The organism is Stenotrophomonas sp. 1337, from assembly GCF_031455455.1.
Taxonomy (GTDB): domain Bacteria; phylum Pseudomonadota; class Gammaproteobacteria; order Xanthomonadales; family Xanthomonadaceae; genus Stenotrophomonas; species Stenotrophomonas indicatrix.
This window is the reverse complement of the sequence record NZ_JAVDSR010000003.1, coordinates 55,126-112,796: the sequence shown is the minus strand read 5'-3', so window position 1 is coordinate 112,796 and position 57,671 is coordinate 55,126. Positions and strand designations below refer to the sequence as shown.

Annotated in this window: 52 protein-coding genes and 2 tRNA genes (2 of these 54 only partly in view); 26 read left to right on the top strand and 28 right to left on the bottom strand. The window is 66.7% G+C overall.

Features of this window, described 5'->3' with window-relative positions:
• From J2X70_RS06525 to J2X70_RS06480, 10 genes are all read left to right on the top strand, one after another.
• On the top strand, positions 1-881 hold the 3' portion of the coding sequence (locus J2X70_RS06525) for an N-acetylornithine carbamoyltransferase (RefSeq protein WP_025876421.1). The gene continues 130 nt to the left of window position 1, outside the view; only the last 881 of its 1,011 coding nucleotides appear in the window; its start codon lies beyond the left edge, outside the window; the stop codon is at positions 879-881.
• Between the two features lie 71 nt (positions 882-952).
• Positions 953-2,146: an argininosuccinate synthase gene (locus J2X70_RS06520; protein WP_025876423.1), complete on the top strand. Its 1,194-nt coding sequence runs from the start codon at positions 953-955 to the stop codon at positions 2,144-2,146.
• A 145-nt stretch (positions 2,147-2,291) separates the two neighbouring features.
• Positions 2,292-3,380, top strand: coding sequence for an acetylornithine deacetylase (locus J2X70_RS06515; RefSeq protein WP_025876425.1), 1,089 nt, complete (start codon positions 2,292-2,294; stop codon positions 3,378-3,380).
• Between the two features lie 74 nt (positions 3,381-3,454).
• The gene (locus J2X70_RS06510) at positions 3,455-4,783 is read left to right on the top strand and encodes an acetylglutamate kinase (protein WP_025876427.1); all 1,329 of its coding nucleotides are present in this window, start codon (positions 3,455-3,457) and stop codon (positions 4,781-4,783) included.
• Positions 4,784-4,788: 5 nt separating this feature from the next.
• Complete coding sequence (locus J2X70_RS06505) at positions 4,789-5,388, top strand: GNAT family protein (RefSeq protein ID WP_263929110.1); 600 nt, start codon at positions 4,789-4,791, stop codon at positions 5,386-5,388.
• 10 nt (positions 5,389-5,398) lie between these two features.
• The gene (gene argC, locus J2X70_RS06500; protein WP_032978728.1) at positions 5,399-6,355 is read left to right on the top strand and encodes an N-acetyl-gamma-glutamyl-phosphate reductase; all 957 of its coding nucleotides are present in this window, start codon (positions 5,399-5,401) and stop codon (positions 6,353-6,355) included.
• A gap of 19 nt (positions 6,356-6,374) precedes the next feature.
• Positions 6,375-7,670, top strand: a complete 1,296-nt coding sequence (gene argH, locus J2X70_RS06495) for an argininosuccinate lyase (RefSeq protein ID WP_223482854.1) — start codon at positions 6,375-6,377, stop codon at positions 7,668-7,670.
• Positions 7,670-7,933, top strand: coding sequence for a YciI family protein (locus J2X70_RS06490; RefSeq protein ID WP_025876435.1), 264 nt, complete (start codon positions 7,670-7,672; stop codon positions 7,931-7,933). The genes argH and J2X70_RS06490 overlap by 1 nt, the downstream gene beginning before the upstream one ends.
• 10 nt (positions 7,934-7,943) lie before the next feature.
• Positions 7,944-9,101 (top strand): glutamate 5-kinase, encoded by a 1,158-nt coding sequence (gene proB, locus J2X70_RS06485; protein WP_025876437.1) that lies wholly within the window; start codon positions 7,944-7,946, stop codon positions 9,099-9,101.
• The gene (locus J2X70_RS06480; protein ID WP_099843088.1) at positions 9,098-10,369 is read left to right on the top strand and encodes a glutamate-5-semialdehyde dehydrogenase; all 1,272 of its coding nucleotides are present in this window, start codon (positions 9,098-9,100) and stop codon (positions 10,367-10,369) included. Before proB ends, J2X70_RS06480 begins: the two co-directional genes overlap by 4 nt.
• A gap of 584 nt (positions 10,370-10,953) precedes the next feature.
• Here J2X70_RS06480 and pgaD read toward each other — a convergent pair.
• From pgaD to J2X70_RS06430, 10 genes are all read right to left on the bottom strand, one after another.
• On the bottom strand, positions 10,954-11,445 hold the full coding sequence (pgaD, locus tag J2X70_RS06475) for a poly-beta-1,6-N-acetyl-D-glucosamine biosynthesis protein PgaD (RefSeq protein WP_025876441.1): 492 nt from the start codon (positions 11,443-11,445) through the stop codon (positions 10,954-10,956).
• Entirely contained in the window at positions 11,442-12,695 is a 1,254-nt protein-coding gene (pgaC, locus tag J2X70_RS06470; RefSeq protein WP_025876444.1) for a poly-beta-1,6-N-acetyl-D-glucosamine synthase, read from the bottom strand. Before pgaC ends, pgaD begins: the two co-directional genes overlap by 4 nt.
• A gap of 1 nt (position 12,696) precedes the next feature.
• Positions 12,697-14,604 (bottom strand): poly-beta-1,6-N-acetyl-D-glucosamine N-deacetylase PgaB, encoded by a 1,908-nt coding sequence (gene pgaB / locus J2X70_RS06465; protein WP_025876446.1) that lies wholly within the window; start codon positions 14,602-14,604, stop codon positions 12,697-12,699.
• A gap of 1 nt (position 14,605) precedes the next feature.
• Positions 14,606-16,645, bottom strand: a complete 2,040-nt coding sequence (gene pgaA, locus J2X70_RS06460) for a poly-beta-1,6 N-acetyl-D-glucosamine export porin PgaA (RefSeq protein ID WP_025876448.1) — start codon at positions 16,643-16,645, stop codon at positions 14,606-14,608.
• Positions 16,646-17,020: 375 nt separating this feature from the next.
• Positions 17,021-18,226, bottom strand: coding sequence for an MFS transporter (locus J2X70_RS06455; protein WP_088101727.1), 1,206 nt, complete (start codon positions 18,224-18,226; stop codon positions 17,021-17,023).
• 227 nt (positions 18,227-18,453) lie between these two features.
• A tRNA-Pro gene (locus tag J2X70_RS06450) sits at positions 18,454-18,530 on the bottom strand.
• Positions 18,531-18,668: 138 nt separating this feature from the next.
• Positions 18,669-18,745 (bottom strand) — tRNA-Pro (locus J2X70_RS06445).
• A gap of 56 nt (positions 18,746-18,801) precedes the next feature.
• Positions 18,802-18,915: a cytochrome bd-I oxidase subunit CydX gene (gene cydX / locus J2X70_RS06440; RefSeq protein WP_025876452.1), complete on the bottom strand. Its 114-nt coding sequence runs from the start codon at positions 18,913-18,915 to the stop codon at positions 18,802-18,804.
• Between the two features lie 54 nt (positions 18,916-18,969).
• Positions 18,970-20,124 (bottom strand): cytochrome d ubiquinol oxidase subunit II, encoded by a 1,155-nt coding sequence (gene cydB, locus J2X70_RS06435; RefSeq protein WP_025876453.1) that lies wholly within the window; start codon positions 20,122-20,124, stop codon positions 18,970-18,972.
• Positions 20,125-20,139: 15 nt separating this feature from the next.
• Entirely contained in the window at positions 20,140-21,723 is a 1,584-nt protein-coding gene (locus tag J2X70_RS06430; protein ID WP_032978752.1) for a cytochrome ubiquinol oxidase subunit I, read from the bottom strand.
• A gap of 228 nt (positions 21,724-21,951) precedes the next feature.
• On the opposite strand from J2X70_RS06430, the gene cydD reads away from it, so the two are divergent.
• Entirely contained in the window at positions 21,952-23,697 is a 1,746-nt protein-coding gene (gene cydD, locus J2X70_RS06425) for a thiol reductant ABC exporter subunit CydD (protein WP_025876457.1), read from the top strand.
• Entirely contained in the window at positions 23,694-25,373 is a 1,680-nt protein-coding gene (cydC, locus tag J2X70_RS06420; protein ID WP_309909508.1) for a thiol reductant ABC exporter subunit CydC, read from the top strand. The genes cydD and cydC overlap by 4 nt, the downstream gene beginning before the upstream one ends.
• A gap of 50 nt (positions 25,374-25,423) precedes the next feature.
• Here the strand turns inward: cydC and J2X70_RS06415 are convergent, their stop codons facing one another.
• The 11 genes from J2X70_RS06415 to ccmA form a co-directional block, all read right to left on the bottom strand.
• The gene (locus tag J2X70_RS06415) at positions 25,424-25,768 is read right to left on the bottom strand and encodes a DUF1294 domain-containing protein (RefSeq protein ID WP_025876461.1); all 345 of its coding nucleotides are present in this window, start codon (positions 25,766-25,768) and stop codon (positions 25,424-25,426) included.
• A complete protein-coding gene (locus J2X70_RS06410; RefSeq protein ID WP_099784813.1) occupies positions 25,768-26,880 on the bottom strand; it encodes a homoserine O-acetyltransferase in 1,113 nt (370 codons plus the stop codon). The genes J2X70_RS06415 and J2X70_RS06410 overlap by 1 nt, the downstream gene beginning before the upstream one ends.
• A gap of 153 nt (positions 26,881-27,033) precedes the next feature.
• Positions 27,034-28,023, bottom strand: a complete 990-nt coding sequence (locus J2X70_RS06405; protein ID WP_099843075.1) for a tetratricopeptide repeat protein — start codon at positions 28,021-28,023, stop codon at positions 27,034-27,036.
• Positions 28,017-28,445 carry a cytochrome c-type biogenesis protein gene (locus J2X70_RS06400; RefSeq protein ID WP_223482949.1) on the bottom strand — a complete coding sequence of 143 codons (429 nt, stop codon included), beginning with the start codon at positions 28,443-28,445 and terminating at the stop codon, positions 28,017-28,019. Before J2X70_RS06400 ends, J2X70_RS06405 begins: the two co-directional genes overlap by 7 nt.
• A 34-nt stretch (positions 28,446-28,479) precedes the next feature.
• Complete coding sequence (locus J2X70_RS06395) at positions 28,480-29,097, bottom strand: DsbE family thiol:disulfide interchange protein (protein ID WP_025876469.1); 618 nt, start codon at positions 29,095-29,097, stop codon at positions 28,480-28,482.
• Between the two features lie 9 nt (positions 29,098-29,106).
• Entirely contained in the window at positions 29,107-31,026 is a 1,920-nt protein-coding gene (locus J2X70_RS06390) for a heme lyase CcmF/NrfE family subunit (RefSeq protein WP_025876472.1), read from the bottom strand.
• Positions 31,027-31,488, bottom strand: a complete 462-nt coding sequence (gene ccmE / locus J2X70_RS06385; RefSeq protein WP_025876474.1) for a cytochrome c maturation protein CcmE — start codon at positions 31,486-31,488, stop codon at positions 31,027-31,029.
• Positions 31,485-31,670, bottom strand: coding sequence for a heme exporter protein CcmD (gene ccmD / locus J2X70_RS06380; RefSeq protein ID WP_025876476.1), 186 nt, complete (start codon positions 31,668-31,670; stop codon positions 31,485-31,487). The genes ccmE and ccmD overlap by 4 nt, the downstream gene beginning before the upstream one ends.
• A complete protein-coding gene (gene ccmC, locus J2X70_RS06375; RefSeq protein WP_025876477.1) occupies positions 31,667-32,431 on the bottom strand; it encodes a heme ABC transporter permease CcmC in 765 nt (254 codons plus the stop codon). Before ccmC ends, ccmD begins: the two co-directional genes overlap by 4 nt.
• Before the next feature lie 43 nt (positions 32,432-32,474).
• Positions 32,475-33,170, bottom strand: a complete 696-nt coding sequence (gene ccmB, locus J2X70_RS06370; protein WP_025876478.1) for a heme exporter protein CcmB — start codon at positions 33,168-33,170, stop codon at positions 32,475-32,477.
• Positions 33,167-33,868: a heme ABC exporter ATP-binding protein CcmA gene (gene ccmA, locus J2X70_RS06365; RefSeq protein ID WP_088101762.1), complete on the bottom strand. Its 702-nt coding sequence runs from the start codon at positions 33,866-33,868 to the stop codon at positions 33,167-33,169. Before ccmA ends, ccmB begins: the two co-directional genes overlap by 4 nt.
• Positions 33,869-34,011: 143 nt before the next feature.
• Between ccmA and J2X70_RS06360 the strand changes: the two genes are divergently transcribed.
• The 3 genes from J2X70_RS06360 (at position 34,012) to J2X70_RS06350 (ending at position 36,524) form a co-directional block, all read left to right on the top strand.
• On the top strand, positions 34,012-35,160 hold the full coding sequence (locus J2X70_RS06360) for a pyridoxal phosphate-dependent aminotransferase (protein ID WP_025876480.1): 1,149 nt from the start codon (positions 34,012-34,014) through the stop codon (positions 35,158-35,160).
• A gap of 14 nt (positions 35,161-35,174) precedes the next feature.
• Positions 35,175-35,981 carry an amidohydrolase gene (locus J2X70_RS06355; RefSeq protein ID WP_025876482.1) on the top strand — a complete coding sequence of 269 codons (807 nt, stop codon included), beginning with the start codon at positions 35,175-35,177 and terminating at the stop codon, positions 35,979-35,981.
• 105 nt (positions 35,982-36,086) lie between these two features.
• A complete protein-coding gene (locus J2X70_RS06350; protein WP_080148412.1) occupies positions 36,087-36,524 on the top strand; it encodes a hypothetical protein in 438 nt (145 codons plus the stop codon).
• On the opposite strand, the gene J2X70_RS06345 is transcribed toward J2X70_RS06350, so the two are convergent.
• Both J2X70_RS06345 and J2X70_RS06340 read right to left on the bottom strand, forming a co-directional pair.
• Positions 36,511-36,804 carry a hypothetical protein gene (locus J2X70_RS06345; RefSeq protein ID WP_059064786.1) on the bottom strand — a complete coding sequence of 98 codons (294 nt, stop codon included), beginning with the start codon at positions 36,802-36,804 and terminating at the stop codon, positions 36,511-36,513. The two genes, J2X70_RS06350 and J2X70_RS06345, sit on opposite strands and share 14 nt — an antisense overlap.
• A 95-nt stretch (positions 36,805-36,899) precedes the next feature.
• Positions 36,900-38,027, bottom strand: coding sequence for an MFS transporter (locus J2X70_RS06340; protein WP_025876488.1), 1,128 nt, complete (start codon positions 38,025-38,027; stop codon positions 36,900-36,902).
• 90 nt (positions 38,028-38,117) lie between these two features.
• Between J2X70_RS06340 and J2X70_RS06335 the strand changes: the two genes are divergently transcribed.
• Positions 38,118-38,906, top strand: coding sequence for a helix-turn-helix transcriptional regulator (locus J2X70_RS06335; protein ID WP_025876489.1), 789 nt, complete (start codon positions 38,118-38,120; stop codon positions 38,904-38,906).
• Positions 38,907-38,969: 63 nt separating this feature from the next.
• On the opposite strand, the gene J2X70_RS06330 is transcribed toward J2X70_RS06335, so the two are convergent.
• From J2X70_RS06330 to J2X70_RS06315, 4 genes are read right to left on the bottom strand one after another with little or no spacing between them, the layout of a single operon-like run.
• Entirely contained in the window at positions 38,970-39,695 is a 726-nt protein-coding gene (locus J2X70_RS06330; protein ID WP_133119351.1) for a hypothetical protein, read from the bottom strand.
• A 27-nt stretch (positions 39,696-39,722) separates the two neighbouring features.
• Positions 39,723-41,453: a pseudouridine synthase gene (locus J2X70_RS06325; RefSeq protein ID WP_309909501.1), complete on the bottom strand. Its 1,731-nt coding sequence runs from the start codon at positions 41,451-41,453 to the stop codon at positions 39,723-39,725.
• Positions 41,446-42,318, bottom strand: coding sequence for an SMC-Scp complex subunit ScpB (scpB, locus tag J2X70_RS06320; RefSeq protein WP_309909499.1), 873 nt, complete (start codon positions 42,316-42,318; stop codon positions 41,446-41,448). Before scpB ends, J2X70_RS06325 begins: the two co-directional genes overlap by 8 nt.
• Positions 42,319-42,331: 13 nt before the next feature.
• A complete protein-coding gene (locus J2X70_RS06315) occupies positions 42,332-43,237 on the bottom strand; it encodes a ScpA family protein (protein ID WP_025876498.1) in 906 nt (301 codons plus the stop codon).
• Between the two features lie 374 nt (positions 43,238-43,611).
• Between J2X70_RS06315 and J2X70_RS06310 the strand changes: the two genes are divergently transcribed.
• From J2X70_RS06310 to J2X70_RS06265, 10 genes are all read left to right on the top strand, one after another.
• Positions 43,612-43,911 (top strand): YciI family protein, encoded by a 300-nt coding sequence (locus tag J2X70_RS06310; RefSeq protein WP_309909497.1) that lies wholly within the window; start codon positions 43,612-43,614, stop codon positions 43,909-43,911.
• Positions 43,908-44,183 carry a BolA family protein gene (locus tag J2X70_RS06305; protein ID WP_032978785.1) on the top strand — a complete coding sequence of 92 codons (276 nt, stop codon included), beginning with the start codon at positions 43,908-43,910 and terminating at the stop codon, positions 44,181-44,183. Before J2X70_RS06310 ends, J2X70_RS06305 begins: the two co-directional genes overlap by 4 nt.
• A gap of 164 nt (positions 44,184-44,347) precedes the next feature.
• Positions 44,348-45,370 carry a LacI family DNA-binding transcriptional regulator gene (locus tag J2X70_RS06300; protein ID WP_025876505.1) on the top strand — a complete coding sequence of 341 codons (1,023 nt, stop codon included), beginning with the start codon at positions 44,348-44,350 and terminating at the stop codon, positions 45,368-45,370.
• Between the two features lie 76 nt (positions 45,371-45,446).
• A complete protein-coding gene (locus J2X70_RS06295) occupies positions 45,447-48,503 on the top strand; it encodes a TonB-dependent receptor (RefSeq protein WP_059064656.1) in 3,057 nt (1,018 codons plus the stop codon).
• Between the two features lie 244 nt (positions 48,504-48,747).
• Positions 48,748-50,352 (top strand): glucoamylase family protein, encoded by a 1,605-nt coding sequence (locus tag J2X70_RS06290; RefSeq protein WP_025876509.1) that lies wholly within the window; start codon positions 48,748-48,750, stop codon positions 50,350-50,352.
• A 4-nt stretch (positions 50,353-50,356) separates the two neighbouring features.
• The gene (locus J2X70_RS06285) at positions 50,357-51,697 is read left to right on the top strand and encodes a sugar ABC transporter substrate-binding protein (RefSeq protein WP_309909670.1); all 1,341 of its coding nucleotides are present in this window, start codon (positions 50,357-50,359) and stop codon (positions 51,695-51,697) included.
• Positions 51,694-52,575, top strand: coding sequence for a sugar ABC transporter permease (locus tag J2X70_RS06280; RefSeq protein ID WP_025876513.1), 882 nt, complete (start codon positions 51,694-51,696; stop codon positions 52,573-52,575). Before J2X70_RS06285 ends, J2X70_RS06280 begins: the two co-directional genes overlap by 4 nt.
• Positions 52,572-53,408, top strand: a complete 837-nt coding sequence (locus J2X70_RS06275; RefSeq protein ID WP_105164373.1) for a carbohydrate ABC transporter permease — start codon at positions 52,572-52,574, stop codon at positions 53,406-53,408. The genes J2X70_RS06280 and J2X70_RS06275 overlap by 4 nt, the downstream gene beginning before the upstream one ends.
• Positions 53,405-56,572, top strand: a complete 3,168-nt coding sequence (locus J2X70_RS06270) for a discoidin domain-containing protein (RefSeq protein WP_309909492.1) — start codon at positions 53,405-53,407, stop codon at positions 56,570-56,572. Before J2X70_RS06275 ends, J2X70_RS06270 begins: the two co-directional genes overlap by 4 nt.
• A 2-nt stretch (positions 56,573-56,574) precedes the next feature.
• Positions 56,575-57,459 carry an endonuclease/exonuclease/phosphatase family protein gene (locus J2X70_RS06265; RefSeq protein ID WP_309909490.1) on the top strand — a complete coding sequence of 295 codons (885 nt, stop codon included), beginning with the start codon at positions 56,575-56,577 and terminating at the stop codon, positions 57,457-57,459.
• 115 nt (positions 57,460-57,574) lie between these two features.
• Here J2X70_RS06265 and J2X70_RS06260 read toward each other — a convergent pair whose 3' ends face one another.
• Positions 57,575-57,671, bottom strand: the end of a protein-coding gene (locus tag J2X70_RS06260) for an Rne/Rng family ribonuclease (RefSeq protein ID WP_309909488.1). Its footprint extends 3,134 nt past the window's final position; the window shows 97 of its 3,231 coding nt (coding positions 3,135-3,231); its start codon lies off the right edge, out of view; it ends in the stop codon at positions 57,575-57,577.

The following is a 57,671-nucleotide window of genomic DNA, read 5'->3' as shown; positions in this document are numbered from 1 at the left end:
TGTTCTTCAATCCGTCCATGCGCACCCGCACCAGTTTCGAGCTGGGCGCGTTCCAGCTCGGTGCCCACGCAGTGGTGCTGCAGCCGGGCAAGGATGCATGGCCGATCGAGTTCAACCTCGGCACGGTGATGGACGGCGATACCGAAGAGCACATCGCTGAAGTAGCCAAGGTGCTCGGCCGCTACTGCGACATCATTGCCGTGCGCGCGTTCCCGAAGTTCGTCGACTGGGCCTACGACCGCCAGGACGTCGTGCTCGAGAGTTTCGCCAGATACTCGCCGGTGCCGGTGATCAACATGGAGACCATCACCCATCCGTGCCAGGAACTGGCGCACGTGATGGCCCTGCAGGAGCATTTCGGTACCCAGGACCTGCGCGGCAAGAAGTACGTGCTGACCTGGACCTACCACCCCAAGCCGCTGAACACCGCAGTGGCCAACTCGGCGCTGACCATCGCCACCCGCATGGGCATGGACGTGACGCTGCTGTGCCCGACCGCCGACTACATCCTCGACGAGCGCTACATGGGCTGGGCCGAGCAGAACGTGGCCGAGAGCGGTGGTTCGCTGAAGATCAGCCATGACATCGACAGTGCCTATGCCGGTGCCGACGTGGTCTACGCCAAGAGCTGGGGCGCGCTGCCGTTCTTCGGCAACTGGGAGCCGGAGAAGCCGATCCGCGACCAGTTCAAGCACTTCATCGTCGACGAGCGGAAGATGGCCCTGACCAACAACGGCGTGTTCAGCCACTGCCTGCCGCTGCGTCGCAACGTCAAGGCGACCGATGGCGTGATGGATTCGCCGCAGTGCATCGCCATCAACGAAGCCGAGAATCGCCTGCATGTGCAGAAGGCGATCATGGCTGCTGTTGCCGGCCGCTGATTTTCGTACGTCGTTCACGCATTCCAGACAATCCGCCGGGCATGGCCCGGCGCTACCAGGACATACCCCCCATGAGCAACAAAGACGTCGTTCTCGCCTTCTCCGGCGGCCTTGATACCAGCTTCTGCGTGCCGTACCTGCAGGAGCGCGGCTACAACGTGCATACCGTGTTCGCCGATACCGGCGGCGTGGATGACGAAGAGCGCGATTTCATCGAGAAGCGTGCCGCCGAGCTGGGTGTCACCAGCCACCAGACCGTCGATGGCGGTCCGGCCATCTGGTCCGGCTTCGTCAAGCCGTTCGTGTGGGCCGGCGAGGGCTACCAGGGCCAGTACCCGCTGCTGGTGTCGGACCGTTACCTGATCGTCGATGCCGCGCTCAAGCGCGCTGCCGAACTGGGCACCAACATCATCGCCCACGGCTGCACCGGCATGGGCAACGACCAGGTGCGCTTCGACCTGGCAGTGAAGGCCCTGGGCGACTACCAGATCATCGCGCCGATCCGCGAGATCCAGAAGGAACACACCCAGACCCGCGCCTACGAGCAGAAGTACCTGGAAGAGCGTGGCTTCGGCGTGCGCGCCAAGCAGCAGGCCTACACCATCAACGAGAACCTGCTGGGCCTGACCATGTCCGGCGGCGAGATCGATCGTTGGGAAGCACCGGGCGAGGGCGCCCGTGGCTGGTGCGCGCCGCGCGCCGAGTGGCCGGAACAGGCGCTGACCGTCACCCTGAAGTTCGTCGAAGGCGAAGCCGTCGAGCTCGACGGCAAGGCACTGCCGGGCGAGCAGATCCTGGCCCAGCTCAACAAGCTGTTCGCCCCCTACGGCGTCGGCCGTGGCGTGTACACCGGCGACACCGTGATCGGCCTGAAGGGCCGCATCGTGTTCGAGGCACCGGGCCTGGTCTCGCTGCTGGCCGCGCACCGCGCGCTGGAAGACGCGGTGCTGACCAAGCAGCAGAACCGCTTCAAGCCGGACGTGGCGCGCAAGTGGGTGGAACTGGTGTACGAAGGCTTCTACCACGACCCGCTGAAGACCGACATCGAAGCCTTCCTGAAGTCTTCGCAGGCCAAGGTCAACGGCGAAGTGGTGCTGGAAACCCGTGGCGGCCGCGTCGACGCCGTTGCGGTGAAGTCGCCGCACCTGCTCAACACCAAGGGCGCCACCTATGCGCAGTCGGCCGACTGGGGCGTGGAAGAAGCCGAGGGCTTCATCAAGCTGTTCGGCATGAGCTCCACCCTCTACGCGCAGGTCAACCGCTGAGCGGTTGACCACGCATTCCACCTCAACCCCGCGCCGTTGGCGCGGCGCACGCATTCCGGTAGCGCCGGGCCATGCCGGCGGATGCTGGCAGCACGATATCCATGCCGGGCCATGCCCGGCGGAATTCCACAGGAACTGTTGATTCATGCTTGAACAGACGCTCGATCACCTGCAGGCACTGGTGTCCTTCGACACCCGCAACCCGCCGCGTGCGATCACCACCGGTGGCATCTTCGATTACCTGCGCGACAACCTGCCCGGGTTCAATGTGGAGGTGATCGACCATGGCGCAGGCGCGGTCAGCCTGTATGCCGTGCGCGGCACGCCGAAGTACCTGTTCAACGTGCATCTGGACACCGTGCCGGACTCGCCGCACTGGAGTGCCGACCCGCACGTGATGCGCCGCCTGGACGACCGCGTGGTCGGCCTTGGCGTGTGTGACATCAAGGGCGCGGCTGCGGCGCTGGTGGCGGCTGCCAATGCCAGTGATGGCGACGCGGCCTTCCTGTTCTCCAGCGATGAAGAAGCCAACGATCCGCGCTGCATCGCGGCGTTCCTGGCCCGGGGCATTGCGTACGAAGCGGTGCTGGTGGCCGAACCGACCATGAGCGAGGCGGTGCTCGCCCATCGTGGCATCAGCTCGGTACTGATGCAGTTCGCCGGCCGTGCCGGCCATGCGTCGGGCAAGCAGGATGCAGCCGCCAGTGCGCTGCACCAGGCGATGCGCTGGGGCAACCGCGCGCTGGACCATGTCCAATCGCTGGCCTCGGCACGCTTCGGTGGATTGACCGGCCTGCGCTTCAACATCGGGCGCGTGGAAGGTGGCATCAAGGCCAACATGATCGCACCGGCGGCGGAAGTGCGTTTTGGTTTCCGGCCGCTGCCGTCGATGGATATCGATGCGCTGCTGGCGACCTTCGCCGGCTTCGCCGAACCGGAAGCGGCGCTGTTCACCGAAACCTTCCGTGGCCCCAGCCTGCCGGCAGGGGATATCGCCGAAGCCGAGCACCGCCGCCTGCTGGCGCGCGACGTGGCCGACGCGCTGGACCTGCCGATCGGCAACGCGGTGGACTTCTGGACCGAGGCGTCGCTGTTCTCGGCCGGTGGCTACACCACGATGGTGTTCGGTCCGGGCGACATCGCCCAGGCCCACACCGCCGATGAGTTCGTGACGCTGGAGCAGCTGCAGCGCTACACCGACGCCGTACACCGGATCATCGCCGCCGGCGCCTGATCGACCCACAACGCCGCTGCGCTTCTGCGCGGCGGAACTGCAACGCGGCGACCGCCGCCTGTGACGAAACCGAAATGTCTCCTGCCCTCCAGCCCCACCGCCAGACCCGCCAGACCATCGTGCGCCTGCTCTCGAGCATGGCCAGCGCGAAGGAGATCAGCCAGTACCTCAAGCGCTTTTCGCAGCTGGACGCCAAGCGCTTCGCCGTGGTCAAGGTCGGCGGCGCGGTGCTGCGCGACGATCTCGACGCGCTGACCTCCTCGCTGTCGTTCCTGCAGGAAGTCGGCCTGACCCCGATCGTGCTGCACGGCGCCGGCCCGCAGCTGGATGCGGAACTGTCGGCCGCCGGCATTGAAAAGCAGACGGTCAACGGCCTGCGGGTGACCTCGCCGGAAGCGCTGGCGATCGTGCGCCGGGTGTTCCAGCAATCCAACCTGCGCCTGGTCGAAGCGCTGCAGCAGAATGGCGCGCGCGCCACCTCCATCACCGGCGGCGTGTTCGAGGCGGAGTACCTGGGCCTGGACACCTACGGCCTGGTCGGCGAGGTGAAGAAGGTCAACCTGGCGCCGATCGAGGCCAGCCTGCGTGCCGGCTCGATCCCGGTCATCACCAGCCTGGGCGAGACCGCCGGTGGGCAGATCCTCAACGTCAATGCCGACTTCGCCGCCAACGAACTGGTGCAGGAGCTGCAGCCGTACAAGATCATCTTCCTGACCGGTACCGGCGGCCTGCTGGACGAGCAGGGCAGCGTGATTGATTCGATCAACCTGTCCACCGAGTACGACCACCTGATCGCACAACCGTGGATCCACGGTGGCATGAAGGTGAAAATCGAACAGATCAAGTCCCTGCTGGACCGGTTGCCGCTGGAATCGTCGGTGTCGATCACCCGGCCGGCCGACCTGGCCAAGGAACTGTTCACCCACAAGGGCTCGGGAACGCTGGTGCGCAAGGGCGAGAAGGTGCTGCGTGCAACCGCCTGGAGCGAGCTGGACCTGCCGCGCCTGAAGGGCCTGATCGAATCCAGTTTCGGCCGCACCCTGGTGCCGGACTATTTCGAGAGGACCACGCTGCTGCGCGCGTACGTCAGCGAGAACTACCGCACGGCGGTGATCCTCACCGATGAGGCCGAGGGCGTGTACCTGGACAAGTTCGCCGTGCTCGATGATGCGCAGGGCGAAGGGCTTGGCCGCGCGGTCTGGAACGTGATGCGCGAGGAAACCCCGCAGCTGTTCTGGCGCTCGCGCAACGGCAACCCGATCAACCACTTCTACTACGCCGAGTCCGATGGCTGCTACAAGCAGGGTCATTGGAAGGTGTTCTGGTACGGTGCCGATGGCATCGACCGGATCAGGACCTATGTCGACCACTGCGCGGTGCGTGCGCCGAGCCTGGAGGGCTGAGCGCGATGAACCACGCAGACTGGACCCGGGTACCCACGTTGACCGGCACGCATGCGCGGCTGGAACCGCTGCAGATGAGCCACATCGACGGCCTGCGCGGCGCGTTGGGCGAAGGCGCGCTGTCCAGGCTCTGGTACACCCAGGTGCCCGATGCGAAGGCCATGACCGGCTATGTGCAGGCCGCGCTGCAGGCACAGGCCGAAGGCAAGGTGCTGCCGTTCGTGGTGTTCGATGCCAACGACCAGATCGTCGGCACCACCCGTTACTACGATATGCAACCGGACGTACCGCGGCTGAGCATCGGCTACACCTGGTATGGCGAATCGGTGCAGCGCACCGGGGTCAACTCCGAAACCAAGCTGATGCTGCTCAGCCATGCCTTCGAGCGGCTGGAATGCCTGAGCGTGGTGTTTGAAACCAGCTGGTTCAACTTCACCTCGCGCACCGCGATCGCACGCCTGGGCGCCAAGCAGGATGGCGTGCTGCGCAATCACCGCCGGCATCCCGACGGCACGCCGCGCGACACCGTCATCTTCTCCATCATCGATGCGGAATGGCAGGGCGTGAAACGCCACCTGCAGCACCGCCTCGATTCGCACGCATGAGCACGCACGCATGAGCACTTCCTCCTCGTTCACCGTCGGCATCGTCGGCGCCCGCGGCCATACCGGCGCCGAGCTGATCCGCCTGGTCGCAGCGCATCCGAACCTGCAGCTGGGTTTCGTGTCCTCGCGCGAACTGGCCGGGCAGCGCGTGTCCGACCACTACCCGCAATGGCAGGGCGAACTGCAGTTCGAGAATCTCGACGCCGACGCCGTTGCCGCCAAGGGCGTGGACGCGGTGGTCCTGGCCCTGCCCAACGGCCTGGCCGCGCCGTTCGTGGCGGCGCTGGAGACGGCGAAGCCGGACACGGTGATCGTCGACCTGTCGGCCGACTACCGTTTCGACAACACCTGGTACTACGGCCTGCCCGAGCTTACCCGCAGCCGTTACCGCGGACAGAAGCACATCAGCAACCCCGGCTGCTATGCCACCGCGATGCAGCTGGCGATCCATCCGTTGCTGGATCTGCTGGCTGGCCCGCCGCAGTGCTTCGGTGTGTCCGGCTACTCGGGTGCGGGCACCTCGCCGTCGGACAAGAACAACGTTGAACTGCTGGCCGACAACCTGATGCCGTACGCGCTGACCAACCACGTGCATGAGCGCGAGGTTTCCGTGCAGCTGGGCGTGGCGGTCGAATTCATGCCGCACGTCGCGCCGCATTTCCGTGGCATCACCCTCACCGCCAACCTGTGGTTGAACCGCGTGCAGACCCGCGAGCAGATCGTCGAGCGCTTCCAGCAGGCCTACGCCGGTGAAGCACTCATCGAGGTCGTGGACGAGGCGCCGTGGGTGAGCCGCATCGCTGGCCGCCACGGTGCCCAGGTCGGCGGCTTCACGCTCGCCCCGGGCGGCAAGCGGGTGGTGGTGGTGGCGACCCTGGACAACCTGCTCAAGGGCGCGGCCACCCAGGCCATGCAGAACCTCAATCTTGCGCTGGGCATCGACGAACTGACGTCGATCCCGCACTGAAACCGTACAGGAGCTCCCCATGGCAGACCTTCTTTGGCAGAAGCCAGGCGTCGCTGTCGATGCCCAGATCCAGACCTTCCTCGCCGGCGACGACGTGATCCTCGATCGCGAGTTCTTCCTGCATGACATTGCTGCCAGCGCCGCGCATGCGCAGGGCCTGCAGCACATCGGCATCCTCAGCGCCGACGAACTGGCCGGGTTGCTGCGTGAACTTGAGGTGCTGGCACAGGACTTCCGCGAAGGCCGCTTCGTACTGGATACGCAGTATGAGGATGGCCATTCGGCGATCGAGGCACGGTTGACCGAACGCCTGGGTGATGCCGGCCGCAAGATCCACACCGGCCGCAGCCGCAACGACCAGATCCTGGTCGCCACCCGGTTGTGGTTGAAGGAAAAGCTGCAGCGCGTGGCGCAGGTCAGCGCCGAAGTGGCAAAGGTGGCACTTGACCGTGCGCAGGCCGAGCAGCATCTGCCGATTCCCGGTTACACGCACATCCAGCGTGCCGTGGTGTCCTCGGCCGGCATGTGGTGGGCCGGTTGGGCCGAAGCCTTCATCGACAACGCCGTGCGTGCCCGCGATACCCATGCACTGGTCGATGCCAATCCGCTTGGCACCGCCGCCGGTTACGGCGTGAACCTGCCGCTGGATCGCGAGCACACCACCGCCGCGCTCGGCTTTTCGCGCATGCAGATTTCGCCGATCTACGCGCAGCTGTCGCGTGGCAAGTTCGAACTGGCTGCGCTGGAAGCGCTGGGCGGCGCGACCCTGGACCTGCGCCGCATTGCCTGGGACCTGTCGCTGTTCACCAGCGCCGAATTCGGTTTCGTCGCGTTGCCGGCGCAGTACACCACCGGCAGTTCGATCATGCCCAACAAGCGCAATCCGGACGTGATCGAGCTGATGCGGGCGACCCATGCCAGCGTCGCCGCTGCACGCACCGAAATCGAGCAGCTGCTGTCGCTGCCGTCGGGCTACCACCGCGACCTGCAGTCGTCCAAGGGCGCCATCTTCCACGGCTTCGGGCGCGGCCTGGCCGCGCTTGAACTGCTGCCGGCGCTGCTGGCCAACCTGGAATGGCGCGATGACAAGCTGCGTGCAGCGATCGATTCGGGGATGTATGCCACCGATGTCGCGGTGGAAGCTGCGGTAGCGGGCGTACCGTTCCGCGAGGCCTACAAGGCTGCTGCTGCCGGTGCCGACAGTGCCGGGCAGGGGCGCACGCCGGAAGGCAGCCTGGCGGCGCGCGTATCGCCGGGTTCGGCGTCGGACCTGCGCCTGGATGAACTGCGCGCGCGCTGGCAGGCGCTGTCCTGATGGCCGGCACCGTCTACCTGGTGCTGGCGATGCGCCTGCCGGGCTTCACCGACGCCGTGGTGCAGCCGCACCGCGACTTCCTCGATGCGTTGCAGGCCGAGGGCCGGCTGCAGCTGACCGGCGGCTTTGCCGACGGCAGCGGTGGCGCCTATGTGCTGTGCAACCTCGACAGCCTCGCGCAGGCGCAGGCCATCGTCGCCACCGATCCGCTGGTGACGATGCAGGCATCGGCGCTGAGCGTCCATGAATGGAATACCCGCTGAGGCGCCCCTGATGACTGTCCACGCCGCCCACGTTGCATCGCCGTTCCCCGAACAAGCGCTGCCGTCGTGGCGGCGCGCCGTGCTCAAGGTTGGCAGCAGCCTGCTGGCCGCCGACGGTGGTGGCCTGTCGCCGCGCCACGCGCTGGGCCTGGCCCAGTTCGTTTCGGCCAACGTGCTGGCCGGGCGCGAGGTCGTCATCGTTTCCTCCGGCGCGGTCGCTGCCGGCCGCGCGATCCTGCCCCGGGCCGATGAACCCGGTGCTGCGATGGCGGCGCGGCAGGCGTTGGCGGCCCTGGGCCAGGCGCAGCTGATCGGTCTGTGGCAGCGCTTCTTCGAGCGCCCGGTGGCGCAGGTGCTGCTGACCCATGACGATCTGCGCAACCGCCGCCGCTATCTCAATGCGCGGGCAACCCTCAACGAGCTGCTGCGGCTGGGCGCGCTGCCGGTGGTCAACGAGAACGACACCGTTTCGGTGGATGAGCTCAAGCTCGGTGATAACGACAACCTGGCCGCGACGGTGGCAGCGCTGGTCGATGCCGATGCGCTGTTCATCGCCACCGACATCGACGGTCTCTACAGTGCCGATCCGCGCACGCATGCCGATGCCCGGCCACTGCATGAAGTGGCCGAGTTGAACGATGCCGTGCTGGCGATGGCTGGCGGCGCCGGTTCGGTCGCCGGTACCGGCGGCATGCGCACCAAGCTGGAGGCCGCAGCCAAGGCCGGCCGTGTTGGCATCGAAACCTACCTGTTCAACGGCCGCAGTGGCGAGGTGGTGCGCGCGCTGGCGCAGGATCGCCTGTTCGGCACCCGTATCCATGCAGCACGCAGCCGTGAGGCGGCCCGCAAGCACTGGCTGCGCCACGCTCCGCTCGCCGAAGGCGCGATCCTGATCGATGCCGGCGCCGCCCAGGCGATGCGCGAGAAGGGGGCATCGCTGTTGCCCGGTGGCATCACCGGTGCCGACGGCGCGTTCCGGCGCGGTGACATGGTGCAGGTATGCTGGAACACCGACGCCGGCCGGGTGTGCGTGGCCCGTGGTGTGAGCCAGTACGCCGCAGATGACGTGCGCCGCATTGCCGGCCGCCACACCCGCGACATCCAGACCGTGCTCGGCTACAACTACGGCGGTACCGTCGTCCATCGCGACGATCTGGTGCTGCCATGAACCCACTGCAGGATATGCCGATGAGTGAAATCGAATCGCAGGCCCGTGCCTGCCGCGACGCGGCCCAGGTGGTTGCCGGCCTGGACAGCGATGCGCGCAGGGCACTGCTGCAGGCGATGGCGCAGGCGCTGGAGGTCAATGCCGGACAGATTCTTGCAGGCAATGCACGCGACCTGGCCGCCGCCCGCGACAAAGGTGTGGGCAGCGCGATGCTCGACCGCCTGGCACTGGATCCGGCGCGCCTGCTGGCGATGGCCGACGCCGTGCGCGAGGTGGCCGGCCTGCCGGACCCGGTCGGGCAGGTGACCCGCGATGACGTGCGCCCGAACGGCATCCGCGTCCAGAAAGTGCGCGTGCCGCTGGGAGTGATCGCGATGATCTACGAAGCACGCCCGAACGTGACCGCCGAAGCCGCCGCGCTGTGCCTGAAGGCGGGCAACGGCGTGATCCTGCGTGGCGGCTCGGAGGCGATCCATTCCAATACCGCCATCGCCCAGGCGTTGGCGGGGGCATTGAAGGCCAACGGCGTGCCCCCTGCCGCTGTGACGGTGCTGACCGACCTGCGTCGCGAAGCAATGCTGGAACTGCTGCAGCTGCACGAACTGATCGACCTGGCCATCCCGCGCGGTGGCGAAGGCCTGATCCGCTTCGTCGCCGAGCACGCACGGGTCCCGGTGATCAAGCACTACAAGGGCGTTTGCCACCTGTTCGTCGATGCCAGTGCCGATCTCGACAAGTCAGTCGATCTGCTGGTGGACGGCAAGTGCAGTCGCCCGTCCGCGTGCAATTCACTGGAAACCCTGCTGGTGCACCGGGACATTGCCGCAGCGTTCCTGCCGCGTGCTGCACAGGCGCTGGCCGAACGTGGCGTGCAGCTGCGCGCAGACGAGCGCGCGCAGCCATTGCTGCCGGGAAGCACCGCGGCCAGCGAAGACGACTATGCCGCCGAATTCCTTGATCTGGTACTGGCGGTCCGCGTGGTCGACGATCTTGATGCAGCGATCGCGCACATCCGTACCTATACCTCCGACCACACCGAAGTGATCGCCACTGAAGACGTAGCCAGTGCCGAGCGTTTCGTCAGCGCATTGCGCTCGGCGGTGGTGATGGTCAACGCGTCTTCGCGTTTTTCCGATGGTGGCCAGCTTGGCCTCGGCAGCGAGATCGGCATCTCCACCACGCGCCTGCACGCCTATGGCCCGATGGGGCTGGAAGCGCTGACAGTCGAACGGTTCGTGGTGCGCGGCGAAGGCCAGGTCCGAAGGTAGGGTCACAGCCGGGCTGCGCCCGGCACCCGCAGAGGCCACGGCAACAGCCGAAGCAACAGCAACGGCAACAGCCGAAGCAACAGCAACGGCAACAGCCGAAGCAACAGCGGGGTTCCTGCGGGATGGCGGGGTGGGTCCGGTTGCGGGGGACGCCGTGAACCCGTCCATGGGGGCTTGGCCGCGCCATCCATGGCGCTCACACCCCCGCAACCGGACCCACCCCGCCTTCGACAGATCTCCGCAATCTGTCGGGATGGCATGACTTGCTCTTGGTGGGTGTCGACCCTGGTCGACACGTAGATCCACGCCATGCGTGGATGCTCTTTGATGAATTGTCGACTATTCGATTTCGATGGAGATTCATCCACGCATGGCGTGGATCTACCAGATTGCGGAAATCTGTCAGAGGTGGGGCGGTGTGGGTAGGCAGGACCGTTGGCGCCATGGATGGCGCCATCGAGCCCCCATGGATGGGTTTACGGCGTGTCCTGCCTGCCCATACCGCCCCGCCATCCCACTGACTGCCAGCTGTTGCTGTTGCTTCGGCCTCTGCGGGTGCCGGGCGCCGCCCGGCCGAACCCCCGTTACCTCAACAGCTGCGCGGTCATGCCCAGCGGCCGTGCATGCTCATCCATGTGCAGGGTGATGGCCTTGGCACCGAACATCTGTTCGGCAAGCTGATCGCTGGCACCCAGCGAATGGGCGATCTCCGCACGACTTGCGTCCTCGTGCGGGCCGCGCCGTTCCTTGCCGGAGAAGCGGTAGCGGTTGTACTCGGCCCAGGCGATCAGCAGCAGCGCACAGCACGCCAGGATCACCGGCAGGGCGATGATCACGAACGGGTCCAGGTGCTGCTTGCGCTCGTACAGCTGCAGCCACGCCAGCTGCCCACCGAGCAACCAGGACACCAGCGTGACCAGCGGTGCCCACAGGTAGAAGTAGAACCCCCAGAATGCCAGGGTCACAAAGCCCCAGGCAGTGCGCTGCAGGCGGGGCTGCTTGCGCGGTTTCTGGATCAGGCGCGAGTCGAAGCGGTTGGACGGCGTCCTGGCAGTCGTCTGGCGATGTGCGTTCATCGGATACCTCTGTCTGGGCTGACCCAGGTGGCTCGCTTGCCACGCCGCCGGAGAAGGGTCTTCGGCAGCGCCACCAGCGTGGTGAACAGGCTGATCAACCAGTACGCCATCGGGTACCAGATGACCCAGAAATAGTTGCGGCCGATATGCGTTTCGTAACGCCTGTCGATGATCAGGCTGCTGGCGAACTGCAGCAGGCAGACCAGGGCCAGGATCACGCCATGCCATTGCGGCAGCAACGTGTCGATGTACAGCGACGGCGGCATCGGGATGAACTTGCCCACTGCCCACAGCAGGATGATCACCAGCATGGTGTAGGCCCACAGCACGCTGAGGATGTATTCCAGCAGCACGCCCCACATCCGCCGCTTGCGCCAGCTGAACAACGAGGAGCCGTGGCGCAGCAGGACTTCCACGCCGCCCTGTGCCCAGCGCAGTCGCTGCCGCCACAGGCCCTTCAGCGTTTCCGGCATCAGGATGAAGCACAGCGCATTGGGCTCGTAACGGATGTCCCAATGATCCAGCTGCAGCCGCCAGCTGATGTCGATGTCCTCGGTGACCATGTCATCGGCCCAGTAGCCGATGCGATGCAGGGCGGTGCGACGGAACGCGGCAATGACGCCGGACACGGTGAAGATGCGGCCGTACACGCGTTGGGCGCGCTTGATCATGCCGATGATCGAGGAGAACTCCGCCACCTGCAGGCGGCCGAGCAGGGTGGAGCGGTTGCGGATGCGCGGGTTGCCGGTCACCGCACCCACGCGTGGGCCGCTGGTCAGGTGCCAGACCATCCAGTGCATGGCGAACTCTTCCAGCATGGCATCACCATCGATGCACACCAGGTACTCCGATCTCGCGGCCAGCGCGCCCATGCGCAACGCGTTGGCCTTGCCCAGGTTGCGGTCCAGGTGGACCACGCGCAGGCGCGGATGAAGCGCTGCAAGCGCGTCCAGGCGGGTGCCGGTGTCGTCGGTGCTGCCATCGTTGATGGCGATCACCTCAAAGTCCGGATAGCGCTGGGCCAATGCCGCGCCGAGGGTGTCGTCCAGGTTCGCCGATTCGTTGTGGCACGGGATCAGCAGGCTGGCGAACGGATACTCCGCCATCGGTGGTGGGTCGTTGCGCGGCCGCGACTTCCGCTCACGGCGGAAGAAGTAGTACAGGCCCCCGGACATCCAGAAGAACGCCATCACCATGGGGTAGAAGAAGGCGAACTGGAACATGGCGTTGAGCCACGGATTCATGTCCACGTCACTTCTCCGGGTACGGGAAGTTGCGCGCGGACATCGCCGCGCGTGCATCCTGGGTCGACGGCTTGTCGGCGATGAAATCGTCCGGGTACCACGCGAAATGGCGCACGCCCTGTGCCTGCAGGCGGCGGATCTGCGCGCGCAGCTGTTCGCCGCTGATCGGCCGCTGCGTGCGCCAGTCCACGGTCTGCAGCTCGAACATCGTGTGCTTCAGCTCGGGGTCGTGCGCACGCACGGCCACCACCAGCTTGTCCAGCCAACGCTGCGGGCGGCGGCTGCCTTCCATCCATGGCATCGCCATCAGCGCGGTGCGGTCGTAGGCCTTGTTGAACAGGTCCAGGCGCTGGGCGAACCACGCCGCGCTCTGCGGCTCCAGCACCGGCTGCGCGTACAGGTTGCGCACGGTGCCCAGCTTGGGGCGCCAGCGTTGTGCGCTGTCACGCAGTTCCAGGGTGAAATCAATCAGCGCCTGGGTGCGGCCGCCGTCGCTGCCTTCCTGCGGCAGCTGGGCCAGTTCGGTATCGCGCACGTAGCCGTCATCGTGGAACAGCAGGCCTTCGAAATACGAATTGATCGCCAGGTCTTCGTAGATGTCCTTGATGATCTGCCGTGCCTGCGGCTTGGTGAAATCCAGGCGGTACATGCCATCGCGTTCCGGGCTCTGGATGCCCAGCGCCGCACGCTGCGCGGCGTCGGGCAGTTCATAGCCCAGCACCGGCAACCACGCATACACCTTCACCCCGGCACGGGTTTTCAGCTGCCAGGCGACGCGGTTGAACAGGTCCGCGCGCATCGGCAGGTGGCGGTTCGGGAAGTACAGGGCATCGGCGGTGTTGTTGCCGTCCGGATCGGCGAAGGCCTGCAGGTAGACATGGGTCGGGCCGATCCGCTTCACCCGCTCGATCAGCGCATCCAGGTTGCGCGCCTGCTGTGCAGGGTCACTGTCGTAGACCGAGTCCATATCGATCTGCAGTGCACGGGTGCCGTCCAGATTGACGTTGCGGCGCAGCTCGAAGGCCAGCGAGGTGATGTTCGGATTGCTGGTCACCAGCAGGCGTGCCAGGCCATGCAGGTCGGCCGTCACCGGCGTGCTGCGACCTTCCAGGTCGAAGGACACCGGCATGCCCAGCTGCTCGGCGATGTCGTTGCTCAACTGGTTGTAGGCGGCATACGGCCAGACGATCGCTTTCGGGCGTACACCCAGTTCCTTCTCGATGCGCTGCACGCTGCGGCCGAGATCGTCGCGCAGGCGCTTCTCGTACTCCTGCGCGCTTTCATAGCGCTGCGCCTTGGGGTCGTAGATGCGGGTGATCACCGCCGGGGTCTGGTTGCCCTGCGGGTTGGACTGCACGCCGTGGTGCAGGTTGTCGGTATGGCTGGCCAGTTCGATCAGGCCGCTGGCCTGCATCTCGCGCAGCTGGTCCCAGGTCAGGAAGTCGTCATGGCCGAAGGGACGGTAGCCGTAGTCGATGGTGCGGCCCGGTGCCATGTCCACGTAGTCGGTGATCACCGCCACCAGCGCCGGATAGTTGTACGCGCGCAGCAGCGGATAGACGCGGCTGTACACGCTGCGCAGGCCGTCGTCGAAGGTCAGCAGCACCGGCCGCGGCGGCAGCGTTGCTTCACCGCGCGAGGCCTTGATCAGCTGTGACAGCGACACCGGGTGATAGCCATGGGCGGACAGCCAGTCCAGGTGCGCGGCGAAGTTCTGCGTGCTGACCGCGTAGGCATCGCCGTCGGATTTTTCCAGCACATCATCGCGCACGTCGTGGTAGCTGAGGACCAGCAGGCCGTTGTCGGCCGCGTCCAGTTCCGCGGCCGAGCTGGCGCGCTGGGCTGCGGCAGGCAGGGCGAGGGCCAGCAGCGCCAGCAGCAGTACGGTCGTCAGGTTGCGAAGCATCCGTTCCATCTCATTCTCCCCAGCGCAGCGCGGCATCGAAGCCGATATGTCGTTCACGTTGGCCGTCGTAGACCGGCCGCGACCAACTCACGCCGTACTCGAGGATCCGCCCTTGATCGAACTGCCATTCGTGGCGATAGGCCACGGTTGGAATGATTGAACTGCCAAAACCTTCCTGCCAGTAGTTGCCCACCGACACTGTCAGGCGATGGCGGAAGTGGCGCTCGTAATGGCGCCACAGCTGTTGGTCGATGCGCAGGCCCACTTCCACCGAGCGATCCCGCGAGGGGTTGAAGTAGGGCGCATCGTCGCGGCTGCCACGGCTGGTGTAGACGCTGCCCAGGCCATCGATCAACAGGCGCGGGCGGGTCAACAGCCGTTGTTCGATCGCACTGTTCAGCGTATCGCGGCGGTTGCCATCGTCGTAACGGAACTGGCTGCCACCGAAGCTCCAGTGGGTGCGCTCGTTGCGCGTGTAGTCCACTGCAACCGCAACGCTGTCGGCGGTGATGCCGGCCACGCGTGCCTGCATCGAGGCTTCCGGATCATTGCGGGCAGCGGTCACGCCGGCATGCCAGCGATCATTGAACTGCCAGCCGAAGCCGCCGCGCAGGCCGGTGTCGCCGATGCTGTCGTTGGGGCGCATCACCGCCGCCTCGGCATCGAAGCGGTCGAAGCGGTAGCGCACGCCGGCACCGATCCACAGCGGGTCGATGTCCTGGTCCTGGAAGCTGACCGAACGGCGGTCGGCGAAGGCAAACAGGCGCCAGCGGTCGTTGAGAACCGGCGAGGCCACTTCCACGCCGTAGTGCAGGTCGTCGTTGCCCAGCGGAGAGGTGCCGCCACCGCCGGAACTGCGGCCACCCTCGACCTTGGCCAGCAGCTGCCAGCCGCGATGGGCGCGCCAGTCACGGTCCATGCGTTGCACCGCCGGCTGGCTTGGATAGCGTGCCAGCAGGTCGTCATGCAGCGGCCGCGCCAGGTCGTCGCGTTGCAGCTGCACGTAGGATTCGTACATGCCCAGGCGCGGCGCGATGTCACGCGGGTCCAGGGTATAGGCCATCTGGTGGCGCTCAAGCGCCCGCCGTGGCCAGCCGCGCATCTGGTAGACGCTGCCCAGTGAAGTCTGCAGGCTGCCATTGCCCGGGCCGACCTCGACCAGGGCTTCCAGTTCGCGCTGGGCCGTGGGCAGGTCGCCGCTGTAGGCCCGCACCATCCCCAGGTTCAGGTCGGCCTCGTAACGCGCCCAGTTCTGGAAGGGGGTCTTGCCGCCGCCCCAGCGCCAGGCCGGTTCGTCCTTCTGCCAGGCCTGCAGGTAGCCCACCGCCTTCTCCGCCTGCTCGGTTTCCAGATAGGCATAGGCCAGCTCCGAGCGTGTCTCGAAGCGTGAGGGATCGTTCTTTGCGGCGGCCTCCAGCAAGGGAATGGCCTCCTCCGGGTTCTGGGTGGCCATCAGCGAGTCGCCTACGGCTGGCAGCACGTAATCGGGCAGGGCATGGCCTTCGCGCTGCAGCGCCCGCGCCTCGTCGCGCACCTGCGCGTGGCGGGCCAGGCGGTTGAGCAGGATCAGCCGGTCCATGCGGATACGCAGCGGCGCCTGCGCCTGCGCGGTGCCATCGCGCTCGACGTACTGCTCCATTTCCGCCAGCGAAGCCTCGGCCTCGACAAGCCGGGTGTCTTCGCTTTCCCCGTAGGCCAGGCTCCAGTTGACCAGCTTGGCCACGTAGTTGGCCTCCAGCCGCGCTTTCTGGTCCTGGTCGAACAGGTTGGGCCGGGCCTGGTAAAGCCGCCAGGCGCGATGGGCGTTGCCGATGTCGCCCAGGGTCAGGACCTGCAGCTTGTACAGCAGGTCGTCGTTGGGCTCGCGCAGCTGCGCCCGCTCGATCGCTGCCAGTGCATCGACCCAGCGTGCCTGGTCACGGTAGTGCCCGATCTCGGCGAGCCGGTCGGCGCGCGTGATGACGGTGGGCGGCGAGGCCGCGTGGGCCCAGCACGCCAGAGTGGCGCAGGCCAGGCCGACGCACAGCGCCAGCGGACGATGAACAACCATGAGACCCCCTAAGCATCCATTGCTGAACGATGTGCTCAAAAGTGTGACGCACATCACATGCCAACTATAGCTGACGCTCTGCCAAAGCGCCTACTTCCTATCCGTACCTTGTTGACGGAGAGTCCTTGGATGACCGGCCAGCCCTGTCGCAACGCGTTGTCGCGCATACACTTTTCTGCTGTCCACTGTGGAACGGCGCGGGGCAGCCCGGGGCCGCCCTGTGGGGGCGTACCACGCTGGCAGGGCCGGTTCTGGACACGAAACGGGTCAGCTTTGGACACGCTACGTCACCCGCCGCGGTGGCGGTGTGTAGATCGCGGTAGTGGGGTGTGTGGGTCCGGCTTCACGGCGGCGGGCGTCAGCCTGCCGGTCCGGTCACCACAGGTCTTCCAGCTTGCGCGGCTTGCAGGCCACCCACGAGGCGCACAGCATCAGCAGCGCGCAGCCGAACAGGAAGGCGAAGGGCAGGGTCCAGCCCTCGCTGACGGTATGCAGCCAGCCGACCAGGAACGGGCCCAGGCAGCTGAAGCTGTAGCCCACGCCCTGCATGAAGCCGGACAGGGCCGCCGAACCGGTGGGGGTGCGCGTGCGCAGATTGATCAGGGTCAGCGCCAGCGGGAACGTGGACGGCCCGACGCCCAGCAGGCAGGCCCACAGCAACGGCGCCTTCATCGGGGCGAACAGCAGGCCGGCGAAGGCGATGACGAAGGCGGAGAAGCCGATCAGCACCAGCGGGAAGGGATTCTGCAGGCGCACCGCCAGCGATGGGATCACCAGCGATGGCAGCAGGCCCAGTGCCGAAAACACCGCGACCATCACCCCGCCGAAAGCGGGCGTGGCGCCGGCTTCGACCACGATGCGCGGCAGCCAGGTGAACATCGAATAGGTCATCAGCGAGGTCATGCCGAACATCAGCGTCATGCTCCAGCCCAACGACGTACGCCAGACCTTGCCGTGCGGCTGCGCGGTGGGGTCGTTGCTGTCCAGTACCGGCCTGGGCGCACTGCGTGCCAGCAGCATCCATGGCAGGGTCGCAGCCAACGCCAGCAGCGCCCACATGCCCAGCGACACCCGCCAGCCTGCGGCGTTGGCCACCGGCACCGCCAACAGCGCCGGCATCATCGTGCCCAGCTGCAGCACGCTGATGTACAGCGTGCTCATGGTGCCGACCTTGTTGGCGAAGTAGCGCTTCACCAACGGCGGCACCACCACGTTGCCGATGCCCATGCCCGCCAGTGCGATCACCGAGCCCAGCAGCAGGGTGCCGACATTGCCGGCGCTGGAGCGCAGCAGCAGGCCGGCGGCAGCCATCAGCATCGCCAGCAGGGTGGTGCGCTCAAGGCCCAGGCGTCGTGCCAGCGCCGGGGTGGCGACGCCGAACAGAGCGAACGACGCGGTCGGCAGCATGCCCAGTACGCCGGTCATGGTGGTGCCGAAGCCGAACTGCTGGCCCAGCACGTCCAGCAACGGGGTGATGGAGGTGACGGCGGTACGCAGGTTGACCGCCGCCAGCAGGATCGCGGCGAACGCCAGCACGCGCCCGTGCAGCAGTGATGGCGAAGGGGAGGTGGGCGAGGTCATGCGGTGTTCCTTGCAGGTGGCGCACGCCATGCAGAATGACGTGCAGCGCCCGCACCGGGCGCGGCCGGTGTGGCAGGTGGGGGAGTGGCGGCCATTGTACGTGGCCGGGCCGGGTCAGGTCCCCGGCGGCATCTGCTGATGGCGGCGTAGCCGGGTGTCCCGGATTCCAGGTACAAAAAAACCCGGAGGACACTGATGTCTTCCAGGCTTCTTGGTGACCACCGGAGTGGTCGGGGAGACAGGATTCGAACCTGCGACCTCTACGTCCCGAACGTAGCGCTCTACCAGACTGAGCTACACCCCGAAGGGAGCCGCCTATTCTAGCCATTTCCCCCGGTGGCGGCAAGGGGGAAGACCGTTCTGCTTCGCTGCCGTGGCAGCGACTCCTGCGGGAACAAAAAAGCCTGGAAGACTTCACCAGGCTTCAATGCGACCACCGAAGTGGTCGGGGAGACAGGATTCGAACCTGCGACCTCTACGTCCCGAACGTAGCGCTCTACCAGACTGAGCTACACCCCGAAGGAGCCGCCAAGAATACGGTGTGAAGGCCGTATCGGCAACCCTTTTTTACAGTTTCAACGCACTTCCTTGTCGGCGCGGGCGCTTTCGCGCGCTTCGAACCACATCCCGTTGAGGATGGCCACGACCGAAGCCAGGCCGGCGCCGAGAATCCAAGCGAAATACCACATGGTCAATCTCCTGTGTGCGAGGGGTGTGCCGACCCTGGGCCGGCACACGGGCAATCAGTACGCGTTGGGGTTGTCGTCCATGTCCTCGACCGTCGTCTTGCCCTTCAGCACGCGGTACACCCAGGTGGTGTAGGCGAGGATGATCGGCAGGAAGATGGCCGTGGCCAGCAGCATGACCCACAGCGTGAGGTGGCTGGACGAACTGTCCCAGACGGTCAGGCTGGAGGTGGGCTGGCTGGAGGACGGCAGCAGGAACGGGAAGATCGCAAAGCCGACGGTGAGGATGATGCCGGCAATGGACGCGCCCGAGGCGATGAAGGCCAGGCCGCCACGACGCGCGCGAAGCAGCACCGCGCTGGCAAGCGCACCCAGCAGGCCCAGCACCGGGAACACCAGCGTTGCCGGCATGCTGCTGTAGTTGCGCAGCCAGCCACCTGCGGCGGACCCCAGTTCGGCGGTCTTCAGCAGCGGATTGGTCGGCCCGTCGGTCACCACCTGCGAAGTGATCTGGTAGCCCGGCAGGCCGAAGGCCACCCAGGCGCCGGCAGCGGCGAACAGCACGAAGCTGATGATGGCGGCGATGCTGCCATAGCGCGCCGCACGTTCGGCCACCGGGCCGTCGGTCTTCAGCACCAGCATGGCCGCACCGTGCGACACCAGCATGGCCACGCTGATCAGGCCGGCGATGAGCGCGAACGGTGTCAGCAGGCCGAAGAACGAACCGGTGTAGGTCACGCGCAGGGTGTCATCGAAGTGGAACGGCACACCCAGCAGTACGTTGCCCACGGCGACGCCGGCAATCAGGCCCGGCAGCAGGCCACCGACGAACAGCACGCGGTCCCAGTTGTCGCGCCAGCGCTTGGACGGCAACTTGCTGCGGTACTTGAAGCCGACCGGGCGCAGGATCAGCCCGAACAGCATCGCAAACACCGCCAGGTAGAAGCCGGAGAAGCTGACCGCATACAGCGGCGGCCATGCGGCGAAGATCGCGCCGCCACCCAGCACCAACCAGACCTGGTTGCCTTCCCAGACCGGGCCGACGGTGTTGATCACCAGCCGGCGTTCTTCATCGGTCTTTGCCACGAACGGCAGCAGCGTGCCGACGCCAAGGTCGAAACCATCCATGACGGCCCAGCCGACCAGCAGGATGCCGAGCAGCAGCCACCAGATCACGCGGAGCGTGGTGTAATCAAGTGCAATGAATTCCATCTGGATTCTCCTGCCTCAGGCCTGGCCGGGGGCAACGGCATTGGGGGAAACAGGGCGGATGTCGGCCTGCAGCGTCGGCAGGATGTCGTCCGGGCCCTTGCGGACCGCCTTCAGCATCAGCTTGATTTCGATGATCAGCAGCACCGTGTACAGGCTGGTGAACACCGCCAGCGTGGTCAGGATTTCATGCAGTGCCAGGCCCGATGCCGCGTAGAAAGTGGGCAGCACGCCATCCACCGCCCACGGCTGGCGGCCGTACTCGGCCACGAACCAACCGCATTCGATCGCGATCCACGGCGCCGGCAGGCTCCACACGGCCAGCTTCAGGAACCAGCGCTTGTCCTGGAAGTTGTTGCGGCACGAGAAGTAGAAGGCCAGCGCGAAGAAGGCGATCAGGTAGAAGCCCAGCCCGGCCATGATGCGGAAGGTCCAGAACAGCGGCGCCACGCGCGGTACGGTATCCATCGCGGCCTTGGAGATTTCCTCTGGCGTCGCGTTGAGGATGTCCTCGCGGTAACGCTTCAGCAGCAGGCCATGGCCGAGGTCCTGCCAATGGCGATCGAACATTTCACGCGCTGCAAGATCGGTCTTGTCCTTCTTCACCCGTTCCAGTGCGCCATAGGCGATCTGGCCACCGCGGATGCGGTGCTCGGCACGCTCCACCAGCTCCAGGATGCCCGGAATCGGCTGGTCCAGCGAACGGGTGGCGATCAGGCCCATCAGGTATGGGATCTTGATCGCGTAGTCGTTGGTGTGGGTGTCCTGGTTGGGAATGCCGAAGGCGGTGAAGTCGGCCGGCGCGCGCTCGGTCTCCCACATCGCTTCGATCGCCGCCAGCTTCATCTTCTGGTGCTCGCTGGCGGCATAGCCGCTCTCGTCACCCAGCACCACCACCGACAGCGAGGACAGCAGGCCGAAGGCTGCGGCGACCGCGAACGAACGGCGGGCCATGTCCCTGTGCTTGTTGCGCAGCAGGTACAGGGCGCTGATGGACATCACGAAGATCGCACCGGTCACGTAACCGGCACTGACGGTGTGCACGAACTTGGCCTGCGCCACCGGGTTCAGCAGCACCGCGGCGAAGTCGACCACTTCCATGCGCATGGTTTCCGGGTTGAACACCGCACCGGTCGGGTTCTGCATCCAGCCGTTGGCGATCAGGATCCACACCGCCGACAGGTTGGTGCCCAGCGCCATCAGCCAGGTCACGGTGAGGTGCTTGACCGGGCTCAGGCGCTTCCAGCCGAAGAAGAAAAGGCCGATGAAGGTCGCTTCCAGGAAGAACGCCATCAGGCCTTCGATGGCCAGCGGCGCACCGAAGATGTCACCCACGTAGTGGCTGTAGTACGACCAGTTCATGCCGAACTGGAACTCCATCACCAGGCCGGTGGCCACGCCGATGGCGAAGTTGATGCCGAACAGGGTGCCCCAGAACAGGGTCATCTGCCGCCAGACCTGCTTGCGGGTCATGACGTACACGCTTTCCATGATGGCCACCATGAAGGACAGGCCAAGCGTGAGCGGTACGAATAGGAAGTGGTACATCGCGGTCAGAGCGAATTGCAGCCGCGACAGTTCTACGACTGTCTGATCAATCATGGCCTGGCTACCTCGTTGGATAGTGCCGTTGCAGGTGGCGGGAAGGGTGGTCTACGGGGTGAATAATGTGACCGACTACTTCAAACAGCCTTGATCCAGATCAATGTATGAACAGGTATTCAGGAGGATCGTATGCCAACCCGATGAAGACTGCGACCGCCGGCCGCAGGGGAAGGCTGTTGCCTGCGCCTACAATGCCGTCCATCCCCCTGCTGCCTGTGAAGAGCCTTGAGCGCTGCCGAACCGACCGCTGACGCCCCTGATCGGGATGAAGAATCGACCCGCCTGCGGCGTGTACGTACCGCCTGGCTGGCCGATCTGGCCCGTGCCGCGAAGGGGCGGCAGCGGCTGGCGTCGCTGTGCATCAGCGTGTCCGGTGCGCTGTTGATCGCTCAAGCTGCCGCCATCGCCTGGCTGGTGCAGCAGGTGCTGGTCGAGCGCGTGCCGCTGGCCCAGGGCCTGCCGGTGCTGGCCGCGTTGGCGGTGATCCTTGTCGTGCGCACCCTGCTGGGCAGTGCCACCCAGGCCGCGGCCGGTGACGTTGCCGATGCCGCACGCCTGTCCCTGCGCGAGCGTGTCTTCGCGCGTCTGCTCGGGCACGGCCCATTGTGGCTGCGGCAGCGCCGTACCGGTGAACTGGGCGAGTTGATGCTGCATCACGGCGATGCGATCGAGAACTACTACAGTGGTTTCCTGCCGGTGCGCACCGAAGTGGTGGTGGTGCCGCTGTTGATCCTGGCAGCTGTGGCCTGGGTCGATTGGGTGGTTGCACTGATCCTGCTGTTCACTGCACCGCTGGTGCCGTTTTTCATGATGCTGGTGGGCTGGGGCGCCGAAGCCGCCGGGCGCGCGCAGCTGGGCGAGCTGGCGCGGATGAGCGGGCACTTCGCCGATCGCATCAAGGGCCTGGGCCTGCTGCGCCTGTATGGCCGTGGGGAAGCCGAACTGGCCGGCATCGAGGCCGCGGCAGAAGGTGTGCGCGTGCGCACGATGAAGGTGCTGCGCATCGCCTTCCTGTCGTCCACCGTGCTGGAATTCTTTGCCTCGGTCAGCGTGGCGATGGTCGCCTTGTATCTGGGCCTGAGCTATCTGGGCCTGATGTCGCTGCATGCGACCGTGCCGACGCTGGGGGCGGGCCTGTTCTGCCTGCTGCTGGCACCGGAGTTCTACGCACCGTTGCGGCGCCTGGCCGCGCACTATCACGACCGCGCCAATGCACTGGCCGCCGCCGCCGAGGTGGAGCGCCTGCTGCAGGCGCTGCCGGAAGAGGAGGCCAGCACAATCGACGGCACTGTGCCGCTGACGCCGGAGCCTGCCGAGGCCGCGTTGCCGCCACTGCAGGCGCACGGTCTGGTATTGCGTCCGTTGGGCGCTGCGCACGATGTGCTGCAGAACCTGGACCTGCAGCTGGAACCGGGCCAGCGTCTGGCCCTGGTCGGCCCCAGTGGCAGCGGCAAGAGCACGTTGCTGGAAGCGCTGGCCGGTTGGCTGCCGCCGCGTGCGGGCCGGGTGCAGCTGCGGCCGGGGCTGCAGGTGGCCTATGCCAGCCAGCGTCCCTATCTGTTCCACGGCACCATCGCCGAGAACCTGCGCCTGGCCGATCCCGGTGCCAGCGACGCGCGCCTGCGCGCCGTTGCCGAAGCCGCCCAGGTGCTGCAGTTCGCACAGCGCCTGCCGCAGGGGCTGGATACGCTGATCGGCGAGCGCGGCTTTGGCCTGTCCGGTGGCGAGGCACGTCGCATCGGCCTGGCGCGCCTGCTGCTGCGCGATCCGCAGGTGCTGCTGCTGGACGAGCCGACCGCGTTTCTCGATGCCGAAACCGAAGCAGCGCTGCTGCGCAGCCTGGCCGCCTATGCGCGCGGACGCAGCGTGGTGGTGGCCACCCACAGCCCGGCGGTGATCGCCTGGGCCGACCGCTGCCTGCTGTTGCCCGAAGGGCGCCTGGTTGAGCCGGCGCAGGCGGTACGCGCATGAGCCGCTCTGCCGATTCGCTGCGCACGGTATTCCTGCGTCATCGCCCGCGCCTGCTGCTGGCAGTGCTGCTGCTGTGGACCACGATGCTGGCCGGCACCGCCCTGCTGGGCCTGTCTGGTGGCTTCCTCACTGCTGCAGCGCTGGCCGGTGCAGCGGGCCTTGGCCAGGGCTTCAATTTCTTCACTCCGTCGGCCGGCATCCGCGGCCTGACCATGGCGCGCATCGCATCGCGCTACTTCGAAAAGCTGGTGGGGCATGACGCCACCCTGCGCATCGCCCGCGACCTGCGCGTATGGTTCTTCCGCCGCGCGCTGCCACTGGCCCCGGCACGGCTGGGTGCAACCCGCACCGGCGATCTGCTGGCGCGGCTGCTGGGTGACATCGGCGAAATCGATGGCCTGCTGGTGCGTGCCATCGGCCCGTTGCTGGCGCTGGGCGCGTTGACGTTGGTGGGCGTGGGCTCGGCAGCGTTGATCCTGCCATCGGCAGCGGTGCTGCTGGCGGTACTGGCGTTGCTGATCGGCATTGGCGTGCCGTGGCTGGGCGTGAGGGGCCATGACAGCGAAGAGGCCGACCGCGCCGCACATCGCGCAGCGTTGCGCACGGCGGCATTCGAGGGGCTGGAAGGGGCGGCTGATCTGGCCGCGCTCAACGCTGGCAATGCCTGGCAGTTGAAGGTGCGGGTGGCGGCCAAGCAGGTGGCCTCGCGCGATCGTCGTCGACGCATGCGGCTGATCGCTGCATCAACGCTGCATGGTGTGCTGGCCGGGCTCGGCCTGGTGGCGATGCTGGCACTGGCGCTGCATGCGGCCGAACAACAGCGCATCGCGCCGGAAATGGCCGCCGGGCTGGTGTTCCTGACCGTTGCGATGATCGAACTGTGGGCGGGCATGGGCCTGGCCTGGCAGTCGCTGCAATCGGGCCGCATTGCGGCCGCGCGCCTGCAGGGCATCGTCGAGCAGGCACCTTCGGTGCAGGAGCCGGTGTCGCCGCAGCCGCTGGCGCCGGCGGCGACCGTGCATTGGGACGATGTGCACTTCCAGTGGCCGGGCGCCGCACGGCCGGTGCTGCGTGGCCTGCAGCTGACGCTGGCACCGGGCGAGCGCATCGCCATCCGTGGCGACAGCGGCAGCGGCAAGACCACCTTGTCGAGCCTGCTGCTGCGCCTGTGGGATCCGCAGCAGGGGCGGCTGACCTACGGTGGCCAGGACCTGCGCGATGTCGCCCAGGCCGACTGGCACCGGCACCTTGCGTGGCTGCCGCAGAACGCGCCGGTGTTTGCCGGCAGCGTGGCCGCGAACCTGCGGCTGGGCGATCCCGAGGCCAGCGACGAAGCGTTGTGGGCGGTGCTGCAACGGGTACGGCTGGGTGAATGGGCCGAGCGCAACGGCGGCCTGCAGGCGTGGGTGGGCGAGAACGGCGCAACGATGTCGGCCGGCCAGGCGCGTCGCCTGGCGCTGGCCCGCGCGCTGCTGCGCAATGCGCCGATCCTGCTGGTGGATGAGCCCACCGAAGGCCTGGACGTGGATACCGCGCGCGCGCTGCTGCAGGACCTGCCAGCACTGCTGGAAGGGCGCAGCCTGCTGATGATCACCCACGATGACCTGCCCGCGGGTGTGGTGGATGTGCAGTACCGGTTGGTGGACGGGGTGCTGGTCCGCGAACCGCTTCGGTAGATGCCGACCTTGGTCGGCATCTCCACGCGTGGCGTGGATCTACAGGGCAGCTACCGCGAAAACGCGCGCAGCATCACCGCGATCGAGGCCACGTTGGCCAGCACGCACAACCAGAACACCCACTGGAACGGCGCCTTGCGATGTTTATGGCGGAACAGCGCCTGGCCGAGCAGCGCGCCGGGCCAGCCGCCGGCAAAGGCCAGCAGCTGCAGCGTGCGTTCGGGCGTCCTCTGCTGTTTTCGCTGCGCGGCGCGCTTGTCGTGCCCATACAGGCCGAACGACACCGCACTGGCCAGCACGCACCATGCGCCCAGCCAGAGCGGAAACACGCCGGTTGCGGTCAAGCCGATCAACGCACCGAACGCGGCCAGTGCGAGATTGCGCCGCCACGCCACTACAGTTCGTCGAGGAAGCCGCGCACGGCCGGGCCGAAACGTTCGAAGTCGACCAGGAACGCGTCATGACCCTGGGGCGATTCCAGGCCGATGAAACGCGCGTCCGCGCCACCAGCGCGCAGGCCATCGGCGACCTGTTGCTGCTGCTGTACAGGGAACAGGATGTCGGTGTTGGCGCCGATCGCCAGTGCCTTGCCGACGCGGATGCTGGCCAGTCCGGCCAGCACATCGCCATCGCCATACTCGGCCAGATCGAACCAGTCCATCGAGCGGCTCAGGTACAGATAGCAGTTGGGGTCGAAGAAGCGCACGAACCGGCGTGCATGGCCTTCCAGATAGCTCTCGACCTGGAATTCCAGGCCGAATGGATCATCGTCGGTCTGGTCTGAATCCAGCCGCACGCGACCGAAGCGGCCATCCCATTCCAGCGCCGAGCGGTAGGTGATCACGCCCAGCTTGCGTGCCATGCGCATGCCCGATTCCGGGTATGCCTCATTGTCGTAGTGGCCACCGTTCCAGCGCGGGTCCAGGCGGATCGCTTCGCGCTGCAGCGAACGGATGGCGATCGAGAACGGCAGGGCCTGCGCGCTGCCGGAAATGTTGATATGGCTGCGGGCGATGCCCGGGTGCAGCAGCAACACCGCCAGCGCCGTCATCCCGCCCATCGAATTGCCGATCACGCAGGCGAGTTGTCCGATGCCCAGTGCGCGCACCACGTCGATCGCCGCGCGTGCGCCGTCTTCGATGGACAGTTCCGGGAAATCCAGGCGATACAGCTCGCCGTTGGCCGGATTGATCGAGGCCGGGCCGGTGGAACCCTTGCAGCTGCCCAGCGAGTTCACGCAGACCACGAACCAGCGGTCGGTATCGATCGGTTTGCCGGGGCCGAGCATGGCCTCCCACCAGCCTGGCGCAGGGTTGGCTTCGTTGGCCGCGGCATGCGCATCCGGCGACAGGCCGGTGACGATCAGGATCGCGTTGCTGGCCTCTTCGTCCAGCGCGCCCCAGGTCTCGTAGGCCACGTGCGCGCCGTGCAGGACACCGCCGCGTTTGCACGGAAAGGGCGAGGGCAGGGCATGGAAGCGGGTGCCAGGCGGAATGAATTCGGTCATGCGGCCATTCTAGCGGGGCGGCGTGTACAGCTGGCGACACGCTGGTTTCCGTCAACGGGCTGAGCGTGAATCCGCCGGGCATGGCCCGGCGCTACCGGTGGTGCGCGAGGGTAGCGCCGGTCCATGCCCGGCGAGCGCAGCGGCGCGTGTACGTTACGGGAACTGCAGCTCAACCACACCGTCATGCGGCAGGCTGACCTTGACCGGGGCGGTCTGCAGGTCGTCTTCGCTGCGGTTGGCGCTGCCGCTGCGCGAAATGCGCGCCAGTACTTCCACTTCGCGATGTGCCGACAACGGTGCGGTAGGCATCGGGCTGTCGCCGTCGCCGAGGCCGACCGTTGCAGGGAAGCCGGCCAGGGGCAGCTTGCGTGCAGCCACCGGCATCGGCGGGCCGCCCACAGCGCGTGCCAGCACGAAGACCTGGGTGCTGGCCGGCCAGTCACCCGCCTTCAACGATGCGGGCAGCTGCACCCGTACCTGCAGCAGCGCGGGGGCGGCGGCCGGTGCGTGCGACGGCTGGCCGGCCGCCTCGCGGGCGATGGCGATCTGCGCCTGCAGCGCCTGCGCGGCACCCGGCTCCAGGCGTGGCAGCAGCGTGCTCCAGAGTTCGGCGGCCTCGGCATTGCGACCCCGCTGGCGCAGGGCGATGCCAAGCAGCCAGCTTGCGCGTTCGGCGTCGGGCGACAAGGTACGTGCGCGCTGCAGCCATGCCAGCGCGGTGTCATCGAACTGCTTGCCAGGATCGGCCTGGGCGCGTGCCTGCGCGGCCTCGACCAGCACGCCCGGTTCGTCCGGTGCCAGTGCTGCGGCGCGGTTGAAGGCGTCGGCCGCGGCGGCGGCATTACCAAGCTCGGCCTGCGAACGACCCAGCAGCGCCCAGCCATCGGCGCGTTGCGGGTCACGCTGCAGCGCCTGCTGCAGCGCCTCTACACCGTCACGCAACGTGGCGACCGAAGGCGCAGGCTGCACCTGTGCGGCGCGGGGATTGCCGACCAGCAGATACAGGCAGGCACCGGCCACGCCCAGTGCCACCACCCCCAGCACGAAGCTGCGACGGCCATGCTGGCGCAGCGGCCACAGCACCACGGCCGCCAACAGCGCAGCGGCCACTGCGGCGACCATCGGCAACCAGTGCGTCACCAGTCCTCTCCCTCGGTTGGGTCCGCTGCAGCGGATGCATCCATCTGCCGACTACGGCGACGGACGATGCCCATCACCACCAGCGCGCCGCCACCCAGTACCAGCAGCGGGCCGCCCCACAGCAGCCAGGTGCCCGGTTGCAGTGGCGGTTGATAGAGCACGAACTCGCCATAGCGGGCGACCAGGAACTGCTTGATGGCCGCATCGTCGAGGCCCTGCTGCATCAACTGCAGCACTTCGCGCCGCAGGTCCTGCGCGATCTGCGCGTTGGAATCGGCCAGTGACTGGTTCTGGCACTGCACGCAGCGCAACTGCGCAGCCAGGTCGTGGAAGCGCGTCTCCTCGGCTGCATCGCGGAACATCAGCGGCCGCGCATCATGCACCGGTTGTTGGGCGAGGCCGGACTTTGGCAGCGCCAGGGTCATCGCCAGCAGCAGCGGCAGCAGCCAGCGCATGCGCTTACGGCGAGGCGTGCAGGGTGTTGCCAGCATCGCCCTGGGCCTTTTCAAGCTTTTCCAGCGCCGGAATCAACTTCTCATCGACCACCTGCTGGGTCATCGCGCCGCTGTACTTCCAGCGCACGATGCCACTGCCATCGACCAGGAAGGTCTCCGGTGCTGCCGTCACACCCCAGTCGATGGCGGTGCGGCCTTCGATGTCGCTCAACACGACCATGAACGGGTTGCCCAGCTGTTCCAGCCAGTGCAGCGCGTCGGTCGGTTCATCCTTCCAGTTGTAGCCGATCACGCGTACGCGCTTGCTCTCGGCGAAGCGGGTCAGCACCGGATGTTCTTCACGGCAGGCCGCGCACCAGCTGCCCCAGACGTTGAGCAGGTACGGCGCGCCACGCAGCTCCTCGCTGCGCACGATCATCTGCGGGTCATGCAGCACCGGCAGCGCGAACGCCGGCGCCGGCTTGTCGATCAATGCCGAGGGCAGCACGTCGCGCTGCGGATCGCCCGATTTCATCACCCCGTAGATCATCAGGCCAAGCAGGCCGAAGAAGAACAGGACGCCGATCACGATGGCTACCGGCGGCAGCGGGCGGGAAGGGCGTGGGGCGGGTGACTCGGACATGGGGAACTCCTACGGACGACGAAAGCGGCGATCGGCAGCGGTGATGAATCCGCCCAGGGCCATCAACAGCGCGCCCAGCCAGATCCAGCGCACGAAGGGCTTGATGTGCACCCGTACCGCCCATGCATTGTTGCCCAGCGGCTCGCCCAATGCCACGTAGACATCACCGCTGAGTCGTGCATCGATGCCCGCTTCGGTCATCACCTGGCCGCCGCTGGCGTACTGGCGCTTCTCTGGATGCAGCAGGGCCAGCTCGCGACCATCGCGCAGCACCCGCAGATGGCCGCGATCAGCGATGAAATTGGGGCCTTCGCGGTGGTCCACGCCCTCGAAGCGCACTTCGTGCCCGGCGACCACCACCTGCTGGCCCGGCGACAGCGCCACTTCGCGCTGCACGTTCAACGCTTCCACCAGCAGCGCGCCGGCCAGGAACACCGCGACACCGGCATGGGCGACGATCATGCCAAGCATTTCGGCAGTGAAGCGGCCATTGCCACGCAGGCGCTGCCAGACGAACCGGGCGGTGCCCAGCCCAACCCAGGCCGCAGCCGCAACGCCGATGCCGGCCTTCCAGCCATTCTGCGGCGCCTGCCACCAGGCCCAGGCGCCAAGCAGCACAGCCAGCCCCGCCCATGGCAACAGCAATGCCAGTGCGCGCGAGGGTTGGTCGCGCTGCCACTTCACCAGCGGACCGAACGGCAGCAGCATCACCATCGGTGCCATCAGCAGCAGGAACAGGCTGCCGAAGTACGGTGGGCCCACCGAGATCTTGCCCAGCGACAGCGCATCGGCCAGCAGTGGGTAGAGGGTGCCGAGCAGGACCATCGCGCAGGCGCTGGCTAGCAGCAGGTTGTTGGCCAGCAGCAGGGTTTCCCGCGAGGTGGCGGTGAAGCCACGGCGCGGATCACCGGCATCCACGGCCAGCCGCGGCGCACGCAGCGCATACAGCAGCAGGCTGCCCCCCACCAGCACCGACAGGAAGATCAGGATGAACAGCCCACGCGAGGGATCGGCCGCGAACGAATGCACGCTGGTCAGCACGCCGGAGCGGACCAGGAAGGTGCCCAGCAGCGACAGCGCGAACGCCGCGATGGCCAGCAGCAGCGTCCAGCTGCCGAAGGTGCCGCGCTTTTCGGTCACCGCCTGCGAATGGATCAGCGCCGCGCCGACCAGCCACGGCATGAAGCTGGCGTTCTCGACCGGGTCCCAGAACCACCAGCCGCCCCAGCCCAGCTCGTAGTACGCCCACCAGCTGCCCAGTGCGATGCCCAGCGTGAGGAAGCCCCAAGCGACATTGGTCCAGGGCCGCGTCCAGCGTTGCCAGCGTGCATCGACACGGCCTTCCAGCAGTGCCGCCACGGCGAAGGCGAACGGCACCGCAAAGCCGACGTAGCCCAGGTACAGCATCGGCGGATGGATGATCAGCCCCGGATCCTGCAGCAACGGGTTGAGGTCACGGCCTTCCAGTGGCACCGGGTTCAAGCGCAGGAACGGATTGGAGGTGAAGATCAGGAAGGCGAGGAAGCCGACGCTGACCACGCCCATCACCGCCAGCACGCGCGCCTGTACCGGTGCCGGCAGGTGGCGCGAAAACAGCGCCACTGCACCGGTCCACAGCGCCAGCACCAGCGCCCACATCAGCAGCGAGCCTTCGTGCGCCCCCCACACCGCCGAATAGCGGTAGATCAACGGCAGCAGCGAATTGGAATTCTCGGCGACGTAGCGCACCGAAAAATCCTGTTGCACGAAGGCCGCCGTCAGTACGGCGAAGGCGCCGGCCAGCAGCACCAGCTGGGCAAAGGCCGCCGGGCGGGCAACGGCCATCCATGCGTCATTGCCGCGCTGCGCGCCCACCAGCGGCAGCACCGCCTGCAGCAGCGAGGCCAGCAGCGCGCACAGCAGGAGGATCTGACCGAATTCGGGAAGCACTCAGCGCGCCTCGGGCGCCGTGACCGGCACATCGTGCTTGCGATGCGCATCGCCCATCTTGTCGGCCACTTCCTTGGGCACGTAGTTCTCATCGTGCTTGGCCAGCACCTCGTCGGCGACGAAGGTACCGTCCTGCAGGCGACCGCTGGCGACCACGGCGGTCCCCTCGCGGAACATGTCCGGCAGGATGCGGTCGGTACTGACCGGGAGCGTTGCATCGCCGTCGGTGACCACGAAGTGGGCCTGCAGCGAGCCGCTGGGTCGATCGAAGGACCCCTTCACCACCATGCCGCCCAGGCGGAAGCGGGACTGCGCATCCACGTCCCCGCGCAGCACTTCCGAAGGCGTGTACAGGTAGGCGATGTTGCGCTGCAGGGCGAAGGCCACCAGCGTGGTGGCCAGCCCGGAGGCCAGCAACAGCAGGAGCACCCAGATCATGCGGCGTCGCTGTACCGGCGTCATCGGCTGAGCTCGGTGGCAAGCGGCGCCGGTGCCGACGCGTTGCCACGCGCCTGCAGCCGCTGCTGGCGGCGTTGCGCCAGCTGTCGGGCGCTGCGCAGGCGCAGCCACGAGCCCAGCGCATCGCAGGCCAGCACCAGCAGGAACACCGCGAAGGCGGCGATGAGGTAGGGCAGGTGGGTCATCGCCGTGCCTCCCCATCCGCGGTGCCGAAGCGCTCGCCGATCCAGGCCTTGCCGGCCTCGCGCGCGATGTTGTCGGCGCGCGCCTTGGCCAGCAGCGAGCCGACGAACCACAGTTTGGTGGCGACCACCATCCACCACAGCGGGGCGATCAGTTCCGGCCGCACGGCGTTCTCGCCGAACACGTTGATCGACTGGCGCTGGTGCAGCGCGCCCCACCAGTCCACCGAATAGCGGATGATCGGCAGCAGGCCCACGCCGACGATGGCCAGCAGGCCGGCCGCGCGTGCGGCACTGCGGCGGTCTTCGATGGCGTGGTACAGGCCGATCACGCCCAGGTACAGGAACAGCAGGATCAGCTCGCTGGTCATGCGCGGGTCCCAGTCCCACCAGGTGCCCCAGGTGCCCTTGCCCCAGATGCTGCCGGTCAGCAGGGTGATCAGGGTGAAGCCGGCGCCCATCGGCGCACAGGCCATCGCCAGGATCTCGCAGATCTTGATGCGCCAGATCAGCGCGATGGCGGCGTAGGCGGCCATCAGCGCGAACACGAACAGGCTCATCCAGGCGCTGGGCACATGGATGTAGATGATGCGGAAGGCGTCGTGCTGGTTCTGTTCCGGCGGTGCCACGAACAGGCCCTGCCACAGGCCGATCAGCAGCACCGGAACCGCCGCAGCGTAGAACACGCGGGACCAGCGTGCGGCGAATCGATCGAAGGTCGGGGGCGAACCGAGTTGATGGAACCAGCGGACGATCGGATTCATGCGTGGCGGCTATCCAGCAGGGGTGGATTGGCTCTCAGCTCGGTCAACTCAGAGAAATACGGATCGCAGCAGCGGTGGCCAGCGGTGCCAGCACCAGGGCGATCACCAGTCCAGCGCCCAGCATCAGCAGCGCACCGACCGGGTCCTGCCCGCGGCTGGCTGCCGCCAGGCTGCCGGCACCGAAGACAAGCACCGGTACGTACAACGGCAACGACAGCAACGCCACGAGAATACCAGAGCGCCGGATGCCGACGGTCAGTGCAGCGACCACGCCACCGATCAGGCTCAACAACGGTGTTCCCAGCAGCAACGATGCCAGCAACATCGGCAGCTGGTCATGCGGCAGATGCAGCATTTCCGCCAGCAACGGGCTCAGCAGGATCAGTGGCAGGGCGGTGGTCGCCCAATGCAGCAGCACCCGCACCAGCACCAGCCATGCCAGTGGCACCGGCGCCAGCAGCCATTGTTCGAGCGAACCGTCTTCGGCGTCGGAGCGGAACAGCGAATCCAGCGCCAGCTGCCCGGCCAGCAGTACCGCCAACCACAGCACCGCACCGGCGGTGGCGGCCAGCGGCTGCGGGTCCCGGCCCTGGGCCAGTGCGAACAGCACCACCACCAGCAGGGCGAACAGCACCGGCTGCAGGGCATCGCCGCGACGCCGCCAGAGCAGGCGCAGGTCGCGCGCAATCAGCGCGCGGGCGGTCTGCCACAGGCCTGGTTCGGTGCCTGGCGCGATCATGCTTCACCCCCCAGATCGAGCTGGCGGGTGCGTACCGGCGGGGCGGCATAGGCGCCATGCGTGGTGACCAGGGCGGCGCCACCACTGCGCAGGTGTGCGGAAATCATCCGGTTGACCAGGTTGATGCCTTCCAGGTCGAGGTTGGCATAGGGTTCGTCGAGCAGCCACAGCGGTGCCGGCGACAACCAGATGCGGGCCAGCGCCAGCCGCCGTTTCTGTCCGGCCGACAGATGCCGCACCAGGGTGTCCTCGTAGCCGGCCAGGCCGACGATGGCCAGCGCATTGCCCGGCATCTGCCGTGCGCGGCGGCCGTGCAGGCCGCAGAGGAAATGCAGGTTCTCCAGCGTGTCCAGGTCCGGCTTCAGCGCCGGCAGGTGGCTGAGGTAGGCGACATAGCGCGCACGCTCGGCGTTGCTGGCCGGCCTGCCATCGATCAGCACCTGGCCCGCGCCCGGGCGCGCCAGGCCCGACAGCACGCGCAGCAGGGTGGTCTTGCCGGCACCGTTGCCGCCCTGCACCAGCAGCGCCTCGCCGGCATCCACATGGAAGTCCAGCGGGCCGAACACCGGCTCGTCATTGCGGGAGAAGCTCAGGCCGCTGGCGGCCAGCAATGCAGGGGTGTTCAAGGCGCAGGGGTCTTCATGCGGGAGTGCGGCAGCAATTGTAGCGGTGAATGTGACCCGGTAGCGCCGGGCCATGCCCGGCGAGCGCGCAGCGCGGCTTGCCATCGGTGCGGCATGTGCAAAGAGCCGCCGGGTATGACCCGGCGCTACCGTCGGCGCCGCAGGCCGGGTCGGGATTTCGTACACTTCCAGCCCTTGTTTCCCCACAGCCCAGGCCGATGCAACCGAACACCAAGCTGCCCAAGGTCGGTACCACGATCTTCACCGTGATGTCCCAGCTCGCCGCCGAACACGGCGCGGTCAACCTCGGCCAGGGGTTCCCGGATTTCTCCGCGCCGCAGCGCCTGATCGACGAGACCAGCAAGGCGATGGCCGCGGGCCTGAACCAGTACCCGCCGATGACCGGCGTGGCACCGCTGCGCCAGGCCATCGCGCAGAAGTCGCTGGACCTGTACGGCGCGACGATCGATCCGGACACCGAGATCACCGTCACCAGCGGCGCCACCGAGGCGATCTTCAACGCCATCCACGCCGTGGTGCGTGCCGGCGAGGAAGTGATCGTGCTCGACCCGGCCTACGACTGCTATGAACCGGCGATCGAACTGGCCGGCGCCACCGCCGTGCACGTGCCGCTGGACCCGCAGACCTTCGCGGTGGACTGGGACCGCGTGCGCGCGGCGATCACCCCGCGCACCCGCCTGCTGATGGTCAACACCCCGCACAACCCGTCCGGCGCGATGCTGGACGAGGCCGACATGCAGGCGCTGGCCGATGTGCTGCGCGGCACGCAGATCTACCTGATTTCCGATGAGGTGTACGAGCACATCATCTACGACGGCCGTCGCCACGAATCGGCGCTGCGCTACCCGGAACTGCGCGAGCGCACCTTCGTCATCTCCAGCTTCGGCAAGACCTATCACTGCACCGGCTGGAAGATCGGTTATGCGGTGGCGCCGGCGGCGATGACCGCCGAGTTCCGCAAGGTGCACCAGTACAACACCTTCACCAGCTTCGGCCCGGCGCAGTACGGTTTCGCCGCGATGATCCGCGACGAGCCGCAGCATCATCTGGAACTGGGCGCGTTCTATGAAGCCAAGCGCGACCGGTTCCGCGAGCAGCTGGCCGGTACCCGCCTGAAGGCGCTGCCGGTGCCCGGCGGCTACTTCCAGCTGGTCGACTATTCGGCCATCAGTGACCTGCCGGACCACGAGTTCGTGAAGTGGCTGACCATCGAGAAGGGCGTCACCGCCATTCCGCTGTCGCCGTTCTACGAAACCGCGCCGGTCGGCCAGCGCCTGGTGCGCCTGTGCTTCGCCAAGAACGAGGCCACCCTGGACGCGGCGATCGAACGCCTGCGGCTGCTGTGAGCGGAGGAGACAGCATGCAGGACCTGCGCATTTCCCTCGTCCAGGGCGACACCCGCTGGCACGACCCGGCCGGCAACCGCGAATACTACGGCGCGCTGCTGGCGCCGCTGGCCGGCACCACCGATCTGGTGATCCTGCCGGAAACCTTCACCAGTGGTTTCTCCAATGAAGCGATCGCCCAGGCCGAAGGCATGGACGGCCCGACCGTGGCGTGGGTACGCGCGCAGGCCAAAGCCTTGAATGCGGCAGTGATCGGCAGCGTGCAGCTGCGCGATGGTGAGGGCGTCTACAACCGCCTGCTGTTCGCCACCCCCGATGGTGGCCTGCAGTACTACGACAAGCGTCACCTGTTCCGTTACGGCGGCGAGCACGAGCGCTACGCCGCCGGCCGCGACCGGTTGTGCGTGGAATGGAAGGGCTGGCGGATCAATCCGCAGGTCTGCTACGACCTGCGTTTCCCGGTGTTCTGCCGCAACCGCTACAACGTCGAGCGAGCCGAACAGCTGGACTTCGACCTGCAGATCTTCGTCGCCAACTGGCCTTCCGCGCGCGCCTACGCGTGGAAGACCCTGCTGCGCGCGCGGGCGATCGAGAACCTGTGCTTCGTCGCCGCAGTCAACCGCGTGGGCGTGGACGGCAACCAGCTGCTTTACGCCGGCGACAGCGCGGTCATCGACTTCCTCGGCCAGCCGCAGGTGGAGATCCGCGAGCGCGAGCAGGTGGTGACCACCACCATCTCCGCCGAAGCGCTGGCCTCGCATCGTGCACGCTTCCCGGCCATGCTCGATGCCGATGCCTTCCATCTGGATGTGCAGGCCTGATACGGCGGCTGAACGCTTCCCGCCCCACCGCGCGCGCCTGCATCCAACGTGCACGCGCGCGCTGCTAGATTCGCCCACATTCCGACCGATGTGGATGTTCTGCCGATGAATACCAAGCCGTTTGCACTGCTGCTGGCGCTGGCCGCAGCGTCCCTGGCCCCGGCCGCGCAGGCCGGTGGCAACCTTGACTGCCAGCTGCGCTACAACCTGTCCGGCTGGTCACTGATCTACAAGACCGCCTCGGGCAACGGCACCATCCACTGCACCAACGGTTCCAGCATGCCGGTGCGGATCCAGCTGAAGGGCGGCGGCCTGACCGTTGGCAAGTCGAAGATCACCGATGGCCGTGGCAGCTTCACCGGCGCCAGCAGCGTCGGCGAGCTGCTGGGCACCTACGCCTCGGTCGGCGCGCATGCCGGTGCGGTGAAGTCCAGCAACGCGCAGGTGATGACCAAGGGAGACATCTCGCTGGCCCTGTCCGGTACCGGCAAGGGCTGGGACCTGGGTGTGGACGGCGCGGCGTTCACCATCAGCCGGCGTTGAGGCGGGAGGGCTCCCCGGCTTCCCAGCTGATGCGGATGTAGTGCTGCTCGGCGTCGCTGGGCAGCCGTTCGACACTGAAGCGGTTCTGCAGCAGTTGCTCGACGACGCCGTCGACGAGGCGCTCGCTGGCCAGCGCCTTGTTGAAGCCGAACACGATGTAACGGCGGCCGTTTTCCGAGCCGACCTGGATCGATTTGTCCAGATCCCTGTAGTACTGCTCGATCGGTCGAGTGGCGGCGTCAGCGTTTGCGCGGGCCTGTTCTGCGGTGATGGTGATCATCGGCATCTGCGTGGTTGCGGAGTACACGCACCATAGCCAGCGCTGCCGCGCGGTTTCCGGCAGTGGCGCACAGTGCAGGGCGTTTGCAGCAATTCCTAGGCCAGCGCGCTCCGCGGACGCAGCAACCACAGCGCCAGCAGTGCACAGGCGATGATGGATGGCGCCAGCATCTGCAGTGCGCCAACAACGGCCATCGCCGCGCCGATCAGCAGGTAGTAGAGCAGGCCGAACAGGGCGCCGGCACTGCCCAGGCAGTGTGCATAGCTGCGTAGTGCCTGCCCGAGCACGTTGGGGATGGCCAGGCCGAATCCCGCAACGACCGGCAGCATCGCCATCACCATGACCGGTTGCCCGCGCAGCAGCGCTGCAAGGACACCACCGGCCAGTACCAGCGATGCCGCGATGCGGATGCGCGTCAACGCAGGGACGCCGGCACGCAACAGGCGGCCATTGGCCCAGGCGCCCAACGCCGAACCCAGCGCCAGCACCGCACCGCTGGCGCCGAACCAGCTGGCCGGCCAGTGCAGGCGTGCGAACACGAACGGCCCCAGCGCGTACCAGCTGTACATGGCCACGTTGAAGGCCATGACCAGCAGCGCGTGCGACCAGATCCAACGGTCGCCCAGCAGTTGCCGCAGCAGGGGTCGCAGCGGTACGGGTGCGATCTGCGCGGGCCGGCTTTCACGCAGCCCGGTCGCGCAGCCCAGCATCAGCAATGCAGCGATCAGCAGCAGGCCGGCCTGCACGCCGGCATAGCCATCGGCAGCGACCAGCAGCGAGCCCAGTGCCAGCCCGATCGCCGGGCTCAGCGCCAGCGCCATGCCAATCCAGGAGAACGCCTGCGCCAGCGCGGGCCCTTCAAGGTGGTCGCGCAGCACGGTCTGGGTCACCACCGAGGCGGCGGCGGCGCCCAGGGCGGCCAGCATCTGCGCAGCCAGCACCTGGCCGAACGTGCCGGCCGCCAATCCGCCCAGTGCCGCCAGCACGAAAACGGACAGGCCACCCAGCAGGGCGGGGCGACGGCCAACGCGGTCGGCCAGCCTTCCCCACAGCAGGACGCCCAGCGCGAACCCCAGCAGGTACAGGCTCATCGCCTGGCTGGCAGCGCTGGCCGGCAGGGTGAAGCGTTGCGCCAGATCCGCCAGCGCCGGGCTGTACAGGGTCTGCGCCAGCTGCGGAAACATCAGCAGCGCAATGGTGAGGGACAGCAGGCGAGGTGACATCGGCGCGCTCCGGAAACAGGGGCGCGCATTGTCGTGGCCGTGCTGATGGCGCACTCTAGTGATTACGACAGTAGATGGATGAAATCGGACATGGCATGGCTGCAGCCCGACGCTCGCTTCGATGCCGATGCCTGGAGCGCCCCGGTGATCGGTATCGCTGCCACGCTGGCCGAGCATGACTCCGGTTGGCACCAGCACGCACGTTCGCAACTGCTGTACACGCGCGCCGGTTGCACGCGGCTGACGTTCGGCGATCGCATCAGCCTGTTGCCGCCATCGCGCGCGGCGTGGATTCCGGGTGGTCTGCTGCACCGCGCGCAGATGCGACAGGCGGTGGACTATCGGTCGCTGTACTTCGATGCCACGCTGTCGGCGCAGTTGCCGCAGCAGCCAGCAATCATTGGTGTCGGTCCCCTGCTGCAGGCGCTGCTGGAGCCGATCGCGCAGGCGCCGTTCGCACATGACTGGCAAGCGCCGCGAGCGGGGCATCAACTGGCGCTGTGCGTGCTTGAGATTGCCGCTGCGCCGGTGGAGCCGATGGAGCTGCCATTACCGCGCGACCCGCGCATCGCCCGCTGCCTGCCGGTGGCCGAGCAGCTGCCGCCCGAACTGGGCGAGCTGGCCCAGCGCAGCGGACTGAGCGTGCGTACGATCGGGCGCCTGATGCAACGCGATACCGGCATGGGCTACCAGGCGTGGCGTCAGCAATGGCGGTTGATGCGGGCCATGGAACTGCTGCTGCTCGGCCATCGTGTCGCGCACGTGGCGCTGGAACTTGGATTCTCGGCAGAGAGTCCGTTCATCGCCTTCTTCCGCAGCATGGTCGCGACCACGCCTGCGGCGTTCCAGCGCGCCGAAAGCGCTCGAGCGGCAGGGTGAGAGTGCAGTGGTCGCGGCCGAACGCGGGGAAGCGGGCGCACGGGCCCGGCTTCCGTCGCCGGTCTACTGCTGGGCCATCAGCCAGGCCAATGTGCCGCGATGTGGTTCGGGCACGGTGCTGGACGCGGCATCGAGCAGCATCAGCGATGCCCAGCAGACGTCGGCAGCCGGTGCGGTGTCCATCCGCGGCAGTACCGCCATGGCCCGCGCGCGCGTGCTTTCGTCAGCCATCGAGGCGAGCAGGGCCTCGGTCGCCTCGGCAATCTGCTGTTCAGTGGCAGGGGTTGCGGGTCGCTGTTCGAGCTCGGCGAGGCTGGCCTGGTAGCTCATCTCGAACCAGAAATCGATGTCCTGCGACGGACGCTTCTCCAGTTCGTTGAACAAGGTCCTGCCTACCTGCGCAATGTCCGACGCCGTGGTGGCGCGGGCGATCAGTGCGCATTTCTCTACCGGCATTCCGCGCAGCATTGCGGCCAGCAGCTGCGCACGCCGCTCCAGCATGGGGCGGGGCAGGCGGCCGATGCCATCCAGTGCAAGCTGTGCACCGGCGACAGCAGCCTTGTCCTTGCTGCCGGCCTGCTTGATGCGGGTGAGATAGCGCTCATCGACAATCAGCCGACGCAGCATGCGGTCGGCCGGATCGTGCAGGGCCGAAGATTTCGGCCAGGGATTCTGCGTGGCGGCGATTTCCTGCTTGAGCCGGTCGGCAGCGCGTTCGCAGCCGCCGACCAGCAACAGAGCCACCAGCACGGCGCCGATGCGGGCGCCGAGGGACAACATCCGTGTCATCGCTGTGTCCTTCATTGAAGGTGGAGATCAGCCGCCGCGCGGGCCGCTGCGACGCGGGCCACCCGGGCCACGGTTGCCGCCGGGGCCACCCGGGCCGCGGTTGCCACCCGGACCGCCGGGACCACGGTTGCCGCCGGGGCCACCCGGGCCGCGATTGCCGCCCGGACCACCCGGACCACGGTTGCCGCCCGGACGTGCATTCGCATTGCCGCCCGGACGACCGTTGCCGGCCGGACGCGAGCTGCCGTACGGACTGAAGCCCGGATTGGCGTGGTCGGACGGGAAGCTGGGGGCATTGCCCGGATGGCCGTACGGGTGCTTGTTGCCCTGGCCCTGCGAGCGGTTGCCCGCACTGGCTGGACGACCCTGGCCGCCTGCGCCACCGGCGCCACCGCGTCCTTCACCACCGTAGCCGCCGCGTCCTTCACCACCGTAGCCGCCACGACCCTGGCCGCCACCGGCGCCTGCGCCCGGACCCTTCGGCTTGCCGTACGGACGGCCCTGGCCGCCTGCACCTGCGCCCGGACCACGGGCACCCGGGCCACGAGCGCCCGGACCGGCATTGCGGTGGCCGCTCGGGCCGGTGCTCACGCCATCCGGCACGTACCAGGTACGGAATGCGGCCGGGTTGCCTTCCGGCAGCGAGCGGTCGTTCTTCGGCGCGCGCTGCTTGAACGGGCGCTGCGACTGCTTGGCAGCAGCTTCACCGCTGACGGTCAGGCCGCCCTTGAAACCACCACCACCCTTGCCGCCGCGACCGCGGCCGCGGTCTTCGCGCACGTTGTCGAAGCGACGCAGTTCGCGACCTTCATCGGCGGTGTTGTGACCATTGACGTAAGCGTTGCCGCGGCCACCTTCGCGTACGCGCACGGTGGTCTTGGCAGCACGACGCTGGCCGATCACCGGCTGCAGGGTCAGGGCTGACGGCGCGCCTTCTTCCAGCTTCAGTTCGGCGCGCAGCGCTTCGACCTGGCTGCCCGGCAGTTCGACGGACTGGCCGCGGGCCAGTTCGCGCGGCAGGCTGACCTTGCCGTAGCGGGTGCGCTTGAGGCGGCTGACCTGGCAGCCCTGCGATTCCCACAGGCGGCGCACTTCGCGGTTGCGGCCTTCCTTCACCACGACGCGGAACCAGTCGTGCGAATCGGTGCCGCCGATGCGTTCGATCTCATCGAACTTGGCCGGGCCATCTTCCAGCGCGACACCACGGGTGAGGCGGTCGACGACGGCATCGGGCACCTTGTCCTCACCTTCCGGGGCACGCACGCGCACCACGTACTCGCGCTCGACCTCGAAGGAGGGGTGCATCATGGCGTTGGCCAGCTCACCGTCGGTGGTCGCCAGCAGCAGGCCGGTGGTGTTGATGTCCAGGCGGCCGACGGCGATCCAGCGGGCACCCTTCAGCGCCGGCAGGGATTCGAACACGGTCGGGCGACCTTCAGGGTCTTCACGCGTGGTCACTTCGCCTTCCGGCTTGTTGTAGACCAGCACGCGCGACGGCTCGGCCAGCGCAGTGGCGACGAAACCGCGGCCGTCGAGTTCGATCCTGTCGCCGCTCTTGACCGACATGCCGGTCTGGGCGACTTCACCGTTGACCTTGACCAGGCCTTCGGCAATGCGCTGTTCCAGCGCACGACGCGAGCCGAGGCCGGCCTGGGCCAGGACCTTGTGCAGGCGTTCTTCCAGCTTGAACTGTTCGGACGTGGCTTCGCGCTTGAGCGAAAGCTTGTTCAACGAGGGCTTGCGGGGGGTGTCACTCATCAGTTTTGCTCCGGCCGACGGTTTCGAGGTCGGCCTCTGGTTCGGAATCGGCTTGGTCAACAGCCACGGTCGTCTTCGCGACGGCGTTGTCTTCGCGTTCGTTCACTGTCACCGCGCGCTCGCCCGGCGCGGAATCGGGGTGCCCATCATTGGAGGGCGAAGGTGCTTGCTCATCGTCGGCCGCCGCAGGAAGTGCGTCGGCAGAATCGGGGGTGTCGCCGGCGGTCGTGCCGGTGTCGTCATTTGCAGCGGCGTCCGGGTCGGCGCTCACGTCCGGGCCGTCGGCACTGGCGGCGAGGGGGGCGTCGCGATCCAGCGCCAGCTGCGGTTCCAGGTCGCCCAGGTCCTTCAGCTCGGAAAGGGGCGGCAGTTCGTCCAGGCGTTTCAGCCCGAAGTAGTCCAGGAAGCCCTTGGTTGTGCCGAACAGGGCAGGCTTGCCAGGCACGTCGCGGTGGCCGACCACGCGGATCCACTCGCGCTCTTCCAGTGTCTGGATGATGTTACTGCTGACCGCCACGCCGCGCACCTGCTCGATCTCGCCACGGGTGATCGGCTGCCGGTAGGCGATCAGGGCCAGTGTTTCCAGGGTGGCGCGGGTATAGCGGGTCTTGCGTTCGGTCCACAGCCGGCTGATCCAGCCATGTACTTCGGCGGTCACCTGGTAGCGGAAGCCCGAAGCCACCTCCACCAGTTCCACGCCACGGTCCTGGCAGCCCTCGCGCAGCCGTTCCAGCGCACGTTCGATGCTGCCCGGTGGTGCCGGCTCATCTTCCGGGAACAGGTCCTTCAGCTGGGCCAGGGTGAGCGGCTGGCTGGAGGCCAGCAGCGCACCTTCGACAATGCGGTTGATCAGCGTTTGATCCATCGGCAGTCAGCGCTCACTCGTTTTCATTGGCGGCGTCGTTGTCGTCGAACTCGCTGCTGAACTGCAGCGGGGCATTGGTATTGCCGGCGGCCAGGGACTTCACGTAGATCGGCGCCAGCGGTTCTTCCTGCACCAGGTCCAGCAGCTGCTCCTTGGCCAGTTCCAGCACTGCCAGGAACGTGACCAGCACGCCCAGCTTGCCTTCTTCGGCGGTGAACAGGTTTTCAAAACGATAGAACCTGCCGTCTTCAAGCCGCCCCAGCACTTCACCCATGCGCTGCCGGACACTCAACGCCTCGCGCTTGATGGCGTGGCCGGTGAACAGCTCGGCGCGCTTGAGTACGTCGTGCAGCGCCATCAGCATTTCCTTCAGGTCCACCGGCGGCGGCAGCTTCACTGCGGCGCGCTCGGGCATGAAGGCATGTGCCACGGTGGTGTCACGGTCCTGCCGGGGCAGGGCGTCGATATCCTCGGCGGCCTGCTTGAAGCGTTCGTACTCCTGCAGCCGTCGCACCAGCTCCGCACGCGGATCGGCTTCCTCGCCCTCCACGCTGGGGGGGCGGGGCAGCAGCATGCGCGACTTCACTTCCGCCAGGATCGCCGCCATCACCAGGTACTCGGCGGCAAGCTCGAAGCGCAGCTCGCGCATCACGGTGATGTATTCCACGTACTGCCGGGTGATCTCGGCCACGGGAATGTCCAGTACGTCCAGGTTCTGCCGGCGGATCAGGTACAGCAGCAGGTCCAGCGGTCCTTCAAAGGCATCCAGGATGACTTCCAGCGCATCCGGCGGGATGTACAGGTCCTGCGGAATCTGCAGGACCGGTTGCCCATGCACCACGGCCAGCGGCATTTCCTGCTGCTGGGGGGCGGGCGGCCGGGTTGGCGTGTTCGCGTCGAGCGCGAGTTCGGAAGTCATCTAATGGAGATCAGGATTGCAACGGACCAGTCGCGGTAGCTGGCACACCGGGCAACTGCCACGGACCGCCAGGACACCAGGCGCGCCTGTCTCGGCGCGGTTCCACACATCAAACAACAGGACGCTCCGCAGGACACGGCAGCGACAGGACTACGGGGAGGTCGTCTACGGGGCCCGGTCGGGTGGACCGGTTCGAAGCAGCGGGTCGGTCGTCGGGGGCTGCGTTTGGCCGCAAAAACCGACGGGCTGCTGCATCCAGCCACGTGCAATGGTTCCTAGGGTAAGCCTTTGCCGCGCCAGTGTCCAGCCGAGGCCGGGCGCGGGGCTGGATTGGCTAGAATTGCTTCACCAGCAACGCAAGCGAGGAAATGCCGGTGTGGTATGTGATTGAAGGATATGACGGCCAGGATGTACTGGCCCAGCGGCTGCAGGCGCGGCCTGAGCACCTGGCACGGTTGACCGCGTTGCGCGATGAAGGCCGCCTGCTTCTGGCCGGACCGTGTCCGGCGATCGACAGCGAAGACCCGGGCCCGGCAGGGTTCAGTGGCTCGGTGGTGATTGCCGGCTTCGAGTCGTTGCAGCAGGCCCAGGCCTGGGCCGATGCCGACCCGTACGTCGCGGCGGGCGTCTACGTGCGGGTGCAGGTGCGTCCGTTCCGCAAGGTGCTGCCGTGAACGCGAAACGGATCGAGCAGATTCGTGATGCGCTGCAGCACGCGCTGGCCCCCAGCGTGCTTGAGATCGAAGACGACAGCCATCGCCATGCAGGCCATGCCGGAGCGCGCGATGGTCGCGGCCATTTCAACGTGCACGTGGTCAGTGAGCGCTTCGCGGGAATGGCCCCGCTGGCGCGCCATCGCGCGGTCTACGCCGCCTTGGGCACGTTGATGGAAACCGACATCCACGCGTTGTCCATCCGCGCGCATACCCCGTCAGAACAGGGCTGAGGCCTTGTCCCGCGCTGTCCTGGCAGGTCCGTTGATGGGCCTGCCAGGGACAGGTTTCCGTGTCCGTTTGGGGACATTCGTCTAACGGACTGTTTACAAGCGCAGATGGAAACGCTTACATTCCGCGCCAATGCTGGTAGGTCCAAGCCGTGGAGGGCGGCTTCGTGAACAAGGCAGCCATAACAATCAAAGACGTCGCCCGTGAAGCCAAGGTCTCTGTGGCCACCGTTTCGCGCGCGCTCAACGGGCATGAAAATGTCGCCGAACCGGTCCGCCAGCTTGTGCTGGAGGTGGCCGCACGGCTGCGTTACACCCCGCACGCCGCCGCCCGCAGCCTGAGCAGCCGCCGCACCAATACGGTGGGCGTGGTGCTTCCGGACCTGTACGGCGAATTCTTCTCCGAACTGATGCGTGGCATCGACAACGTCGCCCGCAGCCGGCGCCAGCACCTGCTGGTGTCGAGCTATCACGGCGACCAGGAGCAGCAGGGCGCAGCCCTGCGTGCCATGCGCGGCCGGGTCGACGGTCTGCTGGTGCTCTCGCCCTATGCCGAGAGCCCCGGGTTCCTGACCGACAACCTGCCGCAGGCATTGCCGACGGTACTCATCAACACCTACCTGCCTGGGCAGGACCATCCGGTGTTGAGCATCGATGACCATGCAGGGGCGATGGCGATGACCCGTCACCTGCTCGATGCTGGCCATCGGCGCATTGCATTCATTTCTGGCCCGGACCTCAACTTCGACGCGCGCGAGCGCCTGCGCGGCTTCCGTGACGCGCTGGCGGCGTTTGGCAGCGGCGCCGAAGGCATCGAGCTGCCCGGTGATTTCGACGAAGCTTCCGGCCATCGCGCCGGTCAGGAGTTGCTGGCAGCCGGCACGCTGCCCGATGCCGTATTCGCCGCCAACGACATGATGGCCCTGGGTTGCCTGTATGCCTTCGCGCAGGCAGGTGTCCATGTCCCGACCGATGTCGCCCTGGCCGGCTTCGATGACATTCCGCTTGCGCGTTTCGTTCACCCGTCGCTGACCACCATGCAGGTCAGCATTGCCGAACTGGGCGATCGGGCGATGTCGCGTTTGTTGCAGTTGATGGACGGCACCTCCACGGAAGGGGCAGGGGACAAGCAGACCCTGGTCCCGCGCCTGATTGTTCGCGATTCCACCACTCCGCCATCCGGCCATTGAAGCCAGAGGCGTTCCTTCTTTTTTGATTGATCGCAGGTGCCGCGCAAGCGGTCACCGCCACCCGGAGATTGAGTTGATGATGCATTCCACTATCCGCACGCCGGCGCGCCGGCTGCTGAGCACCGCACTGGTCAGCTGCCTGATGCTGGCCGCCGCCCCGAACGTCATGGCGCAGTCGGCCAACGCCAGCCTGCGCGGCCAGGTGTCCGGCGCCCAGGCCGGTGCCGAAGTCACCGCCACCAACGTCGCCACCGGCACCGTCCGTCGCGGCACCGTGCGTGCCGACGGCAGCTACTCGCTGATGGGCCTGGATCCGGGCACCTACAACGTGGTCGCCAACGGCCAGACCCAGAAGGTCACCGTCACCGTCGCCTCGACCGCGACGCTGAACTTCAGCGAGGCGGCTGCCGGTGGTACCGGCTCGACCGCCGCCACCAACCTGGACACCGTCAACGTCGTCGCGCCGACCCTGCTGCAGGAAGTGCGTACCTCCGAAGTCGGCAAGACCGTCAGCCTGCAGCAGATCCAGACCACCCCGCAGGTGTCGCGCAACTTCCTGGAGTTCGCCGACGCGGTGCCGGGCCTGATCTTCACCCGTGATGCCAAGGGCAACACCTCGCTGCGCGGCGGTGCCACCAATTCCGACGGTACCAACGTCTACATCGACGGCGTGGGCCAGAAGAGCTACGTCAAGGGCGGCGGCGTGGCCGGCCAGTCCGGCAGCGCCGGCAACCCGTTCCCGCAGTTGGCCATCGGCGAATACAAGGTCATCAGCGGCAACTACAAGGCCGAGTACGGCCAGGTGTCGAGCGCCGCAGTGACCGCTGCCACCAAGTCCGGTACCAATGAATTCAAGGGTGAGGCGTTCTACCGCTACACCGATGAGGACATGCGCGCCAAGACCCCGGCCGAGCGCCAGGGCGGCAAGGACAAGATGGTCTCGGCCGAGAAGGAATACGGCTTCGCCCTGGGCGGCCCGATCATCCAGGACAAGGCACACTTCTTCGTGACCTACGAAGCCAAGCGCTTCGACCTGCCGGTCACCATCGCGCCGGACGGCGCGGTCACCGGTGCTGCCGGCCTGCTGCCGCCCGCAGGCGCCGCCGGCCTGGGCCCGGCCAGCCAGCCGTTCCAGCAGGATCTGATCTTCGGCAAGATCGACTTCGAGCCGACCGACAACGATCGCATCGAGCTGACCTTCCAGGACCGCGACGAAACCCAGTCGCAGTTCAGTGGCCAGACCTCGCCGGAAGCTGGTCGTGAAGTGGTCAACACCGACCGTCGTTACGCCCTGCGCTGGAACCACAGCGGCGAGCGTTACTACAACGAAATGATGGTCACCCATGAAGATTCGTTCAACAACCCGACCCCGCTGACCCTGGCCAACGGCATCACCTACACCGCACCGGACGGCACCGAAGACCGCACCGTGGTGAAGATCGGTGGCGCATCGGCACTGGATTCGCAGGTGAAGGGCCAGAAGGGCTGGTCGATCGAAGACAACCTGACCCTGGACGGCATCCAGTGGGCCGGCGACCACACCATCAAGATGGGCGTGAAGTACAAGGCGATCGACCTGTACGCCTCCGATGCGGCGCAGATCAACCCGACCTTCACCTACAGCCTGGGCGATCCGGACTTCCCCGATTCCATCCCGTACAAGGCGCAGTTCGTCAAGCCGGTGACCGGCGTGGACGGCGTGTCCGGTGAAGTGCGTTCGAAGTCCAAGCAGTACGGTGTGTTCATCCAGGACGATTGGCAGGTCAACGACCACCTGCAGATCAACCTTGGCCTGCGCTGGGACTACGAAAAGACCCCGTCCTACCTGGACTTCGTCACCCCGCAGGCCGTGGTCGACGCGATCTATTCGCAGGATCCGCGTGCTGCCGCCGGCCAGACCTACGCCGATTCGCTGGCGCTGGGCGGCCTGGACATCAGCGACTACATCAGCAACGGCCACAACCGCAAGGCATTCAAGGATGCCTGGCAGCCACGCCTGGGCTTCTCGTATGACATCAACGCCGACGAGCAGCACGTGATCCACGGTGGTGCCGGCCGTTCGTACGACCGCGATCTGTTCGACAACCTGCAGCTGGAAACCACCAAGCTGGCCCTGCCGCAGCCGACCATCTACTTCCGCAACCCGGCCACCGGCACCTGCATCAACGGCCAGGCCGCCTGCTATGACTGGAACCCGAACCTGCTCAACGGCATCGGCAACCTGCAGAGCCTGGTCGGTGCGACCAGCAATGCCGGCCTGGAAGTGGATCTGCTGAACAACAAGCTGAAGGCTCCGTACTCCGATCAGTTCAGCCTGGGCATGAGCAACCAGATCGGTGACTGGCTGACCGACGCCACCATCGCCCGTACCCTGAGCTACGACGGCTTCGCCTTCACCCTGGGCAACCGTTACCCGACCGGCCAGTTCTTCGATGACCCGCGCCTGTGCGGTGGCACCGAGCCGGGCCTGAGCCAGGCCTGGAGCTGCAACGTGCCGGGCTTCGGCAGCCTGATCATCGGCCAGCAGGGCATCAAGACCCGTGCGACCCAGATCCTGCTGTCGGCGCAGAAGCCGTTCACCCAGGAAAGCGGCTGGGGTACCTCGATCGCCTACACCTGGACGACCGCGCGCCACAACCGCGACATCAACGAGAAGTACGCCTTCGACCGCGGCCTGATCGAGGATTACCCGACCATCCGTTCCAACGGCGCGCCGCGCCACCGCCTGGTGGTCACCGGTTCGTACGCGGGCTTCTGGGGCATCACCTTCGGTGGCAAGATCACCCTGGCTACCCCGACCGCCGTCAATGACTGGTACCCGGTGCCGCAGGCCAGTGGCTACAACCTGCCGACGCCGCAGGCGGCTGTGCCCAACGCCAATGGCAAGTTCCTGGTGGGTGGCAAGATCTTCGGCTACCGTTCGGTCGACCTGCAGGCGACGAAGACGTTCAAGCTGGCGGGCGATACCGAGCTGTACGCGCGTATCGACATCATCAACGTGTTCAACTTCGACAACTTCTCCACCTACAACTACGTCAAGACCAACGGCAAGCTGCAGGCCAGCTACAACGAGACCGGCGACATCATCGGTACTCCGCGTCAGGTCAAGGCCGAAGTGGGCTTCCGCTTCTGATCGCGGGAAGTTGATGCAGTACGGAGCCATCGGTTCGCCGATGGCTCCGGTTTCAACGGCAATGGCCGGCCTCCGGGCCGGTCCATTGCCCACGCCATTGCCGGGCAGGGGGCAATGGCGTGGGCAATGACCGCGGTGTCATCAACCACGTTTTCGTGGTTTTTTAAGACCGCACTTTGTAAACGATTTCAGGTCATTGGACGTTATGCTCTTTCATCGATCAGCCCACCGGAGGAACCGCGCCATGCAGGCACGCCACCTGATGACCGCCGCTGCGATGACCCTGGCCATCGCCGCCTGCAAACCGGCCCAGCAGGAGCCTGCCAAGCCGCGCCCGCCGGTGATCCTGATCGAGGCCGACGCACCGCCGCGGCCGATGAAGCCGGAGCTGCCGCCGCTTTTCGATGACATCGAGCGCCGCACCTTCCAGTTCTTCTGGGATACCACCAACGAGATCAACGGCCTCACCCCGGACCGCTATCCGTCGCGGCCGTTCGCCAGCATCGCCTCGGTCGGCTTCGCCCTGACCGCTTATCCGATCGGCATCGAGAACGGCTGGGTCAGCCGCAACCAGGCGATCGACCGCACCCTGACCACCCTGAAGTTCTTCCGCGACGTGCCGATGGGCCCGCAGCGCACCGGCAAGGCCGGCTACAAGGGTTTCTATTACCACTTCCTGGACATGCAGGAAGGGCGCCGCTACGACAGCTGGGTGGAACTGTCCTCGGTGGATACCGCGCTGCTGATGATGGGCGTGCTGTTCGCCCAGTCGTACTACGACGGCGACGATCCGCGCGAGAAGGAAATCCGGCAGATCGCCGACACCCTGTACAAGCAGGTCGACTGGCCGTGGCTGCAGCAGCGTGCGCCGCTGATCTCGATGGGCTGGTTCCCCGAGAACGGCTTCATCGACCATGACTGGATGGGCTACAACGAGGCGATGATGGTCTACATCCTCGCCCTGGGCTCGCCCAGCCACCCGGTCAGCCCGGATGCGTGGACGGTGTGGACGCGCACCTACGACAACGACTGGGGCGTCTACCAGGGCCAGGAATACCTGTCCTTCGGCCCGCTGTTCGGCCACCAGTACAGCCATGTCTGGATCGATTTCCGCGACATCCAGGATGCGTACATGCGCGAGCGTGGCAGCACCTACTTCCTCAACAGCCGTTCGGCGGCGCTGGCCCAGCGTGAGTACGCCATCGCCAATCCGATGAACTGGAAGGAATATGGCGAGAACGTCTGGGGCCTGACCGCCAGTGATGGTCCGCAGAACACCACCCAGGAATACCGGGGCGAGCAGCGCCAGTTCCGCCATTACTCGTCGCGCGGCGCAGGCCTGCGCGAGAATTTCGATGACGGTACGATCGCGCCGACCGCCGCGATCTCGTCGGTCGTGTTCGCGCCCGAGGAAGTGATTCCGGCCACGCTGGAGATGCACAAGCGCTACGGCGACTACATCTACTCCAGCTATGGCTTCCTGGATTCGTTCAATCCCAGCTTCAGCTACGACATCCCGATCAAGACCGGGCGGGTGGTACCCGATCGTGGCTGGGTCGCCAGCGACTACATCGCCATCGACCAGGGCCCGATCCTGACCATGATCGCCAACTACCGCAACGACTTCGTCTGGGACGTGATGAAGAAGAACCCGTACATCCGCAAGGGCCTGGAACGGGCGGGCTTCAGTGGAGGCTGGCTGGCGCCGGAAGGCTCCTTCCAGCCGCTGGAGCTGCAGAAGGATGAGAAGGCCGCCGCAGCGCGTGCGGTCGGTATCGCCGAATCACGTGCGGCCGCCGCGCAGGAACAGAAAAACAATGCCAACCGCAACACCGGCCAGGGGAAGTAACAAGGTGCACGACTGGAAACACCGCCTGCGACGCTGGGCATTGCCTGCACTGGCCGCGCTGGTCATGGCCGGCTGTGCCCGCCAGGAGCAGGGCACCACTACCGTGCGCTTCTGGGCGATGGGCCGCGAGGCGGAAGTGGTCAGCGAGCTGATCCACGAATTCGAAGCGGAGAACCCCGGCATCAAGGTCGATGTGCAGAACATCCCCTGGACGGCCGCGCACGAAAAGCTGCTGACCGCCTTTGCCGCCGATGGCCTGCCCGATGTGTGCCAGCTCGGCAACACCTGGGTGCCCGAGTTCGCCGAACTCAACGCGCTCACGCCGCTGCAGCCGTTCGTGCAGCGCTCGACCGTGGTCGATCCGAAGGACTACTTCCAGGGCATCTGGGATACCAACGTGATCCACGACGAGCTGGTCGGGGTGCCGTGGTACGTCGATACCCGCCTGATCTATTACCGCAAGGACCTGCTGGCCAAGGCCGGCTTCGACCATCCGCCGCGCACCTGGGCCGAATGGGACGAGCAGATGGCCGCGATCAAGCGCATGCAGGGCCCGAACCGCTATGCGGTGCTGATGCCGATCAACGAGTTCGAGCAGCAGCTGTCGCTGGCCCTGCAGCAGCCCGATCCGCTGCTGCGCGACGACGACACCCGTGGCAATTTCTCCAGCCCCGGCTTCCGCCGCACGCTGGGGTTCTACGCCAACATGTTCGAGCAGGGCTGGGCGCCGAAGATGTCCGAGACGCAGATCTCCAACGTCTGGGATGAATTCTTCCGCGGCTTCAACGTGTTCTACATTTCCGGCCCCTGGAACATCCGCGAGTTCAAGAAGCTGCAGCCGAAGGAACTGGAAGGGCAGTGGGGCACGGCCGCGCTGCCGGGTCCGGACGGTCCGGGCGCGGGCATCGCCGGTGGTACCAGCCTGGTGATCTTCCGCAAGTCGCAGCAGAAGGAAGCGTCCTGGAAGCTGATCGAATTCCTGTCGCGGCCGGCAATCCAGGCGCGCTTCCACGCGATCATCGGCGACCTGCCGCCGCGTCGAAGCACCTGGAATGCGCCGTCGCTGGCCAACGATCCACTTGCCGCCGCCTTCCGAGACCAGCTGGAGCGGGTCAAGCCGACCCCGAAGGTGCTCGAATGGGAGCGCATCGTGCAGGAAATGCGCATCGTCACCGAACAGGTGGTGCGTGGTGGCCTGCCGCAGGACAAGGCCGTGGCCGAACTGGACCAGCGCGTGGACAAGGTGCTGGCCAAGCGTCGCTGGATGCATGAACAACAACGCCTGCAGCGCAGCGCACCCCCCTCGGGTTCGACCAGTGCAGTCGCGGCCGGGAGCCCGCAATGAAACGTACTTCGCTTGCCGGCTGGATCTTCGCCGGCCCCTCGCTGATCGTGCTTGGTGTGTTCTTCGGCCTGCCGGTGGCTTCGGCGCTGGCGCTGAGCGTGACCGACTTCGACCTGTATGCGCTGGCCGACAGCAGCAACCTGCGCTTCGTGGGTCTTGGCAACTACATCGACCTGCTGCAGACCCCGATGTTCTGGAAGTCGCTGTGGAACACCACCTATTTCGTGGTGATCGGCGTGCCGTTGTCGATCGGCGTATCGCTGGGCGCGGCGATGCTGCTCAATGCCCCGGCCGCGCGCTTCAAGGCGCTGTTCCGCACCGCGCTGTTCGCCCCGGTGGTGACCACGCTGGTGGCGGTGGCGGTGATCTGGCGCTACCTGTTCCACACCAGCTATGGCCTGGTGAACTACGGTCTGGGCCATCTTGGCATCAGCCCGATCGACTGGCTGGGCGATCCCAACTGGGCGATGCCGACCATCATGTTGTTCGCGGTGTGGAAGAACTTCGGCTACAACATGGTGATCTTCCTGGCCGGCCTGCAGGCGATCCCGCATGACCTGTACGAGGCCGCGCGCATCGACGGCGCCTCGCGCTGGAAGCAGTTCCTGCACATCACCCTGCCGATGCTCGGCCCGGTGCTGCTGGTGGTCGGGGTGATCACCGTATCCGGGTACTTCCAGCTGTTCGCCGAACCCTATGTGATGACCCGCGGCGACCCACTGCAGAGCACCGTCAGCGTGCTGTATTTCATGTTCGAGGAAGGCTTCAAGTGGTGGAACCTGGGACGCGCCTCGGCTGTGGCGTTCCTGCTGTTCCTGATCATCCTGGCGGTGACCACCGTGATGCTGCGCTTTGGCCGCAAGAGGCAGTTGGTATGAGTCGTGAAATCGGCCAGTCACGCTGGCACCCGTGGATGATCAATGGCGCGCTGCTGGTGCTGGCCCTGGTCAGCCTGGCACCGTTGCTGTGGATGCTGTCGGTGTCGTTCATGCCGCAGGGCGAGGCCACCCATTTCCCGCCGCCGCTGCTGCCGTCCAGCATCACCACGCACAATTACACCGAGCTGTTCGCGCGCACCGGCATGGGCGGCAACTTCGCCAACAGCCTGCTGGTGTCGCTGGCGATCACCCTCGGTTCGCTGCTGCTCAACACGATGGCCGGCTATGCCTTCGCCAAGCTGCACTTCGCCGGCCGTGAGCGCCTGTTCCAGGTGCTGATGGCGGCGCTGGTGATCCCGGCACAGGTGGCGATGCTGCCGCTGTTCCTGTTGATGAAGCAGCTGGGCCTGGTCAACAGTTTCGGCGGCGTGATCGTGCCGGCGCTGGCCAGCGTGTTCGGCATCTTCCTGGTGCGCCAGTACGCCCGCTCGATTCCCGATGAGCTGCTGGAAGCGGCACGCATCGACGGGGCAGGGGAGCTGCGGATCTTCTTCCAGATCGTGCTGCCGATGCTGAAGCCGGTGCTGGTGACGCTGGCGATCTTCACCTTCATGGGCGCCTGGAACGATTTCATGTGGCCCTTGATCGTGTTGACCGACCAGGAGCACTACACTTTGCCGGTGGCCCTGGCCACCCTCTCGCGCGAACACATCATGGACGTGGAAATGATGATGGCCGGCGCAGTGGTCACCGTGGTTCCGGTGCTGGCGCTGTTCCTGGTGCTGCAGCGGTACTACATCCAAGGATTGTTGCTGGGGAGTGTGAAGGGATGATGCGTGCGATCGCCGTTGGACTGGGCCTGTTGTGGTCTTCCCTGGCGATCGCCGCACCACCGGCGCTGCCCGCGCCGAAGGTGCTGGATGATTTCGACGACATCAGCGCCTGGAAGCTGGTGTTGTCCGACCAGGTCAGCGGCTCGCTGCGGCCGGTCAGTGGCGCTGGCGGTGGCCGCGCGCTGTGCCTGGATTACGACTTCCATGAGGTCTCCGGTTACGTCGGCATCCGTCGTCCACTGAACATCGAGTACCCGGCCAACTATCGTTTCGGCTTCCAGCTGCGCGGTGATTCGCCGTCCAATGACCTGCAGTTCAAGTTGATCGACGCCAGCGGCGACAACGTGTGGTGGGTCAACCGCCCCGGCTATGCCTTCCCCAAGGCGTGGACGCCGGTGGAATACCGCCGCCGGCAGATCGACAAGGCCTGGGGGCCATCGCCAGAGAAGGACATGGCGCGCAGCGCGTCGATGGAATTCACGATCTACAGCAAGGTCGGCGGTCGCGGTACCGTGTGCTTCGACAAGCTGACCCTGCAGGGGCTGCCCGCGCAGGATGATTCGGCGCTGCGGCCCTCGGTGATCGCCGATACCGCAACCGCGCTGCAGGACCGGATGATCGACGGCAAGTCCGATACCTTCTGGATCAGTGGCGGGGTCAAGCAGCAGACCATCAGCCTGGACCTGCACAAGAACCGCGAGATCGGCGGTGCGGTAATCGACTGGCTGCCCGACCTGGAAGCCAATCGCTACACCGTGCGTACCTCCGAGGATGGCCGTGACTGGCGTACCGTGCGCGAAGTGACCGCAGGTGCCGGAGGCCGGGACTGGCTGGCACTGCCCGACACCGATGCGCGCTACGTGCGTTTCGACCTGCAGGGCGGGCCGAACTGGCGCTACGGCATCCGTGACATCACCCTGAAGCCGCTGGCGTTCGCCGCGACTCCCAATGCCTTCCTGTCCTCGGTGGCGGCCGACCTGCCGCGTGGCGCGTTGCCGCGCGCCTACGTTGGCGAGCAGCCGTACTGGACGCTGCTTGGCCTGGACGGCGGCCAGGAACAGGCGTTGATCAGCGAGGACGGTGCGCTGGAGCCGGCCAAGGGCAGCTTCAGCATCGAGCCGTTCATCCGCCTCGACGGCAAGCTGCTTGACTGGTCGAACGTTGCCATCAGCCAGTCACTGCAGGATCGTTACCTGCCGATCGCCACGGTCGACTGGGTGCACGAGAAGGCCGGCCTGTCGGTGACCAGCTTCGTGCAGGGCACGCCCGAACGCGCCCAGCTGATCGGGCGCTACCGCTTGAGCAATCCGGACAAGGTCGCGCACGAATACACCCTGGCCCTGGCGATCCGCCCGTGGCAGGTCAATCCCCCCACCCAGTTCCTCAACACCGTGGGCGGCTTCAGCCGCATCGACAGCCTGGACGTGGGCGAGCAGCTGGTGCGCATCAATGGCGAACCGCGGCTGTATCCCCTGCAGGTACCGGATGCGCGCTTTGCCAGCAGCTTCGACGGCAAACTGGATGCGATGCACCTGGCCAGCGGCAAGCTGCCCGGCACTACTGCGGTGAAGGACCCGACCGGCATGGCGTCCGGCGCACTGATGTACACGATCAAGCTCGAACCCGGGCAGAGCCGCGAGGTGGCGATCGTGCTGCCGCAGACCGGCAGCTGGGCGCCGCAGGCGCTGGACGTGGCCAAGGCACAGCAGCAGGTGGCGACGATGTGGCGCGACAAGCTGGGCGTGGTGACCCTGCAGGTGCCCGCCGCCGGCCAACCGCTGGTGGAAACCCTGCGCACCGCGGTGGCGCACATGCTGATCTCGCGGGTCGGCCCGCGCCTGCAGCCCGGTACGCGCTCCTATGCACGCAGCTGGATCCGCGATGGCGCGATGATCTCCGAAGGCCTGCTGCGGATGGGGCGCAGCGATGCCGTGCGTGACTACGTGACCTGGTATGCGCCCTATCAGTTTGAAAACGGCAAGGTGCCGTGCTGCGTCGATGCGCGTGGCAGCGACCCGGTGCCGGAGAACGACAGCCACGGCGAACTGATCTACAACATCGCCGAGTACGGCCGCTATACCGGCGACACGGCCTTCCTCGAGCAGATGTGGCCGCATGTGCTGGGCGCCTACAGCTACATGGAGCAACTGCGGGGCAGCGAGCGCACCGAGGAGAACCGCGCGCGCAATCCTGCCTTCTACGGGATGATGCCGGCCTCGATCAGCCACGAGGGCTATTCGGCCAAGCCGATGCATTCGTACTGGGACAACTTCTGGGCACTGCGCGGTTACAAGGACGCCGCGCAACTGGCGGCGCAGCTGGGCAAGGTCGAGGCGATGCAGATCAGCGAGTCGCGCGATCAGTTCCGTGATGACCTGCAGGCCTCGCTGCTGGCGGCCATGCAGCAGCACCGCATTGATTACCTGCCGGGCTCGGCCGAGCTGGGTGACTTCGACGCCACCTCCACCACGATCGCGTTGGCGCCCGGCGGCGAGCAGGGGCGGTTGCCGCAGGAGGCGCTGGACGCGACCTTCCAGCGTTACTGGAACGAATTCGTCGGGCGCCGCGATGGCAAGCGCGAATGGAAGGACTACACGCCGTACGAATGGCGCAACGTCGCCGCGTTCGTGCGCCTGGGATGGCGTGATCGTGCCTGGCAGGCCACCGAGTTCTTCTTCAAGGATCGTGCACCGCAGGCCTGGAACCAGTGGGCCGAGGTCGTCTCGCGCACGCCGCGCAAGCCGTTCTTCGTGGGTGACCTGCCGCATGCCTGGGTGGCCTCGGACTTCGTCCGTTCGGCACTGGACATGTTCGGCTACAACCGCGATGCGGATGAGGCGCTGGTGCTGGCCGCCGGTATCCCGGTGGCGTGGCTGCAGGGCGAGGGCATTGCCGTGCAGGGCCTGCGCACGCCGCAGGGGCAGCTCAACTATCGCCTGCAGCGCAGCGACAAGCAGCTGGTGCTGGAAGTGCAGCCCGGGCTGGTGCCGCCGGCCGGTGGCGTGGTGCTGCCATGGCCGTATGCAGGCGAGCCGGGCCAGGCGACGGTCAACGGCGAGGCGGCGGAATGGGTCAACAACGAGCTGCATGTGCACCAGTTGCCGGCACGCGTCGAGATCGATGTGCCCAGCGCGGTGCGCCGCGCCGAACGCAAGGAAAAGTAAGCATGCGAGGCCCGCTCGGAATCGGTCGCGGTTTGTGCGCGCTGGGGCTGGCGATCGCGCTGGCCCTGCCCGTGCTGGCGCCAGCCGCTGAGTTGGCCAGCGCGGCTGGCGCGGCCACAGCGGTCGGCGAGCCCGGCATGAGCATGGTCACATTCAACCTGCACCACGACCGCGAGGACTGGCCCAGCCGTCGTCGCACGATCGTGGCCGAGCTCAAGCGCCTGCAGCCCGATGCCGTCGCGCTGCAGGAGGTGATCCAGAAGCGCAACGTGCGCAACCAGGCGCAGTGGCTGGCCAGCCAGCTCGGCTACCGGTACGTATTCGTGTCCACCGATCCGGTGGGTGCACCCAAGCGTTATGGCAATGCGCTGCTGACCCGGCGCCCGATCCTGGCGCATGGCGAGCACCTGCTGCTGCCGCTGGATGACTACCGCACCGTGGCCCATCTGCGTATCGACGTGGACGGCAGGCCGGTCAATGTCTATGCCACCCATCTCAACGAGCGCAGTGACGACGCCGGCCAGCGCATCCGCCGCAACCAGGTCGAGGATCTGCTGCGTTTCATCGCCGGCAGTTCTGCGGGGGCACCGGTGGTGATTGCCGGCGACTTCAACGCCCTGGTCGATGCCGGCGATCTGAGCGAACTGCGCAGCCACTACGGCGACAGCTACGGCAGCGTGCACGTCAACACCGACCTGGCGGGTGTGAGCACGCTCAACCGCCATTACTACCAGGCGCCGTCGCGGATCGACCACATCTTCTTCCAGCAGGACGAGATGGTCGCGCGCGAAGCGAAGATCCTGTTCGACCAGCCTGATGACGGCGGCCGCTGGGCCTCCGATCACTACGGGGTGTGGACCCGGCTGCAGTTCGCGCCGAAGCCCTGATAACGGCATCGCGTGACGACGCGGCAGGCGTTCGCTACGGCATCTGATACGTCACAAACAGAAACGGCGGGGATCATCGATCCCCGCCGTTTCGTTCTTGCCGATCAAGGATCGATCAGGCGACCGGTGGCGTGCGCTTGCCGGCGTCTTCGTCTTCTTCCGACGCCTGCGCGTCGGCGGCCTGTGCGGCAGCGTCGGCATGGCCATCGGCG

Coding starts and splice junctions, on each gene's coding strand:
- J2X70_RS06520 (WP_025876423.1), top strand. CDS start 953: ATGAGCAACAAAGACGTCGTTCTCGCCTTCTCCGGCGGCCTTGATACC.
- J2X70_RS06515 (WP_025876425.1), top strand. CDS start 2,292: ATGCTTGAACAGACGCTCGATCACCTGCAGGCACTGGTGTCCTTCGAC.
- J2X70_RS06510 (WP_025876427.1), top strand. CDS start 3,455: ATGTCTCCTGCCCTCCAGCCCCACCGCCAGACCCGCCAGACCATCGTG.
- J2X70_RS06505 (WP_263929110.1), top strand. CDS start 4,789: ATGAACCACGCAGACTGGACCCGGGTACCCACGTTGACCGGCACGCAT.
- argC (WP_032978728.1), top strand. CDS start 5,399: ATGAGCACTTCCTCCTCGTTCACCGTCGGCATCGTCGGCGCCCGCGGC.
- argH (WP_223482854.1), top strand. CDS start 6,375: ATGGCAGACCTTCTTTGGCAGAAGCCAGGCGTCGCTGTCGATGCCCAG.
- J2X70_RS06490 (WP_025876435.1), top strand. CDS start 7,670: ATGGCCGGCACCGTCTACCTGGTGCTGGCGATGCGCCTGCCGGGCTTC.
- proB (WP_025876437.1), top strand. CDS start 7,944: ATGACTGTCCACGCCGCCCACGTTGCATCGCCGTTCCCCGAACAAGCG.
- J2X70_RS06480 (WP_099843088.1), top strand. CDS start 9,098: ATGAACCCACTGCAGGATATGCCGATGAGTGAAATCGAATCGCAGGCC.
- pgaD (WP_025876441.1), bottom strand. CDS start 11,445: ATGAACGCACATCGCCAGACGACTGCCAGGACGCCGTCCAACCGCTTC.
- pgaB (WP_025876446.1), bottom strand. CDS start 14,604: ATGGAACGGATGCTTCGCAACCTGACGACCGTACTGCTGCTGGCGCTG.
- pgaA (WP_025876448.1), bottom strand. CDS start 16,645: ATGGTTGTTCATCGTCCGCTGGCGCTGTGCGTCGGCCTGGCCTGCGCC.
- J2X70_RS06455 (WP_088101727.1), bottom strand. CDS start 18,226: ATGACCTCGCCCACCTCCCCTTCGCCATCACTGCTGCACGGGCGCGTG.
- cydX (WP_025876452.1), bottom strand. CDS start 18,915: ATGTGGTATTTCGCTTGGATTCTCGGCGCCGGCCTGGCTTCGGTCGTG.
- cydB (WP_025876453.1), bottom strand. CDS start 20,124: ATGGAATTCATTGCACTTGATTACACCACGCTCCGCGTGATCTGGTGG.
- J2X70_RS06430 (WP_032978752.1), bottom strand. CDS start 21,723: ATGATTGATCAGACAGTCGTAGAACTGTCGCGGCTGCAATTCGCTCTG.
- cydC (WP_309909508.1), top strand. CDS start 23,694: ATGAGCCGCTCTGCCGATTCGCTGCGCACGGTATTCCTGCGTCATCGC.
- J2X70_RS06410 (WP_099784813.1), bottom strand. CDS start 26,880: ATGACCGAATTCATTCCGCCTGGCACCCGCTTCCATGCCCTGCCCTCG.
- J2X70_RS06400 (WP_223482949.1), bottom strand. CDS start 28,445: ATGACCCTGGCGCTGCCAAAGTCCGGCCTCGCCCAACAACCGGTGCAT.
- J2X70_RS06395 (WP_025876469.1), bottom strand. CDS start 29,097: ATGTCCGAGTCACCCGCCCCACGCCCTTCCCGCCCGCTGCCGCCGGTA.
- ccmE (WP_025876474.1), bottom strand. CDS start 31,488: ATGACGCCGGTACAGCGACGCCGCATGATCTGGGTGCTCCTGCTGTTG.
- ccmD (WP_025876476.1), bottom strand. CDS start 31,670: ATGACCCACCTGCCCTACCTCATCGCCGCCTTCGCGGTGTTCCTGCTG.
- ccmC (WP_025876477.1), bottom strand. CDS start 32,431: ATGAATCCGATCGTCCGCTGGTTCCATCAACTCGGTTCGCCCCCGACC.
- ccmB (WP_025876478.1), bottom strand. CDS start 33,170: ATGATCGCGCCAGGCACCGAACCAGGCCTGTGGCAGACCGCCCGCGCG.
- ccmA (WP_088101762.1), bottom strand. CDS start 33,868: ATGGCCCGGCGCTACCGGGTCACATTCACCGCTACAATTGCTGCCGCA.
- J2X70_RS06360 (WP_025876480.1), top strand. CDS start 34,012: ATGCAACCGAACACCAAGCTGCCCAAGGTCGGTACCACGATCTTCACC.
- J2X70_RS06355 (WP_025876482.1), top strand. CDS start 35,175: ATGCAGGACCTGCGCATTTCCCTCGTCCAGGGCGACACCCGCTGGCAC.
- J2X70_RS06350 (WP_080148412.1), top strand. CDS start 36,087: ATGAATACCAAGCCGTTTGCACTGCTGCTGGCGCTGGCCGCAGCGTCC.
- J2X70_RS06345 (WP_059064786.1), bottom strand. CDS start 36,804: ATGATCACCATCACCGCAGAACAGGCCCGCGCAAACGCTGACGCCGCC.
- J2X70_RS06340 (WP_025876488.1), bottom strand. CDS start 38,027: ATGTCACCTCGCCTGCTGTCCCTCACCATTGCGCTGCTGATGTTTCCG.
- J2X70_RS06335 (WP_025876489.1), top strand. CDS start 38,118: ATGGCATGGCTGCAGCCCGACGCTCGCTTCGATGCCGATGCCTGGAGC.
- J2X70_RS06330 (WP_133119351.1), bottom strand. CDS start 39,695: ATGACACGGATGTTGTCCCTCGGCGCCCGCATCGGCGCCGTGCTGGTG.
- J2X70_RS06325 (WP_309909501.1), bottom strand. CDS start 41,453: ATGAGTGACACCCCCCGCAAGCCCTCGTTGAACAAGCTTTCGCTCAAG.
- scpB (WP_309909499.1), bottom strand. CDS start 42,318: ATGGATCAAACGCTGATCAACCGCATTGTCGAAGGTGCGCTGCTGGCC.
- J2X70_RS06315 (WP_025876498.1), bottom strand. CDS start 43,237: ATGACTTCCGAACTCGCGCTCGACGCGAACACGCCAACCCGGCCGCCC.
- J2X70_RS06295 (WP_059064656.1), top strand. CDS start 45,447: ATGATGCATTCCACTATCCGCACGCCGGCGCGCCGGCTGCTGAGCACC.
- J2X70_RS06290 (WP_025876509.1), top strand. CDS start 48,748: ATGCAGGCACGCCACCTGATGACCGCCGCTGCGATGACCCTGGCCATC.
- J2X70_RS06280 (WP_025876513.1), top strand. CDS start 51,694: ATGAAACGTACTTCGCTTGCCGGCTGGATCTTCGCCGGCCCCTCGCTG.
- J2X70_RS06275 (WP_105164373.1), top strand. CDS start 52,572: ATGAGTCGTGAAATCGGCCAGTCACGCTGGCACCCGTGGATGATCAAT.
- J2X70_RS06270 (WP_309909492.1), top strand. CDS start 53,405: ATGATGCGTGCGATCGCCGTTGGACTGGGCCTGTTGTGGTCTTCCCTG.
- J2X70_RS06265 (WP_309909490.1), top strand. CDS start 56,575: ATGCGAGGCCCGCTCGGAATCGGTCGCGGTTTGTGCGCGCTGGGGCTG.